The sequence below is a fragment of the Acidaminococcus sp. genome (assembly GCA_022482815.1).
GTDB lineage: Bacteria > Bacillota > Negativicutes > Acidaminococcales > Acidaminococcaceae > Acidaminococcus.
On sequence record JAKVOM010000001.1, the window covers coordinates 1,903,159 to 1,960,829 of the forward strand.

Sequence of the window (57,671 nt, forward strand, 5' to 3'; positions counted from 1 at the left end):
TGCCCGTTGTGCCTGGCCTTGACTGGACGAGTCCTTTCGGCGGGCTGACAGCTGCCATGATGATCGGTTGGATCATCGTCATGACAACGCAGGCCATTACCGCTCAGGGGCCTGTACAGATTGCCTGCGGTGCCCGCGATGTGCAGTCTGCACGCAAAGGCTTTATTCTCGGCGGCTTCCTGATTTTCCCGATAGGCTTTCTTTCCGCCATCCTCGGCATGGCAGCCCTTGCCGAATTCCCGAATATCAACCCGACCAAAGCACTGCCGCAGATTGTCATGAGCCTTGACCCGGTCGCCTCGGGCCTTACCCTGGCTGCACTCTGGGCTGCAGACGTATCGACGGCCTGCACGATTCTGCTTGGCGCCGGGACCCTTGTTTCGCAGGACATCTATAAGCGTTTTATCAATCCCAACATTTCCGAATCGGATTATGTCAAAGCAAACCGAATCATCATTCTCATCATCGGCGTCATTACGCTGTGGATGGCCTTCAATATGGTGGGCATCGTCAAGATGATGATGATCGGCCTGAGCCTCACGACAGCCTTCACCCTTGTATTTCTGTGCACCATGTTTGCACCGGGCCTCTGCCGGAAAAATACGGCTTTCTGGACGACCTTAGTTGGTATCCTCGGCCTTGTCGCCTGGACCTTTATCCCGTCCATCCGCATCTTCCCGCACGTTATTTACTTCGAATGGCTGATTTGCATCATTACCTTGTTGATTGTCAGACTTATCGACAAAGAGCCTATCAAACAGCCTACGCTGAAAAAAGCAATGTAAATATAAAAGCACCTGGTCAAATAGAGTTCTCGACTTGTCTCGGACGTCTATTTGACCAGAGTTTTTTCTAAGGAAGTTTCGGCTGTCCTCTGCAGAATTAGGGAGCCAGTGATTCATTCGCAGCTTCATCTACATGTGTCTGCGCCAGTTACGCTGTGTCGACAATTCCTCGAGTTACTCCCGGTAACCCTCCGGATTGTCTTCTTGCGTAGCATAGATGTGCGAAGATGGAATGTTGACTGAGTCAGTGGCTCCTCTGACTCCCACAGCGCTTCGCTCGTGGATCGTTGGCGCTCAGTTCCGCCTTCGTGGCCCAATCCGGTCTTTCGCGTTCCTGAGGCTGTCTTGCAGCAGAGTCCATCAGAAACAAATAAAAAAGCATATGTGATATCGGGGCATACGTTCCTAAATTGGAGTATGCTCTTTATTTTTTATTAAAAGAAGCTATCTTCCCCCGCACTCGTCAACGCCTTCTCGCGTCAGCGTTGACAGAGACCCTCTTCGACGTCGCCTAAGTTAAGCCAAACCGTAAGGTTTGGAATTCCTCTGCCACCTCCGTCCGTAGGAAGGAAGGACCACGAAGTGGGGGAGGAAAGTTGATTAGGGGGGACCGCTTTTGCGGTGGGTAATGACCCTTAAGTTTTCTTTTAACCTTTTGCATCAATCAGTAGAAACAAAGATATAGCAACGTAGCAGCAAATACTTCCTGCTCTTTTAAATTAATTTGGCAATGCGAAGCATTGCTTCTCTGGGATCTTCTTTCAAGCCGCTTCGCGGCTTCGAAAGAAGGGGGGCCCGCTTTTCGGGGGAAGATAGCTTCTTTTTCCTTCGCCGCCTTTGACGGCCATAGCTTTAATTCAGTCAAACCGAAGGTTTGGCTATCATCTACAATCTCCTTCCACGCAGTCGGAAGGAGGGGCCACGAAGTGGCGGAGGATAGTTTTCTTCTTTTCGCGCGCCAGCGCCAAAACTTTCCTTCGCTAAAATCCGTCCCATCAACCCTCATTCCGTTGTATACTATACTTATCACGAAACTACTGCAAAAGGGGGGAAGAACATGTCTCAAAAGCCTATTGTCATAGGTGTGATTGTGATGGCAATTCTCCTCTTTATCGGAGCTTCTTCGCACAATCTGGTATCGCTCGGTACGGCGGCTTTTGTGGCTGTTTTTCTTGCCAGCCGTTCCCATCACAATATTTAAATGGGCGGTAGTGTGCTGTCAGATAGAATTAAAACTGGGTGTTTCCGATTTTATACGCATAAGGTACAATAAGCAGTACAATATAAAGTAAGATCCCTCAAGGAGGTTATTCAAATGAAAATAAATCGCGTTCTCGCTATCCATGACCTTTGTTCTTTTGGCCGCTGCTCCCTGACGGCTGCCATGCCTGTGCTTTCCGCTATGGGAAACCAGGTCTGTCCGTTCCCGACGGCTCTTTACAGCAACAATCTGACCTACGGCAACTATGTTTCCAAAGATTTAACCGACGTCATGGGCTCTTATATGGACAAATGGGAAGAACTGGGCCTCGAATTTGATGCGATTTACAGCGGCTTCCTTGCTAGTGGTGCCCAGGCAGAAGCCGTGGCATCCTGTATTGACCGTTTTGGAAAGTATAAGCTTGTCGTCGTCGATCCGGCCATGGGTGACGGCGGTATGTTGTATCCTGTTTTTGGCGCCGACATGGTAGAAGCCATGAAGAAACTTGTCGCCAAAGCAACCGTTATTACGCCGAACTATACGGAAGCCTGCCTCCTTACAGGCACGCCGTATGCCGATAAAATACCGGATGAAGATGCGCTGGGTGAGATCTGCGAAAAACTTCTTGCCATGGGTCCGCAATTTGTTGTCATTACGAGTGTGCCCAGCGATGACGAGCATATTTCCACCGCCTGCATGGAAACTACGCAGGTATTCCCGGAAATCTACCGCGTGGACAGACTGCCCTTTGCCACCAGCGGCATCGGCGATATCTTTACGAGTGCACTCACCGGTTACCTGCTGAAGCATAAGGATCTCGACCAGTGCGTACAGGGCGCGGCCGACTTCGTAAGTTACGTCATTCAGGCCACAGTTGACGCCGGCACTGATCCTAAAGAAGGCGTCTTGCTCGAAGGCTGCCTGTGGCAGCTCTTAATGCCCCAGACCAAAAACTGCACCACCTGCACGGCAAGATAATCACTTTTCTGAAAATTTCATGCCAGTTAGGATCTATCATCGGGACTTTGGTGAGTCATCACCGAAGTCCCGATTTTTTGGTACACCGAAAAGAAAGGGAGGAGGAATATGTTATGCGCAGATTCATACTCATCCTTTTCTAATGTACAAAATTTTACATTATATTGTATTGCATCCAACGAATTCATGCCAATTTTTTAATTTTTGTAAAATATTCGAAAAAATACTATATCTTTCTGTTTATTCGGACTATAATAAAAATAAATTGATAGCAATAAAATAAACTTATTTCTATACTTAATAGCCGATAATCATTCTTACTATAAATATTAATAGAATGAAAAAATACATCCGTTGTCTGTTTCTTTCAAAGGGGATGGGGATTATGAGGAGTAGAAACGACAGACAATATCGACAGCTGCGGCGTAATGTGATGCTAGTATTGGCATCTCTGTTTGTATTCGGAGGCAGCAGTACTGTATGTGCTGGAGAGAATCGGTTTTCTGTTACTTCTGGCGATAAAACTGTCAGAGGTGATTGCTTTGATTTCACTGGAACCAACAAGCCGGCAATCAGTATTTCAGGTTCAGGTGCTACTGGATTGATAGAAAGTTTAAATGGCGGTATTTCAGCAACCAATAATTGGTCAGGTAGTAAGAGTAATGATGCTTCTACTTCTTCTGCCATTGTTGCCAGTAATGGCGGTAATTTGAAACTTCAGGCAGATCAGGGTGACATTTCTGTGACCGGTCCGTACGGCATGCATGCCGAATCTGGCGCTTCAATAACGCTAGAAGCTGTGGAAGGAAACAATGTCATTAAAGGTTATACAAACGCCGTTAGTGCTTTCATGGAATATCCTTATCAAAAGGGGAGAGGTACTGTTACTATTCAAAATGAACTGGGGGACAATGAAATTTCTGCTTCTTACGACGGGGATTTGTATGCCAATTATGTTGAATTTGGCAATTCTCCATTTTACGACATGCATGGCAATGGTATTTACGCAGATTTTTTACTTGGCCCAAGGTATTTAGAGTCAGTTCATGCTGATTTAGGAGAAGCAACTGATATTTCTGTTGTTGCAGGTCACAATAATAAAATTACCGGTACTCAAACTGCAATCAGGAGTAGGTACTTGAATATTAATGTAGCTGCCGGTGGTGAAACGGATGCAGAAGGAAAACTGGCCGGTGTGTCAACGCTGGGCGGAAAGATTGAAATTCATTCCAACCGGAATGTCATCCATGGTTCAGGCGTAGAGTTAATGTCTTACATAACGGGAACAAAAACTCCTGAGACCGGATATGGTATTGAAGCTGCATCGGATTATTACCAGACTTCGCAGCATAATATATGTGAGCAGGAAGGGCTTGTCAATGTTCAGGCATCGGGAGACAATGACATTTACGGATATACATATGGGGTTTATTCGCATGAGAGCAATGCGAATGTCAATGTTGAATCTTCAAGTGGTGTAAATAAAATCTCCGGTGGTGAAGCCGGGGCAAAAGCTTCTGAAGGCGGCCGCATTCAGATAAGCGGGACGACTCAAGTCACCGGCGGAAACGGTACCGGAACAGCCCTTGCAGCGTCGCATCCTATTGCTCCCTATCTTGACCTCAATATCTGGGTACCTTCTGGGGCAAAATCGCATGATTTTGGCATGGAAGATTGGGATGATAATGTTTGGGATGATGATGGGGATGCGGCACCAGCATCACGAAATGTACGGAAAGCTGCAGCAGTAAAGAGTACCGCTCTGCGAAGGAGTCCGGCAAATCAAAATACGGAGACAAATCAGCTTGTTTATCCGTCTATCGATTTGCAGTATGGGGCGGGAAGTGAAGTCAAAGGGAGTGTAGAAGCCCTCGATGGCGGGACTATTACCATCTCGCCGCAAACCAAGGGAACAATTGCCATTTACGGGAATATCGCCTCCTATACGCCGTACAAGGAATATTCAAAATGGCGTGAAACCTATTATAATGAGAAGTATTACTTTAAAGATATGCTTCCCGATTATCCGGAAAAAGCGGCCGTAAATTTAACGCTTTCAAACGGCAGTACGCTGACAGGAACCGTCGATACGGGTCTTATGTATGCCGAAAACAGTGCAAACAATGCTGTTCTTATCGAAGATTCGGACGAGGCCGTTTCTTACAAAGAGGCACCGGAAGGCGCCGTGCTTCTCGGTGATGTCAATCTGGAGCTGAACGACACGAGCGTATGGAATATGACCGGTCCCAGCGCTGTGACGAAACTCGGCGGCAGCGGCGGTACGGTAGCTTTTGTCCATGGCGGCCATGGCCTCCAGATTGATGAACTGGAAGGCAGTCACACTTTCGCGATGGATCTTTCGATGAACGGCGCCGACAGCGATATGCTTTATATCCGTGAAGGAGCGAGCGATGAACAGACGCTGAAGGTCAAAAACTCCGCAGCGCTGAATCAGGAGATGCAGTCTGGAGATGTCGTCCGTTTTGCTGTGGTTTCTTCTTCCTACGATGGGTTCCGCAACAATAAAGTGTATGTGCCCGACGGGATTACGAACGCCACGCTGAGTGTTCAATATCGCAGCGTTGCTTCCGATCCGCTCAATACGCAGGCCTACAATGACTCCTATAACGGGGACGGGACCAACAAGCCGACAACGGCTGAAGTGCAGGCCAGTTACATCGATGGTTACGACGATCCGCAGTACGTCTATCTCGTCAAACAGGATGAAGAAGTAATTACGTCAGACGAACAGTCTCATGAATATATCAATGACGGAGCTAAGACACCGGGTAGGGCGCGGAATATCATCTGGCGTTATGTCACGGATCTCGATACTTTCACCAATCGTACCGGTGAGGCCCAGTACTTCACGCCAGGTGCGGATCAGGGCGGCTGGGTTCGCCTGAGATACCGTAACTTCGGTGTTGACGGAACAGGTGAGGTCGACGGCAATACTTATGAAATCGGGTATACGACGGTCGTCAAGGATACGGATGAAGAAAAACACCGTTTCAGCGTATCCGGTGCCTATGGCAAGGAGACCGGTCATTTCGAAGGGTACGGCGGCAGCCTGGAGGTACGCGATGCTTCCTTTAACCTGTACGATACGCATGAATACTTCCCGGCAGCGGAAGAAATGGCCGCAAAGCCGGCCTGGAAAAAGGGCACGCACAGCTATTGGGATACGTATCTAAAATACCATCATGTGAAGACCGATTACTCCGCAGTGGATCACCAGACAGAAGCCAGGTATGACGGCAACTATGACCAGGATATCATCAGTCTGTCGACGGAATACGGCCGTGAGAACAAGCTGAGTGACAAGTGGAGCATCGTGCCGCAGGCTCAGCTGCAGCTTTCCTATGTGGGCGGCTATGACTACTATGATTCGCAGGATCTCCATGTCGACGCCGATCATGATTGGAGCCTCATCGGCCGCCTGGGCTTTGACCTCGTGCGTGAACTTGATCCGAAACTGGACAGCAAGCTCTACTTCAAGGCCAGCGTGCTGCATGAATTCCTGGACGGCAGCGATGTGACCGTCAGCGCTAACGGAGATTATTATAACGATAACGGTGACCTGTCCGGCACCTGGGGCGTCCTGGGTCTCGGCTACAGCGCTAAAATTGGTGAGCAGCAGTATATGTACCTTGACGCAGAAAGGTACTTCGGCAATGATTTTGCCAGAACGTATAGTATACGCGCTGGTGTAAACTGGAAATTCTGATAAACGCTGTGGCGCTTCGCGCAAAAAGAAGGCTGTGACGCCGCCTTTGGCGGCTAGCTATGGCTGCCTTCGGCAGCTGAAAGTTGACAATTAGGTCAGAGAATAGAATTAACAAAACAAAAGAGATATGACATCAGGGCATACGTTTCTAAATGGAGCGTATGCCTTACTTTTATTTAAAAGAAGCTATCTTCCACCGCACTAGTTAGCACTTTCTGCGATGCTCCTTCTTACCAGCAAGAAAATAAACAATCAACTAGCCCCGATTTTTGCTGTCTGCAACTTTTGTAATAATAATTTTAATGAGCAATATAAATTAATTGATTATTTCGTCAACTTATATTGAAAATTAATATAGAATTGCTTAAAATAAAAACAGATAATTATCAGTAAATTTAAAAAGCGTTAATTAATTTAGTTTATGACAGAGTTCCGGCATACTGGAGGCGATGAGAGGAGTAAGGCAGCATTAATCGGATTACAATTTCGCATACGTCGGGAGAGCACATTGTTTTGCTTAGGGGAAAAGGTGATAGCAATGAGGACATCTTTAAAAAAGAGTGTGCTGTTGGCGCTGGCTGGATTTACTGTATTCGGGCTTGCTGGGAATGCTTATGCATATGATGAGTCGGGAACGGATGACCCTAAAGTCTATTCGGACGTCCGTTTTCACTCGTACCCCCCAGAAACGTATCATTTTACATTTCCAAGTATTGAGATGACTGCTCCAAATACTAATGGATATTATTCCACTCCTGTGCCTGTCTGGGTTACGGATGGTAACCAGGTTTATCTTGAAGCAACGACGGGAAATGTCACTGTAGGAAAGCCTCTTTCTGATGGAGGTTGTAAATGGGGTGCCTATGTCGATAGTAGGGGTACCAATAGTGTACTCACTAAACTCACCATAGATGCAAAGCAGGATGTTATAGTCATGGGGGAAGGTATCCATCATTTTGGAATTTCGGCCTATAACAATGCCGAAACCAAAGTTATTGCTGGCGGCAATACGGAGATGTATGGCGGATATTCTACCATATATGCTTGCGATGCCGACGGTGAAAATGCTACAGGCAATACGCTTCTCACTGTTACATCAGAAGGAAGCAACAACATTTATGCAGCGGATGATACCAGTAAAAATTACGGTGCTGGCTGCGTTTCTGCAAACAATGGTGCCGAAATCCAGATTGAAGCTAAAAATGGTGATAATAACTTTATTGCGACTGGCAATCGTTATAAGCTCTGTGCTATTGATTCGAACGTCATTTACCAAACCGGATATGGAACTCCAGTGAAACAGTCATTGGTAGAAGTTACTGCGGACAAGGGTTCCAACCATGTATCTCATCCTTACATGGGGATGAGAGCTAGAATTTGGGGTAAAATTGATTTCACTGCCTACCAGGATAATACCGTTACAACGACGTTGCCAAACTATACCATGGGCGTCGATTCCAGAGGAAACGGAGCTGAAATACAACTAACCTCACAGCATGGGAATAATGAAGTGACGGCGGATTATGCCGTTATTGGAGCTTATGGGGGTACCGTTACCTTCGATGCCCCGGGAGGAACCACGAAGATTACGGGTACTACAGCAGGTATTCTCTCATCCGCGGGCGGTACTGTGACCGTGAATGACGCGTCCGATATTTCTGGCAGCACGGTGCTTCAGGCGGAAAGTTACCAACAAGATAGTACGGGTGCGAACGTCGGAGATCCGGCCAGCATTACTGTCAATTATGCCGGTGACAGTAAGATTACAGGCGACGCTATGCAGGCCTATAACAACGGCACAATCACGATTGCTCCCAGCGAAGACAGTGCTAAGGAAACAATTGTAAGCGACGTTGTGGCATTTGGAACGAATGATGCGGCTGTCGAATATGTCGGCGGGACAGTCGATATTCAATTGACAAATGGCAGCAGCCTGACGGGGCAAACGGCTGTGGCTGATAATGTGACGGAAGATTACGGAACGGTACGCGGCGGTACCATTAACCTGGACCTGCCGAGTGGTTCTAATTGGTATATGACGGGTTCAAGCAGTGTGACGAACCTCAGCGGCGACGGCGGTACCGTTCATTTCCAAAATGGCGGGCATTCTCTCCAGATTACGAATCAGCTCAGCGGGTCGCATACGTTCGTGCTTGACCTTTCAAAAGACGGTTCCCAGAGCGATATGATCTATATGCGTCAGGGAACCAGCGATGAACAGACCCTGAATATCAGGAACCTCCAGGAACTGAGCGATTCCATGGAGGAAGGAGACGCGGTTCGTTTTGCCGTTGTTTCCGAATCGCAGAACGAATTCCGTGATGGCAAGGTGTATACCGCTGACGGTATCAACAACAAAGCCCTTAAAGTAGAATATCGTGATGTAGCTACGGATCCCCTCAATACGGATGCCTATAACGATGCCTATAACGGCGACGGTACGAATAAACCGACGACCGCACAGGTCAAGGCTTTCTATATCGATCCCTTTGAAGATCCACAGTACGTTTATCTGGTACTCCCTGAGACCGAAGAGGAGCAAGAACCTGTGGTGAACGATGGTGCAAAGTCCCCAGGCAATTTTGAGGGCCTCTTGTGGCGCTACGTGACCGACATCGATACTTTTACCAAACGTGACGGCCAGTCGCTGTACTTCACGCCGGGCGCGGACCAGGGCGGCTGGATTCGTCTGGGCTACCGTAACTTCGGCGTTGACGGTGTCGGCGAATTGGACGGCAACAGTTACGAACTCGGTTATACCGATGTGACGAAACAGACGGACGAAGCAAAGCATCGGCTCAGTTTGTCCGCAGCCTATTCCGATCCTTCCGGCCGGTGGGAAGGCCTTGACGGTGATATTGATCTCGAGGATTTCACCGTGGCACTTTATGATACCCACGAGTATTATCCGAGTGCCGAAAAGCGTGCGGCCATGCCCGAATGGAAGCAGGATTCCCACGCTTACTGGGATAACTATTTGAAGTACCATCATGTAAGATCCGACTACAGCGTCCGCGACCGCCAGACCGATACGCGGTATGCCGGTGATTTCAGCCGGGACGTCTGGAACCTGAGCACCGAATACGGCCATCGGCTGTACCTTGACAAAGGCTGGTTCTGGGTACCGCAGGTCCAGCTGCAGCTTTCCTACGTAGGCGGCTATGACTATTATGATTCGCAGGATCTTCATGTCGATGCTGACCACGATTGGAGCCTTATCGGACGTCTGGGCTTTGACCTTGTGCGCGAACTTGATCCGAAACTGGACAGCAAGCTGTACTTCAAAGCCAGCGTACTGCACGAATTCCTGGATGGTTCTGACGTGACTGTCGGAGCCAACGGAGAGTATTACACCGATGACGGTGATTATTCCGGTACGTGGGGCGTCGTCGGCCTTGGTTACAGCGCCAAGATTGGCGAGCAGCAGTATATGTACCTTGACGCAGAACGGTACTTTGGCAACGATTTTTCCAGGACGTATGGCATTCGCGCAGGGGTTAACTGGAAATTCTGATAAACGCTGTGGCGCTTCGCGCACAAAGAAAGCTGTATCGCCGCCTTTGGCGGCTGGCTATGGCTGCCTTCGGCAGCTGGCAATTGACGTCCAGGTTAGAGAATAGAATTAACAAAAAAGATATGACATCAGGGCATACGTTTCTTAATAGAGCGTATGCCTTATTTTTATAAAAGAAGCTATCATCCCCCGCACTCGTCAGCGCTTCCTCGCGTCAGCGCTGACTGCGGTCCCTCCTTCTTTCGAAGCCACGGAGCGGCTTGAAAGAAGATCCCAAAGCAGCAAACCTCCTTCGTCGGTTTGATCTAATGAAAATGTAAAAGAGCTGCTGAAAATTTTTGCCGCTGTTTTTATAGGAATCAGGCAAGGCGTAGCCTTGCAACATAAAGATCTTCTTTCATTTCACTTCGTGAAATCGAAAGAAGGGGGGCCCGCTTTTCGGGGGAAGATAGCTTCTTTTTCCACGCCGCCTCCGGCGGCCATAGCTTCACAGCTTTCCTTATGCGATCACCGACACTATTTCTCTGCCCACAATCTCCCAAACGTGGTACAATGAGGAGAACTAATTCTACAACAAGGGAGAAAAACTTAATGAAACAACGACGTATCATTCAAGTGGACGAAAAACTGCCTCTATTGGAAACGCTGCCCCTGAGCCTGCAGCACCTCTTTGCCATGTTCGGTGCCACAGTGCTGGTACCGTTCCTGCTCAATGTCGATCCATCGACGGCGCTCTTCATGAACGGGGTAGGGACGCTGGTCTATTTGACCATCTGCAAATGGCGGCTGCCTTCTTATCTGGGCTCCAGCTTTGCCTTCATTTCGCCGGTACTTGCCGTCTGCAAGACTCCGGGCCTGACCTATGGCGATGCCCAGGGAGGCTTCATTGCTTTCGGTCTCTGCTTCATCCTTATTGGTCTCCTGGTCCGCAAAGTAGGCACCAAGTGGATTGATGTGCTTTTCCCGCCGGCCGCCATGGGCGCCATTGTAGCTATCATCGGTCTGGAACTCGCACCGATGGCCATGAATATGGCTGGCTTCATGGAACCTGTCAAAGGGATGACTAACGTGCAGGCCATGGAAATTTCTTCGGCTACGCTCATCATCACCATCCTTGCTACCATTCTGGGCAAGGGATTCATCAGCATCATCCCGATCCTGATTGGTGTCGTGAGCGGCTATGTCATTGCATACGCACTCGGCGTTGTTTCATTTGCTTCGGTCGCACAGGCAGCCTGGTTTTCTGCCCCGACCTTCTATCGTCCCAGCTTCCATATCAATGCCATTATGATGATTCTTCCGGCACTTTTCGTCGTGCTGGCTGAACACCTGGGACACCTCTTTGTAACGAGTGATATCGTAGGCCGCGACCTCATCAAAGATCCGGGCCTTCATCGTTCCCTGATTGCTGACGGTATTTCCAACGTCCTGTCCGGTCTCGTCGGTTCTACGCCGAACACGACATACGGCGAAAACATGGGCGTCATGGCCATTACCGGCGTCTACAGCACCTGGGTTATCGGTGGCGCTGCCGTACTTGCCATCATCTTCTCCTTTGTCGGCAAGATTGCCGCGCTGATTCACAATATCCCGGGTCCTGTCATGGGCGGCGTCAGCATCCTGCTCTTTGGCTTCATTGCTGCTTCCGGTCTCCGCATGATGGTGGAGCGCAAAGTCGACTACACGAAACCGAAGAACCTCATTCTTACGTCTGTCACTTTGATTTCCGGTCTTTCCGGTGCCTCCGTCATCATCGGCCCCGTACAGCTCAAAGGCATGGGCCTTGCCACAGTTGTGGCCATCATCACGAGCCTTGCCTTCCTGATTTTTGAAAGACTGGGCTGGGTAGAAAAAGAATAATCTAAAAAGGGACTGCGAAAACTTAATTTTTTCACAGTCCCTTTTTCGCTGCCCGCACTACTGTACTATCCACTTGCCACTAATCACTTTTCATCTCTCATACCTTTCCCGAATCTTTCCAGCACTATAACACTCAATCTAAATTATACGTAAACAGATTGCGTGCTGCGGTGTATAATGGGAGCGTAGGAAGAGTTTTATACTCGGAAGGGAATAGCGGAAGGCGTTTTGATAGCGTTGAAAATTCTCTTCTTATATGTTATATTCAATGAATACCTATGAATGGGAGGAAGAACATGGAAAACTTACAGCATGAGTTGGTCCTGGTCATCGACTTCGGCGCCCAGTACGCTCAGTTGATTGCCAGACGTGTCCGTGAATGCGGGGTATACTGCGAAATCATTCCGTACACCTATACCCTGGAACAGATCAAAGCCAAGAACCCGAAAGCTATTATTTTCTCCGGCGGCCCGAGCAGCGTGTACGCTGAAAATACCCCGACTGTCGATGATGGAGTCTTTAAGCTGGGGATTCCGCTCTTAGGTCTCTGCTATGGTCATCAGCTCATGGCCAAGAAACTCGGCGGCGTCGTAGCCCATGCCGGTACGGCCGGTGAATACGGCAAGACGGCTGTCGTGCTCGATACGGAAACGCGCCTGTTCTCCGGCATCGAAAAGAACAACATCTGCTGGATGAGCCATCAAGATTATGTCGAAAAGGTACCGGAAGGCTTTGTCGTAGCCGGCCATACCTCCGAATGCCCTGTGGCTGCCATGATTAACGAAGATAAAAAATTCTATGGTGTTCAGTTCCATCCGGAAGTTATGCATACGCCTTTTGGCAAAAAGATGTTCAGCAACTTCCTGTTTGACATCTGCGGACTGTCCGGCGACTGGACCATGTCTTCCTTTGCCCAGACTCAGATTGAAGCTATCCGCAAGAAGGTCGGCAACAAGAACGTGCTGTGCGCCATGAGCGGCGGCGTCGATTCTTCCGTAGCTGCCGTACTGGTTCATAAGGCTGTCGGCAACCAGCTGACCTGCATTTTCGTAGACCATGGTCTGCTACGCAAAAACGAAGGCGACCAGGTCGAAAAAGTCTTCAAGAAAGACTTTGATATGAATATCATCCGCGTGAACGCTAAAGACCGTTTCCTGGGGAAATTGAAGGGCGTCAGCGATCCTGAAAAGAAACGTAAGATCATCGGGGAAGAATTTATCCGCGTCTTCGAAGAAGAATCCAAGAAGATCGGCCATGTCGATTACCTGGTACAGGGCACCATTTATCCGGATGTTGTGGAATCCGGCGGTACCGGCACCAGCGCTACCATCAAGAGCCATCATAACGTAGGTGGTCTTCCTAAAGACATGAACCTCGGCCTCATCGAACCGCTGCGCACGCTCTTTAAGGATGAAGTTCGTGCCGTCGGTGAAGAACTCGGTATCCCGAGCGAGCTCGTATGGCGTCAGCCGTTCCCGGGACCGGGCCTTGCGATCCGCGTCCTCGGCGAAGTCACCGAAGAAAAACTGGCCATCGTGCGTGAAGCCGATGCCATCTTCCGCGAAGAAATTGCCAAAGCCGGTCTTGACCGCAGCATCTGGCAGTATTTCGCCTGCCTGCCTAATATCCGCAGCGTCGGCGTTATGGGCGACTTCAGAACCTATACCAATACCATAGCCCTTCGTGCCGTCAATAGCACCGACGGGATGACCAGTGACTGGGCCCATATCCCGTACCATGTACTCGATATCGTGTCCCGCCGCATCGTCAACGAAGTGCCGGGCGTTAACAGAGTGGTATACGATATCACGAGCAAACCGCCTGCGACAATAGAGTGGGAGTGACGCTTAAATAAAAATCCCTGCAAGTCTTGATTTTATGAGGCTTGCAGGGATTTTTTCTATTTAGCAAAAATCGCAGAATCTTCATAACTTTTGAGAATCTCGACATAGAGTAACGGAATTAGATTTTCGGCCTTTCCGTTGCTATGATAATGACAACACAGAAAAAATAACTTTGCTGCTGTTTCAGCAAGATGCTGGACGGCACGATGACGAGACGTCTCATGTACCAATGACGTGCAGCAAGTTTGTCTTTGATTGGCAGGAATTAAAGCAGGGAGGTCATTATCATGCAAATGCTGATTGGCGGAAAAGAAACAGGAGCTTCTGACGGAAAAACATTTGAAGTACTAAATCCGACGACTCATGAGGTCATTGATACGTTTCCGGCTGCCACAAAAGAGGACATTGATACGATCCTTGAAAATGCCCGCAAAGGCAGTCGTGAATGGGCCGCCGTTCCTCTCTGGAAAAGAATCGACATTTTGAAGGAGTGTATTCATGCTATTGAAGAACACCGTGATGAACTGGGAAAGAGTATTGTAAGGGAACTCGGAGTCCCCATTTCCCAGGTACAGGGTGAAATCAATACGGCAGCTGCAAGAGCCACGGCCAGCACGGAAGGCGCCAGATTCATCAATGGGGAGTGCTATCCTCCTTCGAACTGTTCCGCGTCTGAAGAGGATTTGATCGTCACTGTGCGGGAACCACTTGGCGTAGTGCTTGCAATCATACCCTTTAATTTTCCGGTAGCGACCTTCTGCACGAAGGTATGGCCGGCACTTTTGATGGGAAATGCGGTCGTCGCCAAACTTCCTTCTGATGATCCTCTCACGATTATCAAGGTGACAAAGCTCATGCTTTCCTGCGGCGTACCGGGAAATGCGCTGCAGGTCGTTACCGGCAGCGGTTCTGTTCTGGGCAGATGGCTGAATACGGATAGTCGGATTGATGCCATTTCCATGACAGGGAGTACGCAGGTTGGCGCGTCAGTCGCCGTAGATGCAGGGAAAAATCTTGCAAGCTGCGCCCTTGAACTTGGCGGCAATGATCCGCTGATTATTCTGCCGGATGCCGACATCGACTATGCTGTAAGCCAGGCCATCGCCAACAGAAGTAATCGCTCCGGTCAGATCTGCCATTCTTCTAAGCGCTTTATCGTACACAGTTCGCTGAAGGACGAATTTACGCGCAGATTGGTAGAAGAGCTTCGTAAGAAAAAAGTCGGAGATCCGATGGATCCAGACACCGTATTTGGCCCTGTTGTATCGGAGAGGGCTGCCGCAAATATAGAAAAGCAGATTAATCTCAATGTGGAAGAGGGGGCTAAAGTTCTCCTTGGGGGGAAACGGTTTAACAAAACCTTTATTGAACCGACCGTGCTCGATTGTCCTCATGAGGCAGAAGCCGCACATAGTATGGAAATCTTTGGCCCGGTATGGACCGTGCTGAGCTACGACACTGTGGAAGAGGCCATTGAACTGGCCAACGATACCATGTACGGACTTAGCTCCGGTGTCATCGGAAAAGATATGGGCACCATGCTTCACATTGCCCAAAATATCCAGGCAGGAACTTGTGTCCTGAATGGCGGCGGTTCTTATGCGGCTCCTTACTCTCCGTTTGGTGGGTATAAGAAAAGTGGATTGGGAAGACAGTCTGCAATGGAAAATCTCAAGGAATTCAGTCAGATTAAAACGATTGTCTTCAGGCATTCATTTTGAAATCGCATGATTGGTGCATAATACTATTGTCCTCTGCAGAATCAACTAAAAACTAATAAAAATTGGCGAAAATCAGGGTACCCATTCCAAAAGGAGCGAGTACCCTGATTTTTGTTGGTTGAACTAATCAATTGTCTTTAATCCACTTAGATACTTCATTGACGAAATCAATTCTTTTCTTAAACTGCGGATGGCCGGTACGAAGGATATGGAATGATTGATTGTCTATGTCAGCGGTGGCTTCCTGCCAACACATAGTATTATGGCTTCCTATCTGCTTTCTATCGTCATTGTAAAGAATCTTATAGCTGTTAGTGTCGAAGACTTTAAGAATATAAGCATCATAATTCCGGGCTGTATAAAAAATGATATGTGTAGGGTTGATTATCTTTATCTCATTTTGTAGAATCTTAAACTTCAAGATGCAATTCTCTTTAACCAAATCCGGAGTCGTATCATTTCCTGACGAATTGTTGCATTTAATAATGTTTGTAAATGCGATGTGCTCTACTGAATCGTCGCCAAATATGGTTTGAGTAATTTCCCGGGTATAACTCCAGTATGGCCAGCTTTCATCCCAAAGGTAGTTACGAGTAGCTTGAAAAGTATTACGAAAACCGTTTTCTTTCGTACCTGGATTACCTCTTGCATTTTTACCGACAAACAAAATTCTTTTGGGATTCTTATAAAAATCCTTACCTACACACCAACAACTAATCGGATCGGATAGGTTATTGATATTATCATGACAATCTTTGCATTCGTCGCGTGTGCCGATGCTCATATCATGATACAGCTTGAGCAATTTTTGCTCTGCCTCATTGCAGTCGTGCATTGTGTTTTCTCCTTTTCTTTTTAAACAACTTCCTTTTGTCATATGCTTCACTATCTGCAGCTATCGGCTATCTGCTAACTGCTATCTGCCATGGGTTTTGTATGGCAAACTGCCCGCACTATGGTACTAGCCACTAATTTTTATCCACTTTTTTCACTCTATGGCGATCTCCCCACTCACACATCTGATCCAAGATGGGCATCAGACTTTTGCCCCGTTCCGTAAGGGAGTATTCCACTTTGGGAGGAATCTGCGGATATTCCTCGCGGTGGACCAACCCGTCACGTTCCAGCTCTTTTAACGTGGAACTCAGCGTCTTGAACGAGATACCGCCGATATAGCGCTGCATCTCATTGAAACGTACGACGCCGAATTCCATCAGCGTGTATAAGATGGTCATTTTATATTTCCCGTTAATCAAAGAGAGAGTATAGCTGAAACCGGTCGTCTCCAGCTTTTCCTTTGAAATGCATCTTTCATCCATACACTTACCTCCGGTATAGTACATTACGTCAATGTGCGTACTTGTTATCATTACCATTACTAGGTATAGTATAAATACAGGTGAAATTTCTGTCAAACTGATGCATGAAATGAAGAAGGAGTGACCCATAATGACAAAAGATTTGGGCGTGAAACCCTATCTGTTTCCGATGCCGACTTATATGATCGGTACGTACAATGAAGATGATACAGTCGACGTCATGATGATGGCCTGGGGCGGTATCTGTGCAGAAGATATGGTGGCGCTGAACCTTGAAGAAGATCACAAAACGACCGCCAATATCAGAAAGAGAAAAGCCTTTACGCTCGCTATCCCGGGGACGGATACGCTGAAAGAATCTGACTTTTTCGGCATTGCCACGAGTAATAAAATGGCTGATAAGTTTGAACGCAGCGGCCTGCATGCCGTGAAAAGTACACGCGTCGATGCTCCGATTATTACGGAATATCCGGTAACGCTGGAATGCGAAGCCGTAGAATTTCAGGACCAGCCCTACGGCCTCCGCATCCTCGGCAAAATCGTCAATGTTATTGCCGATGAGAAGGTTCTCGATGAGAAAGGGCGCATTGATGCCGGTAAGATCAATGCCTTTGCCTTTGACCAGATGCAGAACGGCTATTATGCCATCGGCGAAAAAGTCGGGCAGGCATGGCACAGCGGTGTCGAATTCATGAAGAAGGTGTCTAAGTGAGCAAGAAAATCGTCATCCTGAACGGAAGTCCTCGCAAAAGGGGAAACACCGCGGGGCTCATCGCTTCATTTACCGAAGGCGCAAAAAGTGCCGGCCATGAAGTGACAGAGTTCTTCCTGAATGGCATGAACATCCATGGCTGCCTGGGCTGCTTCGGCGGGCACAGCGATAAAGAATGCCCGTGCGTTCAGAAAGACGATATGGCGGCTATTTATCCTAAAGTAAAAGAAGCGGATATCATTGTGCTCGCATCGCCGCTTTATTACTGGACCCTCAGCGGACAGCTCAAAACCGTGATTGACCGCCTGTTTGCCCTGGAGGAAGGCGACGGCCAGAAACTGCGCGGCAACGGTAAGGCTGGCATTCTCCTCATGGCGGCCGAAGGATTCGGCTTTGAGGACAGCCTTACGTATTTCAATCACCTCATGAACCACCTGCAGTGGAAAAACCTCGGGTATGTGCTGGCCGGAGGGAATATGGCTGTGGGTGATATTGCAGGGAAACCTGAATTGAAAAAGGCTTACGAATTAGGTGAATCCATTCGTTAAAAAAGCATTCTTAATATTAAGGCATACGTTCCTTAACAGAGCGTATGCCTTATTTTATATTAGAAGAAGCTATCATCCACCGCACTCGTATTTTTTATCAAAAAACAAGAGGGCGAAAGAGCTGTTGATAGGCCCATTAGTGCTTTTATAATAAGAGAAAGACTAAAATATCGTAAAAAATAATAAGAGGGTCATCATCCACCGCAAGCGATCCCCCTTCCTCAATGTCGCATAGCGACGTCGAGGAAGGTCCCTGAAGAATTTACCGCAGCGGCATTTAATATTTTATTTGGCAAACCGACGTCAGGAGGTTTGGCTACGGAGAACCTTGTTCCAAGCCGCCCCGCTCGCCCAAGTTAAACCAAACCGTAAGGTTTGGAATTCCTTTGCCACCTCCGTCCAGAGGAAGGAGGATGGGCCACGAAGTGGCGGAGAAAAGTAAGTTAAGGAGAATCGCTTGCGATGGAGGGATAGCTACTTTTATTATTTTTTTTGCCAAGGCGAAGCCTTGGCGACTATATCCGGCCTTCTTCGAGCGTTAGCGAGGAAGAGGGAGGACCGCAGTGGGCGTCGATTGACTTGGCAATCGCACCCACGACCGCGGTGGATATTCAGTTAGATAACAGGTAAGGGTAAATAAGAGAGAATTGAAAATAGCAGCCCCTGTTTTATATTGTTTTCCTACCTGCTAATCAGCATATTCAGCCTACATTTCCGTACTTCTTTTATGACATAATTTTGAATAGGGTTTATAACCACGGCTAAATAAGTAAATTAATGGAAAAAAATGAAAATTTTATCCTTACGCGGTATAATGGCTGAAAAGGCAGTTATTTCAAAAGTGTTCTTATTTTAATTTTTCGGCGGTGCGGCTGCCGGATGGTGGGATATTTTTAATTTAGTCTATCATGAACCGCATCATGCGTATCGGCATTGTGAATGATGCGTGAAGCAGGATTGGGGAGAGGTTTGATTATGTTTTGTATGAAATGCGGCACAAAGCTGCCGGACGATGCAAAGTTTTGTTATAAATGCGGCGCTAAGGTGCCGGAGGGGCTTTCCGGCGGGGCCGAGACTCCACCAGAGCCTACAGTCGGGAAAGAGACTTCGGCAGCGGCAGACACTCCGGCAAAAAACGGGGCACCGAAACCGATTACGGAAGAAGCGGCTGTTCCAGACGAAGGTCCGTCTGAAGTTTCCGGAGAATCGGAAGCAAACCTGCCGGACATACCGGGCGAACATGCACTCATTTCTTCAAAATACCATATTGATTTTCCGCGACCCCTGGCCCTGCGGCGGGAGCTTTGGGCTCCTTTTAACCGGGAGGGCTATCGTCAGCAGTGGTTCGTGGCCCAGCATATCAGAAAGAATATCAATGTAGAGGATTATCAGGATCCGAACGAACTCTTAAAGGCGCTTGCGGTTATTATCTTCGGGGGCTGCCGAAGCTCCATTGAAGAAGCGGTGGAAGTCCTGATTGACCATGGTGTTGATTTTGTCAGCAGCAATGACCTGATGGACAAGCTTTTTGACCATTTTAATCAGACAGATCTGGCCCGCGGACTCGCACAGGATGCGGAGGCAATCGACAAGTACCTGCAGCAGCTCGGCGTGGAAAAAGAAATGAACAAGGCCAACTGGCAGGGCGGCGGGTTCGGTATTACCGGTGCCATTAAGGGTGCCGTCGAAGCCAGCATGCTTAACATGGCCCAGGACGGCTTGAGCTCCCTGGGACGGGCCATTACCGGCAATACGTATGAGGGCCGGGCCAAGAAATTTATCCGTCAGCGCCTGGATCATCGTGATTACGCCACCATGGGCGGCAACATCGCCAATAACATTATCTCGGTCTGGCTTGTCAATGAAATCGTAGATGTGCTGGTACAAAATCATAAACTTCCTCCTTTTTCTTTCCATACGAGGGAAGTCAAAAGCCGGATGGACAATATCAACGCCATGCTGGAAAAAGGGCGGTACACCAAGGATATGGCGATGCAGGCCCTTTGTGACTGTCTTGCCTCGACTGGTTCCAGCTTCAGTGTCTATCTCGCCATGGCGAAACTTGAGCCGGAAGCGATTCCGGATATCCTGAAGGTCGCCGACTCCGAAGGGGATGCCCTGGCTCTGGCTGATATACTGTGGGACAAGATGCATCAGAGCGGGAGTATTGCTTTCCCGAAATGGGTCGAAAGTATGGGCATTGAGGAAGGGTATAATATCACGTCTGCTGCAGAAATGAGCGTGGTTCGTTATCTCTTTGAGCAATTTCCGGAACAATACCGGGATCGGGTTTTCTTTATCAATGGAGATAACCTGACGGTTCCATTTTATCCGGACCTGGAAGAAGCTAACTATTATGGATTTGGCGACAATGTGAAGTTTGCTTACGATGGTACGGAACCCCTTGATTTTTCAGCCCATGCTATCAGCTTTTTTAATATCCATTTTGAGCCGCCCTACGCAGCGGTGGAAGCTGCCCGGGTGGAAAAACTGAGAGAAGAGGCAAGGCTGGCTCAGGAGCAGGGCAACTTTGAAGAGGCGGAAGACGCTTATTTGGCCGGTGCCAATATGGGTGATCCGGAGTGTATGTACCGCCTGGGCCTTTTGCTTCAGGGCGATGATGAGTCTGAAGATGCTGATACGTGGCTGCAGACAGCGGCGGATCTGGGGCATCCCGAGGCGTCATGGGAATATTTCCAGCAAAGTGTCAGGGAAGATGAAACGCCGGACTATGACTACCTGTTTAAGGCCGCTAAGGCAGGTCATGGCATGGCCAATTTCAAGGCCGGAGAAATCTATGAGAATGGTACGGATCTGGAAGACGGAAAAGATTTCGATAAGGCTGTAACGTATTATAAAAGGGCGGCTGAACTCGGTGTAGAGGGCGCTGCCGAAGCAATGCAGCGGGCAAAGAAGGCGCTTTATACGCCGGAATTCCAGGAGGCTCTTTTCAAAAACTACCGGAAATATCAGGGGAGCGATGAGGAAAAGGCGCTGGACTACCTCCGCCGCTCCGCTGCCTTAGGATATGAAGAAGCGCGCAGCGAGCTTTCCGCCTGGGATCTGAAAAAGGCTGCAGAAGCAAGACAAGATGGCAGCGAGACCGATTGGGAGAGCGTCTGCGCTCTTTATGAAGAAGCTGCGAAATATAACAGTCCCCAGGGCTGCTACGAATTCGCCCTTTTAAAGGAAAAGGGGTTGGGAAAGCCGATCGACCAGGAGGGCGCAGCAGCGCTCATTTTGCAGTCCGCCCAATACGGTTACGGCCCGGCCTGCGTCCGGATGGGACAAAAGGAGGCGGGTTCAGGGCACGCCGAAGAGGCTTTTCAATGGTATCAAAAAGGCGCCGCGGCTGATGACCTGGAGGCATATATTCAATTGGGGTTCTGCTATCAAACGGGCAGCGGCTGCGACCTAAATCTGAAAAAGGCACTGACTTGTTTCCGCAAAGCCTATGCAGGCGGTGTGAACGAAGCGGAAGCTTCCATGGTGAGAGCGGATCTTGAATGGGGCGATGAATGTCAGGCCGTCAGCCGGTTCAGTGAAGCCCTGGCGTGCTATGAAGAGGCAGCTTCCTGCAAGAACGTGGATGGCATGCTGAAAGCCGCGAAGCTGAGAGGCAATGCGGAACTGCAGGATTGCTACGATTATATCCGGGCCATGAGCTGGTATGACAATGCGGCAGTGCTTCGGCCGGAAACAAAGGAAACGAAAGAAGCACGCATTTGCTTGAAGGCTTCCGGATCCTTTGAGGAAAGCATGGCTTATTTCGCACGCCGGTATGGTTCGTCCCTGCAGGGAAGCCATTACCATCTGGGGCAGGAAATCACCGAAGGTATTCTGAATAATGCCATGGATGCGTATGGCAGCAGAATGGGCGTGGAGCGGTCCGATGTCTTCATCGTCTGTGACGCTTCCAATGCGCTTTTGTGGGGCAAAGCCAAGGACGGATTCATACTCACAAAAAGTGGATACGTCTACAATTCTCAAGGAATGACGGCCTCCTTGAATGATTTTTCCAAGATTTATCTGAGCGACCAGCATGTCCTTTACAGCAATACGGGTTTTGTCTTCTGCACTTTCAAGAGCGGCGACTGCGGCAGCCTGGATGAAATGTTCGCGTCGTGGCTGTCAGAGACAACGATTCTTTCGGACGAAGAATACAATATTGCCTGTGCTTACGGTATTTTTAAAGATGATGAGGAGACTTCCGGCGAAGCACGTCCTGAAGCTCAGAAAGCGGTGGACGGTGAAACGCGAACAACCGAACCCGCTGCTTCAGGCACACAGACTGCCGGAGGCTTCTGTCCCCAGTGCGGGGCGCCTGTGATTCCCGGCGACCGTTTCTGCTGTAACTGCGGGGCTCCTCTGGCAGCTCAGGAAAATCCAGTAGCAGGCGGGAGCGCGGGGCCCAGTGAGGAAAGTCTCCGCGCCTTTGTAGAACAGCTGTCTCAGCAGGTTGGCAGTGATCCTACTTACGTCCACTGTGCTCCCCATATTCCGGAGGAAAAACTGCAGAATGTACTGACGAGCTACGCTCAGAACATGTCCCTTGCTCCGGAAGACATTCTTGTCCTCTGTGACAGTACGATCAGGGGAAGCGCTCGCGATGGATTTATTCTGACTAAGGACTATTTGATATCCTCAGAGAAGGGGCCTTTTGCCCTGAAAGATATTGAGTGGCTGGAAACTCCCGAGAGCCTATTTCATGCACATATGTATGTACATCCCGGGAAGAGAGAGTTTCTGTCCATCCCTCCGGACAAAGAATTGAGAGCTTTTTGTGAGGGTATGAACAAACTTTTGAAAAAATAAAAAGGTGCTTTTGGCTTGCAGCTGTGTGAAAGCTTTTGATTCAAATAAAATATGATATAAAAGCTGAAATTTAGCAGTTACCCTGAATTTCAGCTTTTATTTTTTATAAGTTTGTAGAAAAATAACAAGGGGAATGTGAAATAACGCATGTGCTATTTCACATTCCCTTTTTCTGCTTTTGTACCTGTTATTCAGCGTATTCAGTCGATTTTTCCATGTACCTTTTATGGCATAATTTTGCATAGGATTGTGTCTGGGACTACCCGGGACAATAAACGAAGTAAACAGGGAGAGATTTTGCTCTGAAAGCAGAAAAACGGCTGGAATTGGAAGATCATACGGCATCGGGCTGGAAATCAATTGATTTATATTATAGAATAATAAGACAAAGTATTATTTTAACTAACAGAAACAGGGAAGTGTATTCATGTCTAAATTTTGTACGCACTGCGGAGCGCCGCTGAAGGAAGGCGCGAAATTCTGTTCTCACTGCGGTGCCGGTGTGCAAGATGTGAAGAATGGGGAAAATTCCTCTGCTAGGACTCAAAATCAGGTACCGCCGCTGCAGGGCACGAAACCGGTTTCTTCCGGAGGTTCAAACGGGAGTATGGCCCTTAAGATTGGTGCTGCCTTTGTGGTTGCCGTGGCTATCGGCTTTGGTACGATTCAATTTATGGATTCCAGAAATAAGCCTGCAGAAACGCCCGCTCCTGCTGTACAGACAGAACAAGCTGCCGAGACGCCAAAAGAAGCACCTGAAACTGAACCTGCAAAACCGGTTCCTCAGGGCCCGATGGAAATTTCCAGGCAGATTGCCAGGGAATACGGCGTCAAGGGCACGGTTGAAGCTACGACGTACGGACACAACGATAATGGGTTCCTTATCGTCGAGGGCGGAAAGGGCAGAAGGATTACCCTTATTGATACGAAAAATCACAGAGTGGCTTATGTTGGTTTTCGCCATCAGGATGAGTTAAGGGATTTTTACAGTATGTTTCAATCAGGTGTCAATGAGCCAAATGGCATGATTACTGTAGACTTCACCATCGATCATGATACCCATGACAAGGATGAGAAAAACGGCGATTGGATTGGGGATACCCATAGAATCTCTGTATTTTGTGATTACAAATACCAAGATGGGGTAGTGGAGCCAGGTATGCTGTATTCGGGCGTCGGATTTCGTCCCGGCCACTATCATGGCTACTTGTATGAACAGAAGAACGTAGATATGTGTAACCTGCTTCTTGAAGATTTGCCTGCATTATTTGTTGATGCGGATAAACACAAGGTATCGTTCTACTAACATAATGAATAATCCATCCGGAAAGGAGAAACATAGATGAGTAAAAAATGTATCAAGTGCGGAGCCATGATTGCCGACGATGCAGAGTTCTGCCCTGAATGCGGAACCAAACAGGCCAAAGAAGCGGCTGAGGGGAAACCTGCTGAGAGACATTGCCCTTACTGCGGGGCTAAACTCAGTGCGGACGCCGCTTTTTGCGGAGAATGCGGAAAACCTGTAGGAGCAGGAAATCAGGCTGTCGGAAACGGCCAAACTGCACAGGGTGCTTCTCCAGCCGGCCAGCAGGGAACGTCTGCAGGGAATCGTTCGTATCAGGCTGCTCCACAGACGGAACAAAGTTCACCTATGCCTATCAAAAAGTTAATGATTGCCTTGATTGCCGTTGCGGTTGCAGTCGTTGGTTATTTCGTCTACTCTATGGCTGGTCCACCCTCTATCAGCGTAAAGGCCAAGGATATGGTGAACGACTATGTTCGCGACCAGGCAGGGGCTGAGAAAAAGTATAAGGGTAAAAGAATAGAAATTACCGGAACTGTGATTCATAAATCTCAGTTTACGAATACCCAGAACTACAATGTCACAATCGCATACCGAGGAGTGGGCGGCAAAGATTATAGCATAGTCCTCGATGTCGACAACAAAAATGTGGCAAAAGTCAATGCCGTGAAAGTGGGTGATTTCGTAAGTGCTCAGGGTACCTGCGTGGGCATTGTAGCCCAGGAAGAACCCACGGATATTTCTGTGCAGATCAAGGCCGATAAACTTAATGAGTAGACAAGACAGGACGCGGTATATCCTGCAGACGAATTCGTAGTTAAAGAAGACCCAAAGTGATGAAAATCGCTTTGGGTCTTCTTTTGCAATTGGTCCCGATGGGCCTAATTTCGCGTACGGATATATACAGCGGGAAAAAGAATTCGAAGAAATACATTCATGAGGAAAATCGACAGACTATTCCGCATAATAAGGCGACTTTGCACGTGAAAAAATGTGCAATAATAAAAATAATAATAATTTATACGTCGAAACTTTTTAAAACAAAATTTTAACCTAGGTGGAATGCAGCTAAACATTTGCCGCCATTTTAAAATTCAAGCGTGCTGATAGGGCGTAAAAGTAAAATAAACGGAAAACTTCGAACGGGGTGGGAAAGATGAAAGAATACCATATTGCTGAAAGAACAATTGCTGTTCCTGATGAGTTTTTGGAATATGTTGCGTATAAAAGAAAGTGTTTAGCGTACGCATTTGACGGCCAGCTCGATATGTTTTGGACAGTTCGTTCTATTGAAACCTTAGATAATATTATTATGGGGTTTCGCCCGTACAATAGTGACATAAAAAATACATTCTTTTACAATACTATTCAACGAGTAATTTTTTATACTGTACAAAAGTGTATTGAAAAAAAGATATATGATTATGATAAATCAGCTCTTTATAACAAACTGTTAGAAGCACATATTTTTGACCAAATTGATGAAGATTGTGAAGAGTTATTTAATATTTATGACAAAATTGAGGCTTCGATAGATGAAAATGAGCGGGCCCGAGAGATGCGTAAGGAAACAAGAAGCCGGGTCTCAGGCGGTGGATTTGGCTTAACAGGTGCCATTAAGGGCATGCTTTTGGCTGAAGGAATGAATTTAGCCACAGGTTTAGCCCATGATTTCATCAACTTTGTCGGGAACGCCAGTGATGAATACAAGGGAGAACAACTCAAGAAAGCTATTGTCGATTCCGGGATACCGCTGCTTATCCTTCAGAATGCGTTATATAATACCGTATTTCGTATTATGTATTATTTTTCAAGCGAACTTTTTCATTTTCCGACTTTTATCAATCCTGTTAATTACGATAAGTCTGAAGGGCGCCTGAATAATATTGAAGAAAATCTTCTCCCTGACAATGTGGCGAGAGAATCAATCCTTGATTTAATTCAAGCTGATCCTGAATATATAAAGCCCTATAAACTGAAAAGATACTTTGCCAAGGAAGAGCAAAAAGAAATAGACAGGCTCGCCGATGATATGGATGTCTTTCATAATCAAGCCCTCTATGATGGCTACGCATCTTATTTCTCATTTGACACGATGCCTGAAGAGGTCATGAAAAATATAACCATCGACCGGTTAAGAGCTGTACATGACGGTGACTATAATACCTGTTTATCGCTGGGGATGCTGACCATTGATAAAAAGAAACAAATGGATATAGGTTCCCTGATGAACAACTTTGGTTACTATCTGCTGGAAAGTATTCGAAAACGAGATAAAACAGGCAAGATAGCTTATAAAATTATGTATTGGCTCAAATCCGTGGAACAAAACAGTGGAAGCACCAGTAATATTATTATTAAGGACATCAAAGAATTAAAGCAGGAAGCCTTGGACAAGGGATGCATTTTTGCACAGGCAGAGTCAGTTATCACTTTATACAATGAGGGAAAAGAAGATAAAGCAAAAGAGACAGTGGAGAAACTGGCTGAAAAGTATCTTGAGGATAAAGAGACGACTCTTTTTATAGCTGATTTTTATTTGAATGGCTCACACAATATCCATCATGATTATAAAAAGTTCGAGCAAATTCTCCTCAACAACGAAAGTATTCCTGAGGTGCAATCGTTTATCAATCAAATAAAGGCGAAAAATTTATGGGGAGATCCGGATACACAAAGTAAATTGGCCTACGAATTAGCTCGGCTTTATCTTATTGGACATCAGGGTGATTTCAGAGTTAAGAGAAATATTTCCACAGGCCTTTTCTACTTTAAGAAAGCTATTCATACAGGTTTTACGCTAACGATTGAAGATTTAGGGTTAATTGAAAATGTTATAGTGGATGAGCCGCTTACAGCAAATGAGGTGGAATCATTCATTGCAATACTCCAATCTCTTAACAAGAAACAAGACTGGAGAATAGACCGCCTTCTCGCCATCCTTTATGAAAGAAAAAAATCATATGCTAAAGCCGAAGAAATGATTTATTCTTTGCTTGGTACCCACTATGAAGATGCGATAGAATTATTGAAAAAATACTGTGTTGGTCAGGATGGAAAAGTTAGCCTGCACCTTACAGACCAAGCAAAGTGTCTAAAAATATATCAGGTGTTAGCGGCGTGTGGAAACAAAGATGCCCAGAATTTTAATCAAATTTACTGCATACGCATGAATTTAGATTGGAATAAAGCGGAGGCACTTCCCTTACTACGGCAAAGGGCAACATATGATTCTCGAGCCCAATTTGTCTTACGAGGGGAGGAAATTCTTTCCTGGGAAGGCCAGTATGATGACAGATTAGCTAAGGAAATGGAGTCATATCTGGGTGAGTGCCCGGAAATTGCATATTACCTGGCTTCTTATTTTTGGAAACATCAAAATGAAAACCCACAATTTCCGGAATTTGCTTTGAGTTACATTGGCAAATTGGGGCAAGGCCTTGAAAATAACCCGAGCCCGTATCTTCCCAACAGCTATTTCGCGAGATGTTGGTATTATGTAGGAAAGTATACTCTCGATCATAACGATAGTCTCGATAAGCTGAAGGAAGGCTTACAGGATATGCAGACAGCGGCTCGTGGTGGGATAAAGGAAGCTCAGAAATTTCTCAATCAATACGGCAAAGAACTTGATAGGCGCATAGCTGCCGCAGAGGCAAGAAGAAAACAGGACGAACAGGATAGTAGTCTGGGACCCACTTTGGCTGCTATTGTTTTGCTTTTGATTATTTTTTATTTTATTATTGGCGGATGAGATATAATTGCCGGAGCTTTATGGCTGTTTGTCCTTTATAGTTTCGTTGTTGGGAGTTCGTACAAGATTTTACTAACTTTAAAGTCTGAAAGAAGATTCGAAGTAATGCCCAAATACTTCGGGTCTTCTTTTTTATATCACAATACAGCACCGGCAGAAAGTATTTCATTGCAGGCAGGAATCTCTAAATCGCGTAAAAGTAGAATAATAATACTTATATTTAGCCGAATTGGTAAAAGATGAGTTGTGTCATAATAAAAATAGAACGGAAATGATAAAGGGATGGAAGCCTATGGGGGTATTTCAGCAGCCAATTAAGGTAAGCAGTTTTAGATGAAACAATAAAGGGGAGAGTGTAATGATCAAAGAAATTGTTTCGGTTATATTTGTGTTAGGCGCCATTGATTGGATCACTTCAAGTGAAGGCGAGTATGTATTTCATTCCGGGGATTCCAAGAAGCCTGAATTTGCCTGTGTGGATTTTGTACCTGTGAATAGTATTTCAACTCCGAAACTGGGAAATGAACTTTATGTCTATATTACCAATCAAACAGGAAAAAAATTGAAATCGGCCGAGGTGGAATGCAAATTACTCAACCAGAATGGAGCTACGATAAAAACTGTAAAATCCACAATAGATGACGAACGAATTATGCCCGGCGAATCTTTCAGGGCGACCTTTAGTACAAGTCAGGATTTGACCCCGATTAACTATGATTATATTAAAGTCACCAAGGTCAAATATACGTACTAAAAAAATTTTATTTATTCTGGAGGCAGTGCTCATATGATCGCTCATATAAAAAAAGGCCGCATCATCTGGATTTTGCTTACTATATTGTTTTCCGTGCTATTGGTGTCCGGATGCGGAGATTCTAAGAAAGCTCAATTACCGAATCGGGGATACTATCGCTTTAATGCAGCGAGTACAAAAAGTCCGGCTTTTACCATACAGGATTCAAGATTTACAGATCTCCTTAATGGGACAATCGATATAACGCTTAGAAATAATGTAGGCCCGTTAAAAGAAGTCAATCTCATCCTGGAAAGACAGGATGTCTGGGGACAGCACATCGACAATGTGGTTCTGACAAAGAAAGGAAAATTTGCCAAAGGAGAATCCATCGGATTTGCCGACAATATATCCGCTCTTGATTTTGCCGTAGGCGGATTTAGAATTTGGGGAGTCGATTATAAATTTGACAGAGACTAGAACTTTTGCATTGAAATGATAGATGCAGTTTCTTGAATTTAAGCCCGGAACTGAACGTGTTTTGGGCTTTTTTTATTCCAAGCCGTTAGACGACTGTGGTGTTCAAAGTAAGAGCATTTAAGCCTAGAAATTTGATTTAGATGCTCATTTCAGAGGTGCTGAAATATGAAAAAATTGGCAACGCTTCTTTTGTGTATTTCTTTACTTTTTGTTGCGTCGATTACATATGCAAACGATATTACATTAAAAGATTGTAGAATTGGACCTATCGGATGTGGGGATGCTTTTGATATGGGACAGATGAACGATTTGTTCGGAAATCTTATCAAACCTGCCGGAGCAGCTAATGAGTATGGAAGTCGCCTGATGTTTTTGCTCTTTCACAAAAGTTTCGTGGAAGTATGTGATAATCGATTGCATGAGATTTATGTGTACAGTGGCTATGCAAATAATGGTGTTGTTCTTAGTACTCCGCGTGGTATTGTTGTCGGTGATAATTTGGATAAGGTGCTTCGTTTGTATGGACAGCCCACATTTGCATCACATTATAAAAAAGATAAAGATTATGATCACGCTCGCGACTCCTATGTTTACACTTCCTCAGATTTTAGAAATAGGTTATCTTTTACAGTTAATTCTGATACAAATCAGGTTGAGTATATTTCCACTAAGCAGAAAATATCTGTAGTTGTTAAAGAGAACGGGAAGACACACAAAATTATATTCTAAAGATGATTAGTGCAATTCTTCATGCCACATTTTTCTCTTGCTTCCATTTTGTTTTTCAGGTGTGGAGGCAAGAGATTTTTTTAGCTTGTTTTATAATATGAATTTCATTTGCGTCAATGTACTTTTCAGGCGTTGGTACATTCCCAGTCTTGAGAGGCAAGCGCTCAACTTTATCTTACCTACTCAGAAAAAATTGCGTCGTTGACAGGGTCTTTCAGCGCTATTATAGTAAGTGCAGGTAGCAAAATAAGAGCTGTAAATAAAATAAGAGTTAAGGGAGCAGAGGACGCGAGTGAACCGGTGAGATTTATGGTTTTTCCTGCTCTCTGCAAGGTAAAAGGAGCGTTTGATTCATGAAGGAAAAGATTGAAGTTTTTGATTATGCGTCTGAAATTCTGAAGGCCCTCAAAACGGGCTGCCTTCTTACGACGAAAGCGGACGGTAAGGTCAACACCATGACTATCGGCTGGGGTCTTCTGGGGATTGAATTTGCCAAACCGACTTTCCTGACCCTCGTGCGCAAGAGCCGTTATACCTATGAAATGCTGCAGAAGAATCCTGAATTTACCGTCAATGTCCCCATGGGTAATTTTAATCGGAAAATCCTCGGCATCTGCGGTACAAAGAGCGGACGCGACGTCGACAAGATTGCCGCCTGCGGACTCCACCTGGAAGAACCTGAAATCATTTCTGTGCCCGGCATCAAAGAACTCCCTTTGACGCTGGAATGCAAGATCCGTTATGCCCAGCCCCAGGACGGCAGCAAGATTCCGGAAGATATCCGTGAACGTTTCTGGCCGGCAAAGTATGGCGAAGGGGAAAATTTCCACAAGGAATGGTTTGGTGAAATCGTTTCCGCTTACATCATCCGCTGAGGAAAATTGACAGGGAAGAGTATCTTCGCTCGTGATTCCCGGCGTTTTGGTTTTGCGTTATAATAAGGAAAAATACATTCCGAAGAAATGGTGATACCATGAGAAAAAAAGACCCGAACTGCCTGGCCAGGCAGAAAGAATATGGATGCCCCTGCAAGGACCCATGCCCCGTGGCAAGAGCCATGTCGGTTATCGGCGGACGGTGGAAGATTCCGATTCTCTGCGTGCTTCACGTCAATGGACCGACCCGATACAATGAGCTGAAGCGCAAGACCCACGGCATTTCCAACACGATGCTCGCCAAATGCCTCAAAGAGCTGGAAGAAGACGGCATGGTGACCCGCAAGGAATACCTGGAAATCCCGGTTCGTGTGGAATATGAAGCCACAGAACGCGTGCAGGCCCTGTCAAAAATCATGGATGAACTCGTCGAATGGGGCGAGTCGCTGGATAGCGGGAAGAAGAAATAGAATCTTTTGTAATCAAAAAATCGCCTTTGGTTTATAGAATAGGGTATTTAGCCATGTCTGCAGCATAAAGTGGCTAGTGATTAGACGAGAGTGGTTAGCACTCTAGTGCGGTCAGCGACCCGACACCAGCGAAAAAGAGGCTGTGAAAAATGGATTTATTTTTCACAGTCTCTTTTTTATGTGTAAAAATCTGTACTTACAGCCTTTTTCACACGTATTTTTTGCTCAAAAACCTTCCATCACGCCAATCTTTCTTTTATAATAGAAAGTAGAAATTATCGATACTTTAAAAGTATCGAAAAAATATAATCTTGAGGAGAAACCAATGAGCAAAGGCAGACTGGAAGCATTCAGTGATGGTGTCCTTGCTATCATCATCACGATTATGGTTCTTGAAATGAAGGCTCCTGAAGGCAAGGAATGGGAGGACCTGATTTCGATTATCCCTACGTTTATCGGATACATCATCAGCTATACTTATGTAGGCATCTATTGGGTCAATCATCATCGTCTCCTTGTGGGCGCGAAAAAAATCAATGGCAAGACGCTCTGGGCCAATCTTTTGTGGATGTTCTTTGTGTCCCTCGTGCCCTTTGCGACGGCCTGGGCTTCCAACACGGGATATTCCTGTGTCCCGGTCTTCCTTTACGGCGCCATCCTCTTTTTGAGTGCTCTCAGTTACCAGGTTCTTTATGTGACGATTCACTGTGCGCAGGGACAGGATGAAACACTCCTGAATGTCATGATCGGTGATAAACGGAACCTCATGACGCTGATCTGCTATGGGGCGACGATGCCTCTTGCCTATATTTACGTGCCGGCCGCCTATGTGATTTACATTGTTGTGGCCGCGCTGTGGATCATGCCGGAAGTGGGAAACCGGGGGCCGGAAGAGCCTTGAAACTCTCTGAAATGGCTTTACAGCAGGGTTTTCTGGAGTTAAGTAATACCCTGATTAGCCATAGTTCAACGGATTTTTAGGTCAATAACAGGCATATTTAGACGAGTTGTCATTGTTATATTTTGTTTCAATTGTGCCATAATTAAGGCATTGGGGAAAAAGGAGATTAAAAATGGGAGTAGACACAAGAAAACAGGTTTTTTGCAAGATTATTGGGGCAAAAATCCGGTATTATCGTACGCTGCGCGGAATTCCGGAAGGTGGGCTGAGCCAGATGGATGTAGCCAAAAAGGCTAACCTTCACCCGGATACGGTGTCCCGACTGGAGAGAGGCGCCTACAACGACAGCATTCCGCTTTCCACACTGATGGATGTGGCCGATGCATTAGGCATCGACGTGTCCCTGTTGCTCACCATCAGTGACACGGAAAAGAAACTGATTCAGTGGGAGTAAGGATAGACTCTGAAAGGTTAACTAAATAAGATATTTGTGGTTTGCAGCATGAATACCCTCTTTACTGATGGAGCAGTAGAGAGGGTATTTTTTATTTCGCAGGTCGCTGGTCGCTGGACGCCGGCCGCCGCTTAAGGAAGCAAACTGACGAGCAGTTTGCAGTGACTTAAAAAGCTAACTGCCTCTTACATTCTTTCTCTAAAATCCGCCAAAGCAGCTGCCCGCACTGGAGTGCTAACCACTATCGACTATCCACTAACCACTTTGTCGGAGGCGAAGCTAAGAGCTATATGCCAAATACCATAAGCGTTTTTATCGGCATTCCGCTAACTTCAGCACTTACTTTTAGGGTACTAACTGACCTTAAAGTGTGTACTTCCATTTTGGTAAAAAACTGGGTAAACTTTATATGTAAAGAAAAAGGGGAAAGAACTTTCTCCTCAGGTTCTTACCTTCTTTCTTTGCACACACTCCCTCACAAGAACCCCTTTGTGATGATTGGCATGGTGTGTTTTACGGTGTCCATACTTGTTAGTCGAATGAAAAAGAACCTCATGATGCTCCGTGTAAGAGCGTTATTGAGGTTCCTTTTCTGTTACGCTCCTGGTACGCTGAATGATTTTATTGTGGAAAAGATGGAAAACACCATGAAAAATTTTTTGACACTGGCAAAAGAGAGATATTCGGTCAGAGAATATCTGGATAAGCCCATTGAACCGGAAAAGATGGAAAAGATCCTGACGGCAGCGAAGGTGGCTCCGACGGCCGCTAACCATCAGCCTTTCCGGATCTATATTTTAAAGAGTGAAAAGGCCCTCGAAACCATCAGAAGTCTTACGCCTTGCGCCTTTAATGCGCCTGTTGTCCTGATGATGACGTACAGCCAATCAGAGCAATGGAAACATCCGCAGGAACAAGAAGTTGTTGCCGGACAGGAAGACGTGAGCATTGTCGCAACTCATATTATGCTCCAAGCCTGGGACCTCGGCATTGCTTCCTGCTGGGTCAATGCTTTTCCTCACAAGAAGACTGAAGAAGTCTTCCATATTCCGGAGGATGAAAAAGTTGTCCTCCTGATGCCTTTGGGCTATGGGAATCCTGAGTATCGTCCGACTCCGAAGCATACAATCTTTCGCGATAAGGACGAGCTGGTTAAGGTACTGTAAAGGAAAGGAAGACTGCAGATGTCGAGTATCGATCATCGGATTAGTGTACGTAAATATAAGAAACGTCCCGTCGAACGGGAGAAAATCAAGGAAATTATCCGGGCCGGCATGCAGGCGCCGAGCGCGGGGAACCAGCAGCCCTGGGAATTTTATGTGGTTCTCGACCCGGAAAAAATCAAGGCCCTTGCTTCGGCAAGCGAGTACGCGGGAAGTGCTGCAGGAGCAAGCGTAGTCATTGTTCCGGTATATCGGAAAAAGGGCCTGTTATTCCCGGACTTTGCCCAGATTGATATGGCTATCTGCCAGGAAAATATGTGGCTCAAGACGGATGAACTGGGCCTTGGCGGAGTATGGCTCGGCATTGCGCCTCTTAAAGAGCGCATTGACTATGTCCGCAAAGTGCTGAATTTGCCGGATACGCTGGAAGCATTTTCCCTGTTTCCTGTCGGCTATCCTGACGAAAGCCGCCCGCAGGAAAATCGCTTCCATGAAGAACGTATTCATTGGGTGCCTTGAGTTGTGAAGTTGTTCGTTCATTGTATATACAAAATGGCTGTGAAGAAATAACAATCATTCTTCACAGCCATTTTTGTTCCCTCATTTGCTGCAAATCGGGTTTTCAGCAGGAAAAACTCATCCCCCCTGTCGAACCCATTCTTGTTGACGAGGAGCAAATGGGGTCGTGTCCCTGAAAGGGTCGTAATGAAAAGCATTGTTCATCGTGAGGAAGGTGTATCACGGTGAACTGAATGGATGCAGGGGGATAAAAAGGTGGGTTACCTTATTATTACAATTTTAGCATTCGTTATTGAAAGTTTCAGTGGTAAATATTAACATAATAGGTATCAAATTTTAACTTTTTGTGAGAACGAAATGATCAGGGCAGGCTTGCATATTTTTTCTTGTCAGGAAAGGGGGAATCCGGCCGTGTATGATCCTCGTCTGGAGACCTTTCTCCATGTAGCGCGGTGCGGAAGTTTTTCGAAAGCTTCGGAGACGCTTTATATCTCACCGACTGCAGTCATCAAACAAATCAACGGACTTGAGGACCGTCTGGGTTTCAAGCTTTTTACGAGGACCCACCGTGGTCTTGTGCTGACCCCTGCAGGGCAGTCCCTGGAAAGGGACGCTCGTTACGTTATCCAATATTGCAAAGACTCTATCCGGAGAGCGGAGCAGGCGATGCAGCAAACGGAAGATGTAGTGCGTATCGGGTCTTCGCCCATGACGCCGGCACAGGTGCTGGTCGATCTTTGGCCCAAGCTGGAAAAGCTGGATTCCCAAATCAAGTTCCGGATTATCCCTTTTGAAAATACGCCGGAAAACGCACGGGAAATCCTTGCTCACCTTGGCCGCAACATTGACGTCGTCGCAGGCATTTTTGATGAAACCATGCTGAACTTGCGAAAATGCCAGGGAATCGAACTCACAAAGGCACCGATTTGCTGCGCCCTTTCCCTCCATCACCCGCTGGCACACAGGGAGTTTCTTACGCTTGAAGACATGGCGGGGGAACGTCTTATGCTCATCCGTAAAGGCTGGAACCACTATGTGGATCAGCTGCGTCAGGATCTTGAGAAACATCATCCGGAAATTAAAATCGTTGACTTTGATTTCTACGATACGGAGATTTTTAATCAATGTGACCGGAACAATGCTCTTCTCATGGCTGTGCCTCAATGGGAAAATGTACATCCCATGCTGAAGATTGTCCCTGTAAAATGGGATTACACTGTTCCTTACGGACTTCTGTATGGCTTCCATCCTTCCCGGTCTGTCAAAAGATTTCTTCAGGCAGCCCGGAAGATAACGGATGGGTTCAAATAAGAGAGCGTGAACGAAAAGGTTTAAACTGAGTAATGAATCGAGACTTCTGCGGAGGTCTCGATTTTTTTATAATGAGAAAAGAAATGGCGGGAGTGGGGTAAAGCCGAAATTGCCTGTGCACCGCCTGTAAAAACTCAGACTATGACCTGTGAGGAAAGAAGGAAAAGTATATGAAAAAGAGAATGCTCGGGAAGGATCTTGAAGTATCGGCCATCGGCCTTGGGTGCATGGGTATGAGCCATGCTTATGGAGCTCCGGGTGACAAGAAGGAAATGACAGAACTTATCGCGGAGGCAGTGGATCTGGGCTGCACCTTCTTTGATACAGCCGAATCCTACGGGACGCAGGAGCACCCTCACGATAATGAGGAATTGCTGGGAAATGCGCTCAAACCGTACCGGAACAAGGTAAAAATTGCTTCGAAATTCGGCATTGGATTTGACTGGGCGAGCGACTCTGTCAATAAACCGCTGATCGTCGATTCGCGACCGGAGACGATTCGGGCATCCGTAGAAGGCTCCCTGCGCCGCCTGCAGACTGACCATCTGGATCTCTACTATCAGCACCGCGTCGATCCCAAGATTCCAATCGAAGAGGTGGCCGGTGTTATGAGCGATCTCATCCATGAAGGCAAAATCACCCATTGGGGGCTGTCCGAAGTCAAGGAAGATATCATTCGCCGTGCCCACAAAGTCTGCCCTGTTACGGCCATCGAGAACCGGTATTCCATGATGGCCCGCTGGTACGAGTCGCTGTTCCCTGTTCTTGAGGAGCTGAATATTGGTTTTGTGGCTTTTTCGCCTCTTGCAAACGGCTTCCTTACTGCGGCCTATACGAAAGGCACTCATTTCGAAGAAAAAGGCGACTACCGTAAGGTCATGCCTCAGTTTACCGAAAAAGGGCAGGAGGAAAATAAGGAACTCATTGCCCTTCTGCGTGATCTTGCTTCGGCTAAAAATGCAACTCCGGCCCAGATTTCCCTTGCCTGGATGCTTGCCAAGAAACCGTATATCGTCCCCATTCCCGGTACGAGAAAGAAGGCACGCCTCGTGGAAAACTTCGGCGCAGCTGATATTTCCTTTACGCCGGAAGAATTAGCCTCTCTTGACGGCGCGCTGCAGCACATAAAAATGTCTGCCGTATTCGGCGGCACGGCTATTAAAAAGTAAAATAATGGGCAGCAGAAAATCAATTTTGTAATTCTCTTGTGTTATAAATAGCGGAGGTTTTTAAATGAACAAAAAACCTTTTGTAGTCTGCCATATGCTGACGAGCCTTAACGGCAAAATCGATGGCAGTTTTTTCGGAAATTCGGCGACCAGTGCCGGTCTTGGGCAGTTTGGCAAGATTCGCCGGGAATATAAGTGTGATGCCGTAGTCTTTGGAACCAAAACAATGCAGGGATTTGCCCGGGGCCTCATTCAACCGTCTCAGCTGAAAGGGCGGAAACCGGCAGCCGTGGAAGATTGGGCCGGCCCTGAAGGGGAGAAAGGTCAATCTTACCTCGTAGCTCTGGATGCCATGGGAACGCTTGCCTACGAATCCCATTTTGTGCAAAGAGGCAGCGACCCTGCGCAGCACGTCATCGAAGTCGTTTCCGAAAAAGTGAGCGGTGCCTATCTGAACTATTTGCAGGAAATTGGCATCTCTTACATCGTAGCTGGTAAATCAGAACTTGACGGCAAGGTGATTCTTGAGAAACTGAACCGCCTTTTTGGCATTGAGCGCGTTGCCCTTTGCGGCGGCGGAATTACGAATGGGACTTTCCTGAAAGACGGCCTTATCGATGAAATCAGTCTTGTCGTCGTACCTGTCATCGAAGGAAGTGCTGCCGGCACTGCTTTTGATGAGCTTCCGGGACACGTCTTGAGTGGAGAAACCGCATTTTCGCTGAAGAGTGTGGATGTCCTTTCTAAGGATACCCTCTGGCTGCGGTACGCAGCGAGAAAGTCATAAATAAATTGGGGCACGGGTAAAGAAAAAGTCTGTGCCGCCTTTTAAGGGAGGTTACACTTATGCTGAAAAAATTCCGCATTCTGGCGGCAGTTCTGCTGAGTGCTGCGGTTGTCTCTGCGTCGCCTGTACCTGTTTCGCTGGCTGCCTCTATGAAGCAGGGGGAAACTGCGGAAAGTCCGCTGCTTATCAAGGAGCAGGGTATCTTTTCTGCCGGCGGTACCGTTGTGAATTCTGAAGGTACTTTTGATGTTTCTCATTATTACACGTCGCGCACGGGTTCCACAGCACACGTCGATCATGCGAATGTTCTCTATCAGGTGCCGCAGGAGGAAAAGGGTCTCCCCATGGTCTTTCTCCATGGGTACGGACAGTCCCGCATGGGCTGGATGACGACGCCCGACGGGAGACCTGGCTGGTCAGACTTCTTCCTGCGCAAGGGTCACAGCGTATGGCTCATTGATGAACCACATCGCGGTGAAGCCGGCGGCACTTCCAAAGCGGGTACCATTACGGCGGAACCGGCGGATCAGGCGTGGTATACACAGTTTCGCATCGGAACCTATATTAATGGTCATTTTACTTATAATAAGGGGTCGCAGTTTCCTGAGGGAGAAGAGGCACTTGATCAATTTTTTCGGCAGATGACACCAGATACGGGTATGGATAATGCCCATGGGGACCAGTCCATCGATACGACGCTCGTGGCCAAGGCCGTAGCTGCGACCGTTGATGAAGTATATCGGCGCACGGGAAAATCGTCCATTCTTGTGACGCATTCCCAGGGTGGGGACCCCGGCTGGGAAGCAACCCGTTATACGTCCCATGTGAAAGCTATCGTTGCCATCGAGCCGGGCGGTGCGGCACGCCCCCAGAGCGAAGCCTATGAAGCCATGCTGAAGCAAAAAATCCCTGTTCTCTTTTATTACGGAGATTTTATTGGGGACAATGTGGAAGGTGTTCCCGCTGCTGCTATGTGGTCGGCCATGGCGAAGACGGCCGATGTCTTTACCGATGCATATCGGAGAGAAGGCGGACAAAGTACGGTTGTCCACCTCCCCGACGTGGGTATCCATGGCAATTCCCATTTTATGTTCCAGGAAAAGAACAGCGACGAGATTGCACAGCGGATTGAGGACTGGATTGCGCAGCATGCTTCTGAGTAAGCAAGTATGACTCGCTTTTTGACAACCGACCTTCCTATATGTGTCAATCCATATCAGAAAAGCGCTGTCTGATTTACGTTATGTAAGTCAGGCAGCGCTTTTTGCGTGTGAAGAGGGTAGTCGCTGTGTAACTTCACAGGGGTATTGACAATATATCTAATTAGATGTATTATATATCCAGTTAGAGATAACGGAGGCGAAAATCACATGAAAGAAGATAACTATATACTGATTAAAATGCATCGGATTCTCAATCAAATTGACCGCGAGACCGCTCATATCGCAGCAAAATATGACCTGACACTCAGTCAGTTCGGAGTACTTGAGGCATTGTACCATATCGGTGATCTTACGGTAGGCGAGGTAAAGGAAAAAATCCTTTCTTCCGACGGGACGATTCCTGTGGTTGTGAAGAATCTGGAAAAGCGCGGACTTCTGTTTCGGACAGTGGATCCTAATGACAGAAGGAGAAGCATCCTGTCCCTGACTGAAGAAGGAAAGCAAGTCATTTCTGAAGCGTACCCTGTCAATGAGACGATGATTCACGAGCAGATGTCCGTATGGACCAAAGAGGAAAAAGAGCAGCTTACAGTACTCCTCAAGAAATTCCGGCAGGACGAAAAATAGCCGATTTTGCCGGCATAAAGAGAAAGGTGGTGATTCCCATGCTGGACTTTGCTGCGCTGTTTCAAAAGAAAGGAAAATATCCTCATAGTCTTCTCGATATCGGCTGTGGACCGTGCCTTGAGGGAGAGCAGCTGCTGGCTCGCGGAATCACTCTTACCGGTATTGACCAGGACGGGGAAACGATAGAGAAAGTGCGGGAACGACTTCCTGAAGGAAAATTTATCACGGCGGATGCGGCATTCTGGCTGGACAAAACGCAAAGCCGGTATGACGCCATCCTGATTCGGCGGCCCGACTTAATCTTTCGGTCAGAGAACTGGAAACGCGTCTTTGAGCTGCTCCCGTCGGTGCTGAAGCCCGGAGGCAGCGTCATTGTGACGACGCCCGGACAGAGTGAAGCCACGCTGTGCGCCAAATGGCTGCGGAACGCGGCCGAAGATGTCAGAATGATACTGACCGGGATTTCGGAGGAGAGTTTTATGGTAAAAGCCAATCATTTTAAAAAGGTTGAAAAGCAGGATAACAGTAAAAATAAACTGATACAGGAATTGCCCTGGGAGGACGACCAGCCGGCTCTGGTTTGTGATCTTCGCACGGGACGCTGTACAGTCGTTACGAATAAGGAGGACGAGTAAAATGGATAAGAATGTACAGGAAAAGAAACAAGCTAAGCTTGAAGTAATGGTGTTTACGGATCCGTACTGCTCCTGGTGCTGGGCTACGGAACCGATGATTTTGACGATGATGGAAAAATACAGGAACCAGCTGCATTTCCGCTATATCTTCGGCGGACTCATCAAGGATTTTGATAATTTCTATGATGGTCTGAACAACATTCGCGACGCGGCTGCGACAGAACCTCACTGGAAGATGGTTTCCGAAAGAACCGGCCAGCCTATCGACGAAAAACTTTGGGAAGATATTGCCCCGATTAAGCATTTTTCCACCTGGCCGGCCAACGTGGCGGCAAAGGCAGCATTCCTGCAGTCTGAAGAAGTCGGTTTCAGGTATCTGAGACGGCTTCGCCGGGCAGCTCTGACGGAACGTAAGATTATCTCCAAGCCGGAAATCTATGAAGCACTTGCTAAGGAGACGGAAGGCCTTGATTTTGACCAGTTCCAAAAGGATATGGAAAACGGCAGAGCACGCAATGCATTCCTTGACGATCAGGAAATCTGCATGCAGTGGCAGACCTTCGGATTCCCGACCATGCTCTTTTATAAGGAAGGTGCGGATGTGAACCATCTGACGCGGGAAGACGGCGCTTACGTCGGCGGACATCGTGACATGGCAACGTACGACAGAGTTATTCATTCCCTGTGCCCGGACATCAAGGAATATCCGGTTCGCAGCGAAAAAGAAGTCATCGAGACCTATGGTCCTATGACGGAGCGCGAACTTGGACAGATGCATGACAGATCGAAGGAAGCAGAACTGGATGTGCTGGAGAAGTTGGAAGTAGCTGGCACGGTTCAGAAAACCGAAAGAATCCGTGGGAATGTGTGGAGCATAGCGTAAAAAAAGGCACCAGCAGAGTAGGGTAGAAATAAATAAAAAAGCATATTTGATATTGGGCATACGTCTCTAAATGGGGCGTATGCCTTTTGTGTTAGTTAAAAGAAGCTATCATCCCCCGCACTCGTCAGCCCCTCCTTTCGTCGGCGCTGACTGCGGTCCCTCCTTCTTCCGAAGCCGCGACAAGTGGAGCGGCTTGGAAGAAGGTCTTTTTGAAGCAAACCTCCTTCGTCGGTTTGCCTTGAAGAAAATATAAAAAATTATCGGCAGGACTTTCATATAGAGACCCTCTTCGACGCCGCTGTGCGGCATTGAAGAGGGGGAACCGCTTGCGGTGGGTGATGACCCTTATTATTTTTTTAACTTTAGTATCGGTTAGTAGAAATAAAATATAGAATTGCTACGGCAAAATTTCCGCACCTCTTTTATTTTCATTTGGCAATGCGAAGCATTGGCTACGGGTAACCTTCTTTCACGCCGCAGAGCGGCGTCGAAAGAAGGAGAATCGCTTGCGATGGAGGATAGAATCTTTTATCTTTTTTGTCCACTTAGATGTAATAAAATTATTGACAACAAAGCTGTAATATGATACATTACATTCACAAGATGAAATATAACTTCTTACATCAACACTAACCATGCTTCAGGGAGGACAATCCGATGCAATCTGCCGGTCGTTATTTATCAATTCTTGCCAATGATATCCATTCCGTCGTTTGTGCGACCGTCGATGAAAAAGGGCTGCCTGTCACGCGGGCCATGGACGTCATGCTGGCAGATGATCACACGTTTTATTTTCTTACAGCAAAAGGCAAGGCTTTCTACGATCAGCTGATGAGAAGTAAGTTCATTGCTCTTACCGGAATGAAGGGCGGCGAAGGCCTGGATAGAGCTCATGCGACGATGCACACGAAAGCGATTTCCGTGAGAGGCTTCATCGAATGCATCGGCAGTGAAAAGCTTGATGAAATATTTGATGCCAATCCCTATATGGCTGAAATTTATCCGCAGGAAGAAGCGCGCAAAGCCCTTGTGGTCTTCCGCATGGTGAAGGGTGAAGGCGAATATTTCGACCTTTCCACAAAGCCTATTACGCGCGAATCTTTCGGGATAGGTGACTTGGCAGAATCAGATGCAGAAAGTCATGTGAAGGAACCTTATTTCATTACCGACGCATGCATAGGATGCGGCAAGTGCCTTGCCGTCTGCCCGCAGCAATGCATCGAGCACGATAGCGTTCCATTCCGCATCGACCAGCGTCACTGTCTGCACTGCGGCAACTGTTATACCGATTGCCCGGTAAAGGCCATCATCAGGAGGTAACGATGTTTCATTTTTTTGATTCAGACGGTTTGACTCACGGCATCACGCGGAATCCGGAAAAGCAGCTCAGCATCCTTAAAAAGCAATTGGAAGATGCAGATGCTGTTCTCATCGGTGCCGGCTCCGGCCTTTCTACGGCAGCGGGATTTACCTATTCCGGAGAACGCTTCCATAAGTATTTCAACGATTTCGCGGAAAAATACGGCATTCGCGATATGTATTCCGGCGGGTTTTATCCCTTCCCGGACAAAGAAACCTACTGGGCCTGGTGGAGCCGCCACATTTACTACAACCGGTATGTGAAAGCACCATCCGATGTCTATGAAGCGCTGCTTTCGCTCGTACAGGATAAAGATTATTTTGTCCTCACGACCAACGTGGATCATCAGTTCCAGATGGCAGGTTTTGATAAAAAGCGTCTCTTCTACACGCAGGGCGATTACGGCCTGCTCCAAAGCGTGAATCCAAAAATCAAGAAAACGTACGACAATGAAACTATCATCATAAAGATGATGGAAGCACAAGGGTTTGTGAGAGATGCAAACGGCGTCTTTGAGGTTCCGGAGGATGGCAAGCTTCTCATGCGCGTATCGACGGAACTGATCCCGAAGTGCCCCGATGACGGAAGCGACATGACTACGAACTTGCGCTGCGATGATTCATTTGTGCAGGATGACGGCTGGTATAAGGCAGAAGAACGGTATGAAGATTTTATCCGTCGGCACAAAAACGTGCACATGCTGTACCTGGAACTCGGCGTCGGCATGAATACGCCCGTCATCATCAAGTTCCCTTTCTGGCAGGCAGTGGAGCGGAATTCAAAGGCCTTTTACGTCTGCATCAACGTCGGTGAGGCAGTTTGCCCGGTAAGAATCAGTCGTCGCTCCTTATGCATAGACCGTGATATTGCAGAGGTGCTGTACGCAGCAGCAAAAATTAACTGAATCAACAAGCGATTAGCTTGGAATACAGGGATGGAGGATAAGAAATGAACGCACAGGATTGCTTACAAATGCTCAGAGAAATCAGGGATGTTTCTTTTGCTACGGTAGACGCGGAAGGAATGCCCCATAACCGTATCATTGATATCATGATTGTCGAAACAAACCGGCTCGTCTTCTGCACGGCGCGGGGAAAGGATTTTTACCGTCAGCTTATGGGTAATCCTCACGTTGCTGTCAGCGGCATGAATAAAAACTGGCAGATGATCCGCCTGACCGGAACCGTCAGAAAGCTGGAAGACCGGAAAAAGTGGATTGACCGCATCTTTGAAGAAAATCCGGCCATGAAGGATGTCTATCCGGGCGATTCCCGTTATATCCTCGATCCCTTTGTGATTGAGTCCGGCAATATAGAATTCTTCGACCTCGGGAAGAGTCCAATTCACAGAGAAAGCTTTACTTTTGGGGAAAGCAAGGCCCTTCAAAAAGGTTTTGTCATCACGGACCGCTGCATCGGATGCGGCAAATGCAAGGCCAATTGCCCACAGCAGTGTATTACGGAAGGTACGCCTTTTGTGATCCGTCAGGACAGCTGCCTCCACTGCGGGTTATGCTTTGAAAATTGTCCGGTGCAGGCTATTGTAAGACGAGGAGAATGATATGATTTCAGACATTTGGAACCTTCTGACCACGCGATGGGATTTTTTCCTGCAGCTCCTGGTAGAACATCTGGAAATTTCCTTTCTCGCGATTGCGATTGCCATTGTCTTTGGCAGTATCGTGGGAATTCTCATCAGCGAATATCAAAAGTCCGCTAAACTGACGCTGGGCGTTATCAATTTCATTTATACGATTCCGTCCATCTCCATGCTCGGCTTTTTGATTCCTTTTTCCGGCATCGGCAACGCAACGGCCGTCATCGCACTGACGATTTATGCACTGCTGCCGATGGTCCGGGCCGTCCACACAGGCCTTACCAACGTCAGCCCCGCTATCGTGGAAGCTGCCAAGGGCATGGGCAGTACACGTATGCAGAGCCTGTTTAAAGTAAAACTGCCTCTTGCCATGCCGGTCATTATGTCTGGCATCCGCAACATGGTTACGATGACTATCGCCCTGGCCGGTATTGCTTCCTTTATCGGGGCAGGAGGTCTTGGTGTAGCCATCTACCGCGGCATTACGACCAACAATGCGGCCATGACGGTAGCAGGGAGCTTGCTTACAGCGGCTCTCGCATTATTTGCCGACTTGATTCTTGGCGGTGTGGAAAAGCGCATGCAGCAGCATTCCAAAAAAGCCAAACGACAGAACAAGTTTGCAGCCATTATTGCTCTTATTATCGCGGGATGCCTGATTGTAACGGCTGCCATTTCCCATCACAGAGACCGCCGTACTATCCATATAGCTACGAAGCCGATGACGGAACAGTATGTTCTCGGTGAAATGCTTAAATTTCTGATCCAGCAGGATACGGACCTTGAAGTAGATCTGACGCAAGGCGTCGGCGGCGGTACATCGAATATCGAACCTGCCATGGAAAGCGGAAAATTCGACTTGTATCCGGAATATACCGGAACCGGTTGGAACATGGTACTGAAAAGGAGCGGCGTCTATACAGAAAAGCAGTTTGATGAACTGCAGACGGAATACAAGGATAAGGGAATGACCTGGACCTGCCTGTATGGTTTTGGAAACACTTATGGGCTGGTCATCCGCAAGGATATTGCCGATCAGTATCATATTCAAACGTATTCTGATTTGCAAAAGATTGCACCGAAGCTGACTTTTGGTGCGGAATATGATTTTTATGAACGCGAAGACGGATACCAGGCGCTGTGCAGCCGGTATGGCCTGAACTTTGGCAAGACGATGGACCTCGATATCGGTCTGAAGTATCAGGCTCTCGCAAAGAAACAGATTGATGTCATGGTTGTCTTCACGACGGACGGGCAGCTCGCAGACGCCGACGCGGTGGTGCTGCAGGACGACAAGAATTTCTTCCCTTCCTACCTCTGTGGGAATGTAGTGAGAACGGAAGTTTTGGAACAGTATCCTCAGCTGCACGACGTATTTGCCAAGCTGACCGGACAAATCCAGAACGCTGACATGGTTCGCATGAACTACGAAGTGGAAGTGGAAGGAAAGCAGCCCCTTGATGTGGCGAAAGCATTCCTTCAGGAACGCGGCTTGTTAAAATAGAGGAAAATAAAATGAGTGAAAAAATAATTGAATTCAAACATGTGAAAAAAGCCTATGGAAACAATATTGTCATCAAAGACTTGAGCTTTTCCGTGGAAAAAGGCGATTTTGTGACCATGATCGGTTCTTCAGGCGGCGGCAAGACGACCACGCTCAAGATGGTCAACGCACTTATTGAACCGACAGCCGGTGATATCTTTGTGGAAGGAACCAATATCAAAGACCGCGACCCTGTCCAGCTGCGCCGTTCCATCGGTTATGCGATTCAGGGCAGTGTCCTTTTTCCCAATATGACGGTTGAAGAGAATATTGCTTATGTTCCGAATCTGCTGAATAAGCAGGATAAGCAAAGAACCGCCCAGGCAGTGGATAAATGGATGAAAATTGTAGGGCTCGACCCGTCCATGAAAGACCGCTATCCGGATGAACTGTCCGGCGGGCAGCAGCAGAGAGTCGGAATTGCGAGGGCCCTGGCGGCTTCACCCCATATCCTCCTGATGGATGAGCCTTTTGGTGCTGTCGATGAAATTACGCGTTCTTCCCTGCAGGATGAAATCATGCGGATTCACAGGGAAACGAAGATTACGATTCTTTTTGTTACCCATGATATCCAGGAAGCGTTGAAACTGGCTGACAAGGTCTTTATCATGGATCACGGCGAAATCCAGCAGTACGATACACCGAACCAGATTCTGCAGCATCCTGCCAATGAATTTGTCGAAAAGTTGCTTTGGAGAGAAAGACATGCCTGCCTGCTCGGCGAAGACCGGGTAAACCTGTGTGAATTCAGCCGGGCGGCGCACGGCATGGAAAACGCCGGCAGCGATCGAGTCAGTAAGAAATGAGGCAGTAACATGGATAATACAAAAATAGAGCAGGTGACGTACCTGATCCGGGAACTCCAGAAAGAAATACCGGAATATAGTGAGCTTTCCGTACCAAAAGATCCGGACGAAGCGTTCAAACTTTTCCGTGCCCTCTGCAACGTGCGGATGCCTAGGAAGGTATCGGACAAATTTTTAGCGGTCCAGGACGCCTATCTCCGCACGCTGACCAGCGAAAAAGGGATTACGGACAGCGCGGATCTGCAGCCATCGACCGTCGATTCCCGTCTGTATGTGTGGCAGGGCGACATTACGACCCTCAGGTGTGATGCCATCGTCAACGCGGCTAATTCGCAGATGCTCGGCTGTTTCCGGCCGCTGCATAACTGCATCGACAATATGATTCATACCATGGCGGGCGTTGAACTGCGCATTGAATGTGACCGGCAAATGGATGCCTTGAGAAAGAAGTATGGAAAAGACTATGAACAGCCCGTTTCCGTACCGATGGTGACGCCGGGGTATAATCTTCCCGCTAAATACGTCATTCACGTGGTCGGCCCAATCGTTATGGGATCCTTGCAGGAGTCTCACAAACAGAAGCTGGCTGACTGCTATACGCACTGCCTCGAAGCGGCAGATGCACACGGCTGCGAATCCATTGCCTTCTGCTGTATCTCTACGGGCGTTTTCATGTTTTCGGCGGATGCGGCTGCCGGGATTGCCGTGAAAACAGTTAAAGAGTATCTAAATGCGCACCCCGATAGTAAAATAAAAAGGGTCGTTTTCAACGTATTTAAAGACAGAGATTTTGCGCTTTATAAAAACCTGTTAGGCGAAAAAAACAGCTAATAAGGAGGTACAACATGCAGATCTCCACAAAATTTACGATAGCCGTACATATTCTCATGGCGACGAAATTCTTTTCCGGTTCTCAAAAAATTACAAGCCAGTTTCTTGCCGGAAGCATCGGTTCCAATCCCGTCATCATCCGGAACATCATGCTGCAGCTGCAGGAAGCGGGGATTATCGATGTGAAGCGCGGACCCGGTGGGATTACCATCAACCGGCCTCTTAGTGAGATTACCTATCTCGATATTTACCGAGCTGTCGAAACAAAGAGTGGAGACCATTTGTTCCGATTCCATGAGAAACCGAATCCCCAATGTCCCGTCGGCAGGAACATCCAACAAGCCATGGAGCAGTCGCTCACTGAAATTCAGAGCAAGTTTGAAAAAGAACTGGCGTCGCACAACCTGCAGGGCGTTTTCGATAAGATTAAAGAGGCAGTGCAGGTGTAAAGGCTGAGGCGCTGCGCTTGGCTAAGGCACGTTGTTTGGCTAAGGCGCTTCGCTTGGCTGAGGCGGGAGCAAGATATGACCTTTCCTTTTCGCTATCGGACTCCTTGTTAGGTGGTCAGTAAGTATGGATATTACATCCGAAGCCTGTGATTTTAATCGCAGGTTAGACTTGTCCCGTTAAAAATGATAGGATTAACACGTGAATGCAAAATAAGTGCATTGATGCTGGAAGGAAGCGGGATGAATGAAAGAACCAAAGAAAATACTATTGATTAATGACCTGGCAGGTTACGGGAAAGTTGCATTATCTGCGATGATTCCGATTCTATCTCATATGAAATTTCAGGTTTACAATCTGCCCACTGCAGTCGTATCCAATACACTGGATTATGGGGAATTTGAGATTCTGGATACGACAGAATATATGACAAAGACCATCCAGGTATGGGAACATCTGGGATTTCATTTTGATATGATCTGCACCGGTTTCATCACTTCTGCTGAGCAAGTGGAGGTTGTTCTGCAGTACTGCCGGAAACAGAAACAATATGGCACCCGCATTGTTGTGGATCCTATCATGGGGGACGACGGAAAGCTGTACAATGGCATTCCTGAATCCATTGTCAAGTGCATGCAGAAACTCTGCGCGGTAGCAGACATCTGCGTACCTAACCTGACAGAGGCTGCTTTTCTTTCTGGTACCATCAGAGAACAGAAAGTGTATACGAAACAGAAGATTGCGGACATTATTTCCATACTGACAGCTCTTGGCTGTAAGTCCAGTATCATCACCAGTGCGGTCTGTGACGGAAAACATTACACCGTTCTGAAGGAAGAGGGAATGGATGAAATTATATATCTGCCGTATGAGGAAATTCCGGTCCGCTTTCCCGGGACAGGCGATATTTTTACAGCCATAACTGCCGGAGAATATCTGATGGGAAATACCTTGAAGGATGCAGTAAGTGCTGCGATGAATTCTATTCAGCAGTTGATTATAAAGAATATCGACAACGCTGATAAATATAAGGGAATTCCGATTGAAAGTTATCTAGCTGATCTGTCCTTATAACTTTCCGCTCAATATTCGAATCCTGCTCATGCAGAGCACTTACAGCCAATGAACCTTGATAAGTAAGTCAGTAAATACGGATTCTAGGCGCCGCAGGCCCATTCTGCCCCTACGGGGGCGCCTAATCAATTCCAACTGTGAGAGGTATACTCCCGAAGAAAACGTGAAAAACCTTAACATTTGACAAAGAACCTTTTCATATGCTAAAAAATTTATACGGGTGGGCACCTACCGACAGTCAGGCCATACATTATTTTAGGAGGAATAGGTTATGTTCAATTATGTCTGGCCAATTGCCATGGTTGTCGTTTCAAATATCATTTATCAGATCTGTGCAAAGTCTGTGCCAGGGAAAATGCATCCGCTTGCTTCACTTTCCGTGACGTATGCAGTCGGTACCCTCGCAAGTATTGCCCTGTATATGGCGTTGAATCACGGTGGCAGTCTTGTTAAAGAGTACAGCAAATTAAATTGGGCTCCATTTACCATGGGCATCGTGATTGTTGGATTGGAAACAGGATTCATATACGCCTACAAGGCAGGATGGCAGGTTAGTACCGCCTCCATTGTACAGAACAGTTTTCTCTCGGTAGCATTAATTTTTGTTGGCTATATACTTTATCATGAGCCGCTCATTTGGAATAAACTGCTAGGGGTGGGCATATGTCTTGTAGGGCTTTTTATCATTAATTTCAAATAACACAAATTCCAGCTTGCAGGGCATAATGAACAAGTGTGAATATCGGGGAGCACTGGCGCTTCAAAGACCTTGGGGAAGACCCCGGAAAAGTGCTCTGCCATAAAAGAGAATACAGAAGTGTGGAAGACGTTTGTTTACCACCAGGAATAAAGAAAGGACTTGAGAAAAAATGGAATTCCATTTTTTCTCAAGCCTTTTTAGTGTTTCCTAGAGGAACATTATTTCACAGTTTTTTTCGATATCATTGGTCGCTGACCATAAGTCACCTTTGCTCCGCACAATGAAAATTAAAGTCCCCAGACCAGCCAATTGCTGATATACCCGACCAGCACTGCCGTCAGCGTGAACGGCACGCCGATGCGCAGGAAGTCTATCGCTGAAACGGTAAAGCCGTGCCTGTACAGAATGCCGATGGCGGCAATGTTGGAAGAAGCTCCGATCGGCGTCAGATTGCCGCCGAGCGTTGCCCCAATCAAGAGGCCGTAATAGAGCGCGTACGGCTCAATGCCCATGCTCGATGCGATGCCCTGCACGACCGGCAGCATCGTCGCCACATACGGGATGTTGTCGACAAATGCCGAAATAACGACGGAAACAACGACTATCAGCGTATACATCATGAACGGCGAATGGCCCCCGATTGTAACAAAGACCGAAGCAATTGCATCGATGACACCGGCCTCTGTAATGCCGCTGATAACGACGAACAGACCGGTAAGAAGCAGCAGCGTCTTATAGTCCACTGTCTTAAGAACTGCTTTGAGACTGAAGCCGGAGCCGCTCCGAATCTTTTCATAAATCAGGCCGAAAGCCGCAAACGCCATGCAGATCAGCCCATTGGTCACTTCCGGTTTGTTTTCAAACTGCGAAGCAATGATCAGGGAGGCTAACATGCCGATAAGGATTCCGCTCGGTACATAGTCCTCGATTTCAGTCCTGACTTCCGTCTTTATTGGCTCCTTATGGCGCCGAAACAGCCACATGAGTACCGGCAGCGTTGCCAGCGCCCCGAGTTCTACCGACAGAAAGATACCGGGACGGCCATGGAACCAGAAAAAGTCATTGAACGACATGTTGGCGTAGCCGCCCAGCATGATGGATGTCGTATCGCCGACAAGTGTTGCCGCTCCCTGGAGGTTGGAGGAAACAGCAATACTGATGATAATCGGCACCGGATTGATTTTGAGTTGTTTAGCTACGGCAAGACCGATAGGCGCCACCATCAGAACAGTCGCTACATTGTCAACGAAAGCAGAAATCAGACCTGCGAAGACCGACAGAGAAACAACGGCCCATTGGACGTTGGGTACTTTTTTCAGCAGCATCTCAGCCAGGTACGCCGGCATCCTGCTTTCAGTCAGTAGTTCTACAATGATCATCGTGCCTGTCAGCATTAAAATAACGTTCCAGTCGACCGCTCCGAAAACCTGGCTGACCGGCAGGATACCGCTCACAACGAAAATGGCCGCAAAAATGAGTGCGGTAATCCAGCGGTATCTCGGTAATGCCAATAAGATGACATACATGACAATGAACAGGGTTAATGCAAGAATCATTTGTTATTACCTCCCTTGTCGAAATAGCCGACAAAAAAAGCGCTGCGGCAGCCGCAGCGCATGAAATCGAACCATTGAAAGAGGAGATTGACATGCACAGCGGGTGTCACTATGAACATCGGCTATACATGAGTCTTGCAATTTAATACAAGCCAGACCGGAATCAGTCGGGTATGTTGACTTGTACCTCTGTGCATTGAGCATGCTACTCCCTCATGAATTTTAAATATTGTATAATAATAACAGAATATAGTCAACCCTGAATTGCAAAAACACTATAATGTAAACCTCCTACGTTGATTATTAAAAGTTACCGTAAACTCTTTGAGACAAAAAATTAAAGCACCGGCCCTCAGCCCTCTTGTTCGTGCTAATTAAGCCAAACCGTCAGGTTTGGAATTCTTCTGCCACCTCCGTCCTTTAGGAAGGAGGGCGGACCACGAAGTGGGGAAGGAAAGTAAGTTAAGGGGGGACCGCTTGCGGTGGGTGGTCAGTCGGATAGCAGGGATTGGTTCGATAGAAATGCTGTTAAATTCAAACCAAACTTCTCATTGGAGCACAGGCTCTCAATGCGGTCTTTTTTATAGTAGTGTATCCGGCAGAAATATCACCAAAAACATACTTGACAGGTAGTAACTACCGGAAGCTAGACTCTAATTATATAATTGAGTGAGTCAGTTAAAAAGGAGCTGAACGAAATGATTTTTTATTTTACCGGAACCGGAAACAGCCTCTATATTGCGAGACAGATTGAAAAAAATCCCATAAGCATTCCACAAGTGATTCATGGAGAGCAGCATACGTTTTCTGATGAACGTATCGGCATCGTGGCACCGATTTATGGACATGAGATGCCTCAAATGGTAAAAGAATTTATCAAAAATACTGATTTTCAGACAGATTACTTCTACCTGATTCTGACCTATGGATGTCGTCATGGCGGTGCTTCCGAGCTGGCACTCAATTATTGCCGGAGCTGCGGCAAAGAGCCCGACTACATTCAGGTCATTCTGATGGCTGATAACTGGGCGCCGAACTTTGATATGGACTATGAATCAAAGAAGGATACACAGGTAGAGGCACATCTTGCAGAAATCCTGAAAGATATTCGCGAAAAGAAGCATGCGATTTCTCCTGTTACCGATAAAGACCGTGCTGCCCATCAGGAATTTCTGGCCCATATCAAGGCAGCTCCGAAAGATCTTTGGCAGCATCTGATTCTGATTAAGGACAATTGCATAGGGTGCGGGATTTGTGAGAAAGTATGCCCGACCAAATCCATTGCTGTGTCAAATGGCAGAGCCGTGTTCACGCCGGGTCATTGTCAAACCTGTTTTGCCTGCGTCCATGCCTGCCCGCAGAAGGCAATCGGATTTACGATTCCGGAGGTCAATCCGGAGGCAAGATATCGGAATCCGGCCGTAACTCTGCAGGATATTATTCAATCGAATCAGCAGAAGTGATGAGAAGCGATACAACAGAGACATGTAACTAGCGAAAACAAGGGCTGTGAAGAAATGATGCAGCATTTCTTCACAGCCCTTGTTTTATTTTTTTGCTATAAACTCAATCGCTTTTGCAGCGGCGAGCCCCTTGGCGCGTTTAGGATGATAGACAAGATGCGTTTCGCGCATGATGGGCGGAACGTGTAATGGGACTTTTACAATTTTTCCTGCGTCGATATATTCCTGTGCCGCCGATGCGGGGAAGAACCCGAATCCAAAATTATGTTCCACCAGGGAAAGCACTTGGTCGGCAGTTTCCGTTTCGATATTCGGTCTGTATTTTATTCCGTGCCGCATGAAATAATGGAGATAGAATTCATAACTGCTGCTGTTTCTCGGGAGTGAAATGAGGGGAGCACCGGCTAGATCTTCAACGGAATGGATATTCTTTATGGCTTCTTTTTGTTCCGGGCTGGCAATGAGAAATTCCTCGAAACGGTAGATAGTTTCATCGTGATATTCTTTCCCGATTTTAAAAGGTGCAGAAATCACCGCGATTTCTACTTCTCCGTTTTCCAGTGCTTGGATGGTATCCGGCGTTTGACTGTTCCGTATTTTGAGGTGAACACCGGGATATTTCTTGTGAAATTTTATAATCCGTTCAAGCAGAAATAGCCGAAGGGCTGTCTCACTGGCACCTATGGAGACAAATCCTGTTTTGAGGCCCTGCATTTTCGTAATGACTTCTTCACCCAGATCGAGCTGCTCGCAGGCGATGGCAACGTGCTTGAATAAAGCTTTCGCTTCCGGTGTCAGCGTGACGCCGCGGTTGGAACGGATGAAGAGTTTGCACCCCAGTTCAGTTTCAAGCCTGGTAATACTTCTTGTAATATTAGGCTGGTTGCTGTGCAGTGCTTCTGCCGCTTTGGAAAAGCTCTTAAACAGCGCAACATAATAAAATATCCTGTAGTAATCGTATGTAATCATGTCTGATCCTCCTGAAATTGCTATGCCTCTTACCGTTCTGACAAATCTCTTTTGCTTCAATATATCATAGTTTGCAGGGCTGGTGATATGTCAATTTGATATATGAACTATATCAGATTGATTCTTTAGAAAAAATCAATTTTCTTATATAATTAAATTATAAGATAATTTATGATTATGTTAAGAATTATTTCAGTTCCAGACCGTCGGAACTACTGCATATGGAAAGGGGAATGCATGATGAAAAAGGGATACGATTTATTGAATGACCCGTTCCTCAACAAGGGAACTGCATTTACTGAAGCCGAACGGGAACAGTACAGCCTTGTCGGGATTCTTCCGCCAACTGTCCAAAGTCTGGAAAATCAGGCAAAACAAGCTTATGAAAATATTGAAAATAAGCCTAACGTCACGGAAAAGCGGCATTATCTGATGAATATTTTCAGCCGTAACCGTACTTTGTTTTTCTATGTCTTTAAGCAGCACATTGCTGAATTCATGCCGATTGTCTACGACCCGGGTATTGCTGAAAGTATTCGTGAATACAGTGAGTTCTTTATAACCCCTCAGAATGCCGCCTATCTTTCTATTGATCATCCGGAAAGGATGGAGGAGTCTATCCGCAATGCCTCTGAAGGCCGCGACATCGATCTCATTGTCGTGACGGACGCAGAAGCCATCCTCGGCATCGGTGACTGGGGAACGAACGGCGTCAGTATTTCTGTCGGCAAGCTAATGGTCTATACAGCAGCTGCCGGTCTTGACCCCGCACGGGTCCTCCCGGTTGTGCTTGATGCGGGAACAAATCGTGAAAGTTTGCTGAAGAATCCGCTATATCTGGGCCTTCATCAGAAACGGATCATTGATGGACGGTATGATGCGTTTGTCGACCAGTTTGTGAAGCTTGTCGAAGGCATGTTTCCGCGTCTTTATCTGCACTTTGAAGACTTTGGCAGAGAGCATGCGGCAAAGATTTTGGACCGCTACGTCAATACGTATCCTGTCTTTAATGACGACATTGAAGGTACCGGTATCATCTCGCTGGCCGGTATTCTGGGCGGCCTCAACATCTCTGGTGAAAAGCTGACCGACCAGGTTTATATGTGCTTTGGTGCCGGTACGGCAGGCTGCGGCATAGCAAAACGGATTTACCAGGAAATGCTGGATCAGGGTCTTTCGGAAGATGAGGCTCGTAAGCGGTTCTACCTTGTAGACCGTCAGGGTCTGCTCTTTGATGATATGGACGATTTGACACCGGAACAGAAACCTTTTGCCAGAAAGCGTTCCGAATTTGCTAACGCTTCTGAATTGACAAACCTGACCGCCGCTGTGAAAGCTGTTCATCCGACTATCCTTGTAGGTACGTCCACCAAGTCTGGTGCCTTTACCGAAGAAATTGTGAAGGAAATGGCTTCGTATGCAAAGAGACCGATTATTTTCCCTCTCAGCAATCCTACTGAACTTGCTGAAGCAACAGCGGAAGACCTGATTCGCTGGACCGATGGCTGCGCTCTGGTGGCAACCGGCATTCCTTCTGCACCTGTCATTTATAACGGAGTGACCTATGATATAGGGCAAGCCAACAACGCCCTTATTTATCCGGGTCTCGGCCTCGGTGTCATTGCTTCCGGTGCCAAGCTCCTCACAGACCGTATGATTTCGGTAGCAGCTCACTCCATTGGCGGTATCGTCGATCCGACAAAACCAGGAGCTTCTGTACTGCCGCCGGTCACCAAGCTGGATCAGTTCTCAGAAACTGTGGCCTGCGCCGTTGCTGCAGAAGCAAAGAAGGAAGGACTGAACCGCAATGAAGTAGCAGATCCGGGCGCCTGCGTTAAGGCATACAAGTGGGAACCTCGGTATAAATAGAATACATAGATTATAAGATGATTGGTGCTTTGTAAGTACTAGTGACAAAGTTTTATGAAAGTAGATATTTGAGTAAGGAGGGTAACATTATGAGTTTAGGATGCAAGATCGTAAAGAATTTTAAACGCCCGGATAAATCATTGCTCAGCCGCTTCAGCAATCTTGCCGTATCGGATCTGGACGATACGATGTCGAAACTTGCTGCTGTCGATCACAGCATACGCGCCTTGAATAAGTACTCGGGCTCTATGGTGGGAACTGCATTTACAATTAAACTGCCTCATGGAGATAATCTCATGTTCCGCGCTGCCATTCAGTACGTGCAGCCAGGGGATGTCGTTGTCATTGATGCCGGTGGCTTCGATGATAGGGCGGTAGCCGGCGAAGTTACAGCAAAATACTGCCGCGCAAGGGGCGCAAAAGGGCTGATTATCGACGGTGCCACAAGAGATTCGGCCGTCCTCTCGCAGATGGAAGATTTTTATGTATTTGTCAGGGCAATCAGCCCGAACGGACCTTACTTCAACGGACCGGGAGAAGTGAATGTGCCAATCGTATGCGGCGGACAGTTGGTCTGTCCCGGAGATATCGTCGTTGCGGATGCAGATGGTGTTATCTTCATTAACCCTGAACACGCCGAAGAAGTATTGGCACAGTCTTCAAAGATTACACAGCGCGACCAGACAAACCTTAAACAACTGGAAGAAACCGGAACCTGTGACCAGTCGTGGGTAGAAAAGAAGTTGTCTTCTCTCGGATGTGAATTTGAAGATATGGCTGACTATTTCCACCGTTAGCCTGACCGGAGGGACGTCCTATGAGTAGTTTTCTATTTAGTCTGAATGCAGTAGCTCCCGTATTTCTTCTCATGGTACTCGGCATGTTCTTCCGGAAGGTTCATGTCGTGAACGAGGAGTTTGCCGGATACATGAACAAATTTGTTTTTAATATCGCCCTGCCTGTCATGCTGTTTCAGGATCTGTCAACAACTGATTTGGATAAAGATTGGGACGGCAAGTTTGTTCTCTTCTGTGTTGCTGCCACACTGCTTTCCGTAGTCATCGTTTCTCTGCTCGCTCTTTTGATGAAAGACCACGAGGGGAGAGGTGAATTCATTCAAGGCTCTTTTCGCAGCAGTGCTACACTTCTCGGAGCGGCGTTCGTAAAGGCGATTTACGGGACTGAGGGTATTGCTCCGATGATGATCCTTGCGGCAGCGCCAATTTACAACATTATGGCCGTCGTTATCTTGGCAGCGACAGAACCGGCTAAAGACGGGAATAAGCAGAAAATCGACAGCTCTTTTCTCCGGCAAACGTTTTTTAAGGTACTCAAAAACCCATTGATCATTGGCATTGCTATAGGATTTGCCTGGTCTGCACTGCGCCTTCACGAGCCGGAATGGATGAGCAGCGTATGCACAAGCCTCAGCAATATGGCTACACCGATGGGACTCATCGCTATGGGAGCGTCTTTCAGTTTTTCCCACATTACGGACGATTTAAAGCCCGTTTGTTCCGCTGTCTTCTTGAAGCTGATTGGACTGCCCGCTATTTTCCTTACGGCAGCGATTATTTGCGGGTTCGAGAAGGAAGAACTGGTTGCAATTCTTGTCATGCTGGCGGCGCCTACGACGGTCAGTTCTTTTGTCATGGCAAAAACGATGGGTCATAAGGGTAATATGACAGGTGCCATCGTTGCCCTGACAACGGCTCTCAGTGCTGTTACCCTGACCCTCTGGATCACCATGATAAAGAATATGGGATTTATTTGAAAGCATAGAGCAATGAAAATCTGGAGTGATTGAAATCTACTCCAGGTTTTCTTTTTGTGTAATTTTGAGTGTCAGACCATACTTTTCTGCTGCGGATTATACGTTAAAAGCGCTGTTATTGCGAACAAGCTAACTGCTGCAATTTGCTATTTGCTAACGGCTGCCTGCCTTGGTCTTTACCCAAAGCGCTTTTATATCTTCTTGTTATCTATGATATGATAGTCTTAGTTAGTAAGTTCACCTTTCGGCAGCATATCAATTCAGGAGGTGCCTTATGGAATACAAATGTAAGGTAACGGTCATCGACAAGAAATTATTCCCGGAGCTGCAGCAGCAGTACTGCGCGGTGCCGGACAGCGGCAAGTGTCCTTGCTACAATGTCGGCGATGAATTCATTTTCTCCCGCAATGATGAGAGAGACGATTTCTGGCATATGGGAGCGGGAACGCTGGTCAAAAAAGGTAAAGCCGACGAGGGCTGTCTGCAGTCGCCGGGTACGAAGCACTGCGGAGAAGAAGGCGTTCCTTTCTGTTCGGAAGCATGGGATGCCATCAGCCGCTATATTTATACGGCACTGCAGGGCGGGGCCATCATGCACGGCTGGACCAATGATGACCATGTGATGATTGCCTGCTGCAGTGATGGCACGAGGCCGGTTATTTTCAAGATTGAGCGTATCGATGTGGACAAATAAATCTGTTCT

At 47.2% G+C, this 57,671-nt stretch carries 48 protein-coding genes (1 of these 48 running past the window's edge); 44 read left to right on the forward strand and 4 right to left on the reverse strand.

All coding sequences use genetic code 11. The features are described 5' to 3' along the window. The 8 genes from LKE33_08235 to LKE33_08270 all read left to right on the forward strand — a co-directional run. A protein-coding gene (locus tag LKE33_08235; GenBank protein MCH3950898.1) for a sodium:solute symporter family protein crosses the window boundary here: on the forward strand, positions 1 to 785 show its 3' portion. 631 nt of this gene lie to the left of the window's left edge; the window shows 785 of its 1,416 coding nt (coding positions 632–1,416); the start codon falls outside the window, past its left edge; it ends in the stop codon at positions 783 to 785. 1,057 nt (positions 786 to 1,842) lie between these two features. Further along, positions 1,843 to 1,986 carry a hypothetical protein gene (locus LKE33_08240; GenBank protein ID MCH3950899.1) on the forward strand — a complete coding sequence of 48 codons (144 nt, stop codon included), beginning with the start codon at positions 1,843 to 1,845 and terminating at the stop codon, positions 1,984 to 1,986. A gap of 114 nt (positions 1,987 to 2,100) precedes the next feature. Next, the gene (locus LKE33_08245) at positions 2,101 to 2,964 is read left to right on the forward strand and encodes a pyridoxamine kinase (protein ID MCH3950900.1); all 864 of its coding nucleotides are present in this window, start codon (positions 2,101 to 2,103) and stop codon (positions 2,962 to 2,964) included. Between the two features lie 601 nt (positions 2,965 to 3,565). Then, entirely contained in the window at positions 3,566 to 6,691 is a 3,126-nt protein-coding gene (locus LKE33_08250; protein ID MCH3950901.1) for an autotransporter outer membrane beta-barrel domain-containing protein, read from the forward strand. Between the two features lie 538 nt (positions 6,692 to 7,229). Then, entirely contained in the window at positions 7,230 to 10,205 is a 2,976-nt protein-coding gene (locus LKE33_08255) for an autotransporter outer membrane beta-barrel domain-containing protein (protein MCH3950902.1), read from the forward strand. A gap of 591 nt (positions 10,206 to 10,796) precedes the next feature. Then, positions 10,797 to 12,065: a uracil permease gene (uraA, locus tag LKE33_08260; GenBank protein MCH3950903.1), complete on the forward strand. Its 1,269-nt coding sequence runs from the start codon at positions 10,797 to 10,799 to the stop codon at positions 12,063 to 12,065. 296 nt (positions 12,066 to 12,361) lie between these two features. Beyond that, positions 12,362 to 13,909: a glutamine-hydrolyzing GMP synthase gene (gene guaA / locus LKE33_08265; protein MCH3950904.1), complete on the forward strand. Its 1,548-nt coding sequence runs from the start codon at positions 12,362 to 12,364 to the stop codon at positions 13,907 to 13,909. Between the two features lie 287 nt (positions 13,910 to 14,196). Next, positions 14,197 to 15,630, forward strand: a complete 1,434-nt coding sequence (locus LKE33_08270) for an aldehyde dehydrogenase family protein (GenBank protein MCH3950905.1) — start codon at positions 14,197 to 14,199, stop codon at positions 15,628 to 15,630. Between the two features lie 127 nt (positions 15,631 to 15,757). Here LKE33_08270 and LKE33_08275 read toward each other — a convergent pair whose 3' ends face one another. After that, complete coding sequence (locus LKE33_08275; protein MCH3950906.1) at positions 15,758 to 16,507, reverse strand: uracil-DNA glycosylase family protein; 750 nt, start codon at positions 16,505 to 16,507, stop codon at positions 15,758 to 15,760. Between the two features lie 91 nt (positions 16,508 to 16,598). Beyond that, positions 16,599 to 16,949, reverse strand: coding sequence for a helix-turn-helix transcriptional regulator (locus LKE33_08280; protein ID MCH3950907.1), 351 nt, complete (start codon positions 16,947 to 16,949; stop codon positions 16,599 to 16,601). 130 nt (positions 16,950 to 17,079) lie between these two features. Between LKE33_08280 and LKE33_08285 the strand changes: the two genes are divergently transcribed. The 31 genes from LKE33_08285 (at position 17,080) to LKE33_08435 (ending at position 49,337) form a co-directional block, all read left to right on the forward strand. Then, positions 17,080 to 17,661: a flavin reductase family protein gene (locus LKE33_08285; protein ID MCH3950908.1), complete on the forward strand. Its 582-nt coding sequence runs from the start codon at positions 17,080 to 17,082 to the stop codon at positions 17,659 to 17,661. Beyond that, positions 17,658 to 18,209: a flavodoxin family protein gene (locus LKE33_08290; protein ID MCH3950909.1), complete on the forward strand. Its 552-nt coding sequence runs from the start codon at positions 17,658 to 17,660 to the stop codon at positions 18,207 to 18,209. Before LKE33_08285 ends, LKE33_08290 begins: the two co-directional genes overlap by 4 nt. Before the next feature lie 975 nt (positions 18,210 to 19,184). After that, on the forward strand, positions 19,185 to 23,024 hold the full coding sequence (locus LKE33_08295; GenBank protein ID MCH3950910.1) for a zinc-ribbon domain-containing protein: 3,840 nt from the start codon (positions 19,185 to 19,187) through the stop codon (positions 23,022 to 23,024). Between the two features lie 427 nt (positions 23,025 to 23,451). Beyond that, the gene (locus LKE33_08300) at positions 23,452 to 24,330 is read left to right on the forward strand and encodes a zinc-ribbon domain-containing protein (protein ID MCH3950911.1); all 879 of its coding nucleotides are present in this window, start codon (positions 23,452 to 23,454) and stop codon (positions 24,328 to 24,330) included. A 36-nt stretch (positions 24,331 to 24,366) separates the two neighbouring features. After that, positions 24,367 to 25,104 carry a zinc-ribbon domain-containing protein gene (locus LKE33_08305; GenBank protein MCH3950912.1) on the forward strand — a complete coding sequence of 246 codons (738 nt, stop codon included), beginning with the start codon at positions 24,367 to 24,369 and terminating at the stop codon, positions 25,102 to 25,104. 379 nt (positions 25,105 to 25,483) lie between these two features. After that, a complete protein-coding gene (locus LKE33_08310; protein MCH3950913.1) occupies positions 25,484 to 28,081 on the forward strand; it encodes a hypothetical protein in 2,598 nt (865 codons plus the stop codon). Positions 28,082 to 28,439: 358 nt separating this feature from the next. Then, the gene (locus LKE33_08315) at positions 28,440 to 28,835 is read left to right on the forward strand and encodes an FxLYD domain-containing protein (GenBank protein MCH3950914.1); all 396 of its coding nucleotides are present in this window, start codon (positions 28,440 to 28,442) and stop codon (positions 28,833 to 28,835) included. A 33-nt stretch (positions 28,836 to 28,868) separates the two neighbouring features. Then, entirely contained in the window at positions 28,869 to 29,294 is a 426-nt protein-coding gene (locus LKE33_08320) for a hypothetical protein (protein ID MCH3950915.1), read from the forward strand. A 165-nt stretch (positions 29,295 to 29,459) separates the two neighbouring features. Next, on the forward strand, positions 29,460 to 30,023 hold the full coding sequence (locus LKE33_08325) for a hypothetical protein (protein MCH3950916.1): 564 nt from the start codon (positions 29,460 to 29,462) through the stop codon (positions 30,021 to 30,023). A 353-nt stretch (positions 30,024 to 30,376) separates the two neighbouring features. Further along, a complete protein-coding gene (locus tag LKE33_08330) occupies positions 30,377 to 30,898 on the forward strand; it encodes a flavin reductase family protein (GenBank protein MCH3950917.1) in 522 nt (173 codons plus the stop codon). A 98-nt stretch (positions 30,899 to 30,996) separates the two neighbouring features. Further along, the gene (locus LKE33_08335; protein MCH3950918.1) at positions 30,997 to 31,368 is read left to right on the forward strand and encodes a helix-turn-helix transcriptional regulator; all 372 of its coding nucleotides are present in this window, start codon (positions 30,997 to 30,999) and stop codon (positions 31,366 to 31,368) included. Positions 31,369 to 31,693: 325 nt separating this feature from the next. Continuing rightward, positions 31,694 to 32,269, forward strand: coding sequence for a TMEM175 family protein (locus LKE33_08340; GenBank protein MCH3950919.1), 576 nt, complete (start codon positions 31,694 to 31,696; stop codon positions 32,267 to 32,269). 172 nt (positions 32,270 to 32,441) lie between these two features. Continuing rightward, positions 32,442 to 32,723: a helix-turn-helix domain-containing protein gene (locus tag LKE33_08345; GenBank protein ID MCH3950920.1), complete on the forward strand. Its 282-nt coding sequence runs from the start codon at positions 32,442 to 32,444 to the stop codon at positions 32,721 to 32,723. A 518-nt stretch (positions 32,724 to 33,241) separates the two neighbouring features. Continuing rightward, positions 33,242 to 33,889, forward strand: a complete 648-nt coding sequence (locus LKE33_08350; GenBank protein MCH3950921.1) for a nitroreductase family protein — start codon at positions 33,242 to 33,244, stop codon at positions 33,887 to 33,889. Between the two features lie 18 nt (positions 33,890 to 33,907). Continuing rightward, positions 33,908 to 34,405: a nitroreductase family protein gene (locus tag LKE33_08355; protein MCH3950922.1), complete on the forward strand. Its 498-nt coding sequence runs from the start codon at positions 33,908 to 33,910 to the stop codon at positions 34,403 to 34,405. Positions 34,406 to 34,816: 411 nt separating this feature from the next. After that, positions 34,817 to 35,716, forward strand: coding sequence for a LysR family transcriptional regulator (locus LKE33_08360; protein MCH3950923.1), 900 nt, complete (start codon positions 34,817 to 34,819; stop codon positions 35,714 to 35,716). Positions 35,717 to 35,886: 170 nt separating this feature from the next. Continuing rightward, positions 35,887 to 36,885: an aldo/keto reductase gene (locus tag LKE33_08365; GenBank protein MCH3950924.1), complete on the forward strand. Its 999-nt coding sequence runs from the start codon at positions 35,887 to 35,889 to the stop codon at positions 36,883 to 36,885. Between the two features lie 64 nt (positions 36,886 to 36,949). Further along, positions 36,950 to 37,672: a RibD family protein gene (locus tag LKE33_08370; protein MCH3950925.1), complete on the forward strand. Its 723-nt coding sequence runs from the start codon at positions 36,950 to 36,952 to the stop codon at positions 37,670 to 37,672. A gap of 59 nt (positions 37,673 to 37,731) precedes the next feature. Beyond that, positions 37,732 to 38,835, forward strand: coding sequence for an alpha/beta fold hydrolase (locus LKE33_08375; GenBank protein ID MCH3950926.1), 1,104 nt, complete (start codon positions 37,732 to 37,734; stop codon positions 38,833 to 38,835). A gap of 207 nt (positions 38,836 to 39,042) precedes the next feature. Further along, complete coding sequence (locus tag LKE33_08380) at positions 39,043 to 39,462, forward strand: MarR family transcriptional regulator (GenBank protein ID MCH3950927.1); 420 nt, start codon at positions 39,043 to 39,045, stop codon at positions 39,460 to 39,462. 38 nt (positions 39,463 to 39,500) lie between these two features. Beyond that, the gene (locus LKE33_08385) at positions 39,501 to 40,097 is read left to right on the forward strand and encodes a class I SAM-dependent methyltransferase (GenBank protein MCH3950928.1); all 597 of its coding nucleotides are present in this window, start codon (positions 39,501 to 39,503) and stop codon (positions 40,095 to 40,097) included. A gap of 1 nt (position 40,098) precedes the next feature. Continuing rightward, positions 40,099 to 40,980, forward strand: coding sequence for a DsbA family protein (locus tag LKE33_08390; protein ID MCH3950929.1), 882 nt, complete (start codon positions 40,099 to 40,101; stop codon positions 40,978 to 40,980). 657 nt (positions 40,981 to 41,637) lie between these two features. Next, on the forward strand, positions 41,638 to 42,300 hold the full coding sequence (locus LKE33_08395; GenBank protein ID MCH3950930.1) for a 4Fe-4S binding protein: 663 nt from the start codon (positions 41,638 to 41,640) through the stop codon (positions 42,298 to 42,300). Positions 42,301 to 42,302: 2 nt separating this feature from the next. Then, positions 42,303 to 43,244, forward strand: coding sequence for a Sir2 silent information regulator family NAD-dependent deacetylase (locus tag LKE33_08400; protein ID MCH3950931.1), 942 nt, complete (start codon positions 42,303 to 42,305; stop codon positions 43,242 to 43,244). A 44-nt stretch (positions 43,245 to 43,288) separates the two neighbouring features. Next, a complete protein-coding gene (locus LKE33_08405; protein MCH3950932.1) occupies positions 43,289 to 43,900 on the forward strand; it encodes a 4Fe-4S binding protein in 612 nt (203 codons plus the stop codon). 1 nt (position 43,901) lies between these two features. Further along, positions 43,902 to 45,440: an ABC transporter permease subunit gene (locus LKE33_08410; GenBank protein ID MCH3950933.1), complete on the forward strand. Its 1,539-nt coding sequence runs from the start codon at positions 43,902 to 43,904 to the stop codon at positions 45,438 to 45,440. Positions 45,441 to 45,451: 11 nt separating this feature from the next. Next, a complete protein-coding gene (locus tag LKE33_08415) occupies positions 45,452 to 46,285 on the forward strand; it encodes an ABC transporter ATP-binding protein (GenBank protein MCH3950934.1) in 834 nt (277 codons plus the stop codon). A 9-nt stretch (positions 46,286 to 46,294) separates the two neighbouring features. Beyond that, positions 46,295 to 47,116, forward strand: a complete 822-nt coding sequence (locus LKE33_08420; GenBank protein ID MCH3950935.1) for a protein-ADP-ribose hydrolase — start codon at positions 46,295 to 46,297, stop codon at positions 47,114 to 47,116. Positions 47,117 to 47,130: 14 nt separating this feature from the next. Next, positions 47,131 to 47,565, forward strand: a complete 435-nt coding sequence (locus tag LKE33_08425; protein MCH3950936.1) for an Rrf2 family transcriptional regulator — start codon at positions 47,131 to 47,133, stop codon at positions 47,563 to 47,565. A 244-nt stretch (positions 47,566 to 47,809) separates the two neighbouring features. Beyond that, on the forward strand, positions 47,810 to 48,637 hold the full coding sequence (locus tag LKE33_08430; protein ID MCH3950937.1) for a pyridoxamine kinase: 828 nt from the start codon (positions 47,810 to 47,812) through the stop codon (positions 48,635 to 48,637). A 271-nt stretch (positions 48,638 to 48,908) separates the two neighbouring features. Further along, positions 48,909 to 49,337, forward strand: a complete 429-nt coding sequence (locus tag LKE33_08435; protein ID MCH3950938.1) for an EamA family transporter — start codon at positions 48,909 to 48,911, stop codon at positions 49,335 to 49,337. Between the two features lie 287 nt (positions 49,338 to 49,624). On the opposite strand, the gene LKE33_08440 is transcribed toward LKE33_08435, so the two are convergent. Beyond that, positions 49,625 to 50,893 carry an anion permease gene (locus tag LKE33_08440; protein MCH3950939.1) on the reverse strand — a complete coding sequence of 423 codons (1,269 nt, stop codon included), beginning with the start codon at positions 50,891 to 50,893 and terminating at the stop codon, positions 49,625 to 49,627. A 698-nt stretch (positions 50,894 to 51,591) separates the two neighbouring features. Between LKE33_08440 and LKE33_08445 the strand changes: the two genes are divergently transcribed. Next, positions 51,592 to 52,356 (forward strand): EFR1 family ferrodoxin, encoded by a 765-nt coding sequence (locus LKE33_08445; GenBank protein ID MCH3950940.1) that lies wholly within the window; start codon positions 51,592 to 51,594, stop codon positions 52,354 to 52,356. A gap of 84 nt (positions 52,357 to 52,440) precedes the next feature. Here the strand turns inward: LKE33_08445 and LKE33_08450 are convergent, their stop codons facing one another. Then, entirely contained in the window at positions 52,441 to 53,325 is an 885-nt protein-coding gene (locus tag LKE33_08450; GenBank protein ID MCH3950941.1) for a LysR family transcriptional regulator, read from the reverse strand. Between the two features lie 237 nt (positions 53,326 to 53,562). Between LKE33_08450 and LKE33_08455 the strand changes: the two genes are divergently transcribed. The 4 genes from LKE33_08455 (at position 53,563) to LKE33_08470 (ending at position 57,662) form a co-directional block, all read left to right on the forward strand. Further along, positions 53,563 to 55,194, forward strand: coding sequence for an NAD-dependent malic enzyme (locus tag LKE33_08455; protein ID MCH3950942.1), 1,632 nt, complete (start codon positions 53,563 to 53,565; stop codon positions 55,192 to 55,194). A gap of 89 nt (positions 55,195 to 55,283) precedes the next feature. Then, positions 55,284 to 55,991, forward strand: a complete 708-nt coding sequence (locus LKE33_08460; GenBank protein MCH3950943.1) for an RraA family protein — start codon at positions 55,284 to 55,286, stop codon at positions 55,989 to 55,991. Between the two features lie 20 nt (positions 55,992 to 56,011). Next, a complete protein-coding gene (locus tag LKE33_08465) occupies positions 56,012 to 56,968 on the forward strand; it encodes an AEC family transporter (protein ID MCH3950944.1) in 957 nt (318 codons plus the stop codon). 274 nt (positions 56,969 to 57,242) lie between these two features. Then, positions 57,243 to 57,662 carry a TIGR04076 family protein gene (locus LKE33_08470; protein MCH3950945.1) on the forward strand — a complete coding sequence of 140 codons (420 nt, stop codon included), beginning with the start codon at positions 57,243 to 57,245 and terminating at the stop codon, positions 57,660 to 57,662. Positions 57,663 to 57,671: the final 9 nt, after the last annotated feature.

What these genes read in the sequence shown, in the direction of transcription:
- LKE33_08300 (MCH3950911.1), top strand. Translation starts at nt 23,452, where the DNA reads ATGTCTAAATTTTGTACGCACTGCGGAGCGCCGCTGAAGGAAGGCGCG.
- guaA (MCH3950904.1), top strand. Translation starts at nt 12,362, where the DNA reads ATGGAAAACTTACAGCATGAGTTGGTCCTGGTCATCGACTTCGGCGCC.
- LKE33_08395 (MCH3950930.1), top strand. Translation starts at nt 41,638, where the DNA reads ATGCAATCTGCCGGTCGTTATTTATCAATTCTTGCCAATGATATCCAT.
- LKE33_08280 (MCH3950907.1), bottom strand. Translation starts at nt 16,949, where the DNA reads ATGGATGAAAGATGCATTTCAAAGGAAAAGCTGGAGACGACCGGTTTC.
- LKE33_08385 (MCH3950928.1), top strand. Translation starts at nt 39,501, where the DNA reads ATGCTGGACTTTGCTGCGCTGTTTCAAAAGAAAGGAAAATATCCTCAT.
- uraA (MCH3950903.1), top strand. Translation starts at nt 10,797, where the DNA reads ATGAAACAACGACGTATCATTCAAGTGGACGAAAAACTGCCTCTATTG.
- LKE33_08435 (MCH3950938.1), top strand. Translation starts at nt 48,909, where the DNA reads ATGTTCAATTATGTCTGGCCAATTGCCATGGTTGTCGTTTCAAATATC.
- LKE33_08270 (MCH3950905.1), top strand. Translation starts at nt 14,197, where the DNA reads ATGCAAATGCTGATTGGCGGAAAAGAAACAGGAGCTTCTGACGGAAAA.
- LKE33_08335 (MCH3950918.1), top strand. Translation starts at nt 30,997, where the DNA reads ATGAGAAAAAAAGACCCGAACTGCCTGGCCAGGCAGAAAGAATATGGA.
- LKE33_08375 (MCH3950926.1), top strand. Translation starts at nt 37,732, where the DNA reads ATGCTGAAAAAATTCCGCATTCTGGCGGCAGTTCTGCTGAGTGCTGCG.
- LKE33_08450 (MCH3950941.1), bottom strand. Translation starts at nt 53,325, where the DNA reads ATGATTACATACGATTACTACAGGATATTTTATTATGTTGCGCTGTTT.
- LKE33_08420 (MCH3950935.1), top strand. Translation starts at nt 46,295, where the DNA reads ATGGATAATACAAAAATAGAGCAGGTGACGTACCTGATCCGGGAACTC.
- LKE33_08365 (MCH3950924.1), top strand. Translation starts at nt 35,887, where the DNA reads ATGAAAAAGAGAATGCTCGGGAAGGATCTTGAAGTATCGGCCATCGGC.
- LKE33_08440 (MCH3950939.1), bottom strand. Translation starts at nt 50,893, where the DNA reads ATGATTCTTGCATTAACCCTGTTCATTGTCATGTATGTCATCTTATTG.
- LKE33_08405 (MCH3950932.1), top strand. Translation starts at nt 43,289, where the DNA reads ATGAACGCACAGGATTGCTTACAAATGCTCAGAGAAATCAGGGATGTT.
- LKE33_08390 (MCH3950929.1), top strand. Translation starts at nt 40,099, where the DNA reads ATGGATAAGAATGTACAGGAAAAGAAACAAGCTAAGCTTGAAGTAATG.
- LKE33_08330 (MCH3950917.1), top strand. Translation starts at nt 30,377, where the DNA reads ATGAAGGAAAAGATTGAAGTTTTTGATTATGCGTCTGAAATTCTGAAG.
- LKE33_08340 (MCH3950919.1), top strand. Translation starts at nt 31,694, where the DNA reads ATGAGCAAAGGCAGACTGGAAGCATTCAGTGATGGTGTCCTTGCTATC.
- LKE33_08415 (MCH3950934.1), top strand. Translation starts at nt 45,452, where the DNA reads ATGAGTGAAAAAATAATTGAATTCAAACATGTGAAAAAAGCCTATGGA.
- LKE33_08285 (MCH3950908.1), top strand. Translation starts at nt 17,080, where the DNA reads ATGACAAAAGATTTGGGCGTGAAACCCTATCTGTTTCCGATGCCGACT.
- LKE33_08445 (MCH3950940.1), top strand. Translation starts at nt 51,592, where the DNA reads ATGATTTTTTATTTTACCGGAACCGGAAACAGCCTCTATATTGCGAGA.
- LKE33_08315 (MCH3950914.1), top strand. Translation starts at nt 28,440, where the DNA reads ATGATCAAAGAAATTGTTTCGGTTATATTTGTGTTAGGCGCCATTGAT.
- LKE33_08355 (MCH3950922.1), top strand. Translation starts at nt 33,908, where the DNA reads ATGTCGAGTATCGATCATCGGATTAGTGTACGTAAATATAAGAAACGT.
- LKE33_08255 (MCH3950902.1), top strand. Translation starts at nt 7,230, where the DNA reads ATGAGGACATCTTTAAAAAAGAGTGTGCTGTTGGCGCTGGCTGGATTT.
- LKE33_08455 (MCH3950942.1), top strand. Translation starts at nt 53,563, where the DNA reads ATGATGAAAAAGGGATACGATTTATTGAATGACCCGTTCCTCAACAAG.
- LKE33_08460 (MCH3950943.1), top strand. Translation starts at nt 55,284, where the DNA reads ATGAGTTTAGGATGCAAGATCGTAAAGAATTTTAAACGCCCGGATAAA.
- LKE33_08320 (MCH3950915.1), top strand. Translation starts at nt 28,869, where the DNA reads ATGATCGCTCATATAAAAAAAGGCCGCATCATCTGGATTTTGCTTACT.
- LKE33_08430 (MCH3950937.1), top strand. Translation starts at nt 47,810, where the DNA reads ATGAAAGAACCAAAGAAAATACTATTGATTAATGACCTGGCAGGTTAC.
- LKE33_08465 (MCH3950944.1), top strand. Translation starts at nt 56,012, where the DNA reads ATGAGTAGTTTTCTATTTAGTCTGAATGCAGTAGCTCCCGTATTTCTT.
- LKE33_08345 (MCH3950920.1), top strand. Translation starts at nt 32,442, where the DNA reads ATGGGAGTAGACACAAGAAAACAGGTTTTTTGCAAGATTATTGGGGCA.
- LKE33_08380 (MCH3950927.1), top strand. Translation starts at nt 39,043, where the DNA reads ATGAAAGAAGATAACTATATACTGATTAAAATGCATCGGATTCTCAAT.
- LKE33_08295 (MCH3950910.1), top strand. Translation starts at nt 19,185, where the DNA reads ATGTTTTGTATGAAATGCGGCACAAAGCTGCCGGACGATGCAAAGTTT.
- LKE33_08470 (MCH3950945.1), top strand. Translation starts at nt 57,243, where the DNA reads ATGGAATACAAATGTAAGGTAACGGTCATCGACAAGAAATTATTCCCG.
- LKE33_08275 (MCH3950906.1), bottom strand. Translation starts at nt 16,507, where the DNA reads ATGACAAAAGGAAGTTGTTTAAAAAGAAAAGGAGAAAACACAATGCAC.
- LKE33_08400 (MCH3950931.1), top strand. Translation starts at nt 42,303, where the DNA reads ATGTTTCATTTTTTTGATTCAGACGGTTTGACTCACGGCATCACGCGG.
- LKE33_08240 (MCH3950899.1), top strand. Translation starts at nt 1,843, where the DNA reads ATGTCTCAAAAGCCTATTGTCATAGGTGTGATTGTGATGGCAATTCTC.
- LKE33_08370 (MCH3950925.1), top strand. Translation starts at nt 36,950, where the DNA reads ATGAACAAAAAACCTTTTGTAGTCTGCCATATGCTGACGAGCCTTAAC.
- LKE33_08305 (MCH3950912.1), top strand. Translation starts at nt 24,367, where the DNA reads ATGAGTAAAAAATGTATCAAGTGCGGAGCCATGATTGCCGACGATGCA.
- LKE33_08325 (MCH3950916.1), top strand. Translation starts at nt 29,460, where the DNA reads ATGAAAAAATTGGCAACGCTTCTTTTGTGTATTTCTTTACTTTTTGTT.
- LKE33_08410 (MCH3950933.1), top strand. Translation starts at nt 43,902, where the DNA reads ATGATTTCAGACATTTGGAACCTTCTGACCACGCGATGGGATTTTTTC.
- LKE33_08310 (MCH3950913.1), top strand. Translation starts at nt 25,484, where the DNA reads ATGAAAGAATACCATATTGCTGAAAGAACAATTGCTGTTCCTGATGAG.
- LKE33_08425 (MCH3950936.1), top strand. Translation starts at nt 47,131, where the DNA reads ATGCAGATCTCCACAAAATTTACGATAGCCGTACATATTCTCATGGCG.
- LKE33_08245 (MCH3950900.1), top strand. Translation starts at nt 2,101, where the DNA reads ATGAAAATAAATCGCGTTCTCGCTATCCATGACCTTTGTTCTTTTGGC.